Here is a 47,182-nt window from a genome sequence, read left to right as displayed (position 1 = left end):
GAACGTACACTTGTGGCCCCTCCGGAAGGGGCCACAAGTGTACGTTCGCGCTTCAGCAGGGCCGCAAGTGTACGTTCGCGCTTCAGCAGGGCCGGAGGCGGCCGCCGTCGAGCCTGAGCAGCCGGTGGGCATGGGCCTTGGCGAACGCGAAGTCGTGCGTCACCATTACGACGGCGGCGCCGCGGCCGGCTGCCGCTGACACGGCGGCGGTCAGCCGCGCCAGGCCGTGGGCGTCCAGGGCAACCGTGGGTTCATCGAGCGCGAGCACCGACGGTTCGCGCGCCAGGACGGTCGCCAACGCCAGCAGCCTCTGCCCGGAAGCCGGCAGCTCATGGGGGTGGGTGCTTTCGCTGTCTTCAAGGCCAACGGCGGCCAGGGCTGCCGCCGCGCGCTCCGGCGCACCCGCACCGAAGATGCGGTCCAGCCCGAACAGCACCTCCCGCAGCGCAGTCCGCTCGAACAACTGGTCATGGGGATGCTGGAACAGGAGCCCTAACCGCCGGGCCACCAACCCGGTGGGAACACCGGCGATGGACTCGCCCGCCACCCGGATGTCACCGCGAAGCGGCCGGTGGAGTCCGTTGAGGAGCCGGAGCAGCGTGGACTTCCCGGCCCCGTTGGGCCCGGTCACGGCCACGACTTCCCCGGGCAGCACCTGCAGGTCCACGCCTTGCAGGAACAGGCTGTCCTCCAGAAGCAGGCCGTCCTTTAACGGCGTCTTCCCGGCCCCGAAACCGAAGGCCACATTTGCCAGTTCCAACGCCGGAGTGCTTCCGGCGGCAGCCTCTCCAACGGCAAGCGGAAATGCTGCAGGACCGGCGGCCTCCGATTCCGGGGACGAGATGACGACGCCGGACTCAGCCAGCGCCCCTCCCTCCAGCACCCGGGCCGGCGGCCCCTCGGCCGTCACGTTCCCCTCCTTCAGGACCAGCCAGCGCTCCGCGGCGCGGGTCAGCACGTCGGCGTGCTGGCTCAGCACCACGACGGCGGCACCCCTCGCCAGCTCCGCATGGACCAGTTGCACAACGGTCCGGATGCCGGCCTGATCCAGGGACTCGAGCGGCTCGTCGAGCACAAGGATGCCTGGATCGTCCACCACAGCGCAGCCGACAGCCAGGCGGCGAAGCTCTCCCCCGGACAGGGTTGCGGGATCCCGCTGCAGGAGACCCTCGAGTCCGGTCCGCCGCGCAATATCGACGACGGTGCGCCGCATCTGTTCGCGCGGAACTCCGCGGTTTTCCAGGGTGAAGGCGAGCTCCTCCTCCACTGTTCCGCGAACGGCCGACAGCATGGACGCTGCATCCTGCGGCACGTAGCCGACGTGCCGTGCCCAGACCCCGGGATCGATCCGCGGATCATCCGGCGCTCCGGTAAAGGACAGCGGACGGTCGCTGACGGGCTGCCCGGCCACCTCCAACTGCAGGCTCCCTGCCAGGGTTCCGTCCCGCCCGCCAAGCAACCAGGCACCAAGGAGCCGCCCCAGCGTGGACTTTCCGCTGCCGGAACCGCCGAGCACTGCAGTCAGCGTGCCGGGCCCGGCAGTCACATCCACCCCATGCAGCGCCGGCACGGAAGCCCCGTGGTAGGAAAACAGGGCGATGGAGGCCACGAGCGTGGTTGCGGCAGTCCTGTCTGCAATCATCCGGGCCCACCGACTGGCAGTGACAGGCCGGACAGGGACAGGGCGGACAGGGACAGTGCAGCCAGGGATCCGGCGGACACTGATCCGGCCGAAAGTGACTCAGCGATGCGCCAAACTATGGCCGCGACCGCAAGCAGGAGAGCGACAATCCTAAAGGCCGCCTGGGCGGGTGAATCGCGGACCTCCGTGTAGCTGGTCCGGGGACCTGCGCTCCTGAATCCCCTGGCATCGAGAGCCTGTGCCCTGGTGCCGGCGTCGTGGACCAGGCCCAGCACCAGCGGGACCATCTGCAGCCGGATGGCCGCAGCCCTGCTGCCGGGTCCCCGTCCCACCACGAGCCCGCGCGACTCCTGGGCCTGGCGAACCTTCTCCAGCCGCGCCGCGACCAACGGGGCGAGCAGCAGCGTGGAGGCCAGCACATAGCAGACCTGCGGCGGGACCCGGCGGGCAGCCAGCGCGGCCACGAGTTCGGGGACCCTGACACTGAAGGAAAACACCATCAAAACCAGGACGAAGGCGGCGGTACGGAGCCCCATCTCCAGCGCGAAGCTCAGCCCTTCGGCCGTGACCCGCGCCGGACCCCAGCTCGCCAGCACCGTGCGACCCTCCGGAAAGAAGAGACCGTGGATCAGCAGCAGTGAAAGCCAGAAGGGCACGACTATGGCGGCCGCAGCCAGCAGCACACGCCGGACGGTGCCCGCAGCGGCAGCGAGCAGCACTGCACCGGCTGCCACGGCGAGTGATACCGCCCAACTGGCGGCCGCCGTCGTTATCACCAGGACGGCGGCAGCTGCCATCAGCGTGGTCAGCGGATTGAGGCGTGCGGCCACCTGGACGGGATTCCGGGATCAGGAATTCCGCGCGGCCGGCTCCTTGCCGGCCAAGACGCGGAAGCGGCGGACGAACGGGAACTGGAACGTGGTGCGCCGGGGCAGCGCGTAGACCAGCATGGCGGCGATGGCGAAGACGATGGCCTTGTCCATGGGGTCGGAAATCAGGGCCTGCTTGGTGATGGCGGCCAGCAGGGTGTCGCCCATGGCCCGGAAGGCGCTGACGATCGCACCGGTGCCGACGCCGGACGTGCCGCCGAAGACGAACGCGGCAATCGGTGCGGACACCACGCCGGCGATGATGCCGGTGACGAAGCCGGCAACCGGGGCCAGGTAGAACCGGCGGAACAGCCCGTAGCGCGCGGCCAGGCCGGCCAGGAAGCCGATCAGTGCAGCGCCGGCAGCGAACGGCAGTACGGTCGGGTTGAAGAACGACCACACGATGCTGCTCAGGGCACCGGTGGCGGCGCCGGCGGCAGGGCCGGCCAGGACCGCGATGAGCACGGTGCCGATGGAGTCGAGGTAGAACGGCAGGCCGCTGGTGCCCATGAGCTGTCCAAGCACAATGTTCAGGACCAGGGCCACGGGGATGAGCACCACGGTGGAGGTGGGCAGGGTGGGCAGCACGCCGACGATCAGCAGGAGCGCACCGAGCAGGAAGCCGCCCAGCGCGACGAGCGAGGAAACGCTGCCGAGCCCGCCCGCGATGTCTGCCGGCTGGGTCAGGACCAGGAACACGAAGGTGGCGGCGATTGAAGCGGCGCCCAGCAGTTCGAGGAGCCTGCGGCGGCGGACGGCTTTCCCGTCGGCCGGAGGAAGGGTCAGGGACGGCTGTGACATGGTGGATCCTTAAGCTGAAGACGGCGGGTCCCGCACCCGGGGCATGAAGTTCCGCATACGCGGAAGCAGGCGCCTATGTCACCTTGGCGCGCCTACCATCCTACCGACCCCGGGACACACCCTGCTACGGCCCGTTAGCCTGGGGTGCGCTTCCCCACCGCGGCGGCCAGCGCGCCCACCGAGGAAATCAGTTCGTCGAAGCACTGCGCGGGGTCGTTGGAGGTGACGATCCTGGCGTTCGCCGGCTCTTTCCAGATGCCCCGGAAATCGGCGACTGTGGTCCCCACGAGCCGCGGCGACTGCGTCTCCACGTGCACTGAGGCGGTCCGCGCGCCGTACGGGGTGCGGCCGATGGCCGCGGCGGCGGCGAAGGCGTCGTGCATGTGCGCGATGTAGCCCTGGTCGTAGAGCCTGTGGAACTCCATGTAGAAGCGGATGGCATCGGAGAGGCACGCCACGAGCGGGTTGTCCGAGCGGCTGCGCTGCCCTTCGGGCTGGTCGGGCAGCACGAGTTCCGGTCCGGCTCCGGCGGCCTCGGAGAGCTTCTGCAGGTGCTCGGGGCGCATTTCAATGCGTTCCGTGGTCTCGAGGGCGCACACCACCGGAAGCTTCTCCTCCGGAAGTCCGCTGTAGGCGGCAAACACTTCCGCGGCGGCGTGCGGGTCCACCGAAACGTTCCACTCCGCCGTCGGCGTCGTATTGCCCTGGTAGTTGAAGCAGCCGCCCATGATGACCAGCCCCTTGAGCAGCTTGGGAAGGTCCGGCTCCGCCCGAAGCGCCAGTGCGAAGTTGGTCAGCGGACCCGTGATCAGCCCGGTGACCTCCCCCGGACGTGCCCGGACCGTTTCCACCCACACATCCACGGCATGCCGCGGTGAGATCTCCTGCTTCGGCGGCGGGAGTTCGGCGTAGCCGATCCCCTGCGGGCCGTGGGTCTCCTCGGTGGTGACCAGCGGGATCTCCAGCGGGACTGCCGCGCCCACGGCAACTTCGATGCCTGAGCGGCCGCAGAGCTCCAGCAGCGCGAGGTTGTTCAGCGCCACCTGGCGGGCGCCCACATTGCCGGCCGTGCACGTGATCGCCTCAATCCGGGCCTCCGGCCGGGACACGAGATAGACCAGCGCGAGGGCGTCGTCGATCCCGGTGTCCACATCCATCAGGATGGACGGCATCAGAACAGGGCCACCTTGGGGGTCTGCGGGAAGATGGCGTCCAGTTCATCGAGTTCGGCCCGGTCCGGGACCCAGGCCACTGCCTCGGCATTTTGCCGGACCTGCTCCGGACGGGTGGCGCCGGCGATCACGCTGCTGACGGATGGCTGCGCCGCAAGCCAGGAGAAGGCCACCTGCACTTCGGTCAGGTCGCGGGCGGCTGCGAACGCGCTGAACGCCTTCAGCTGCTGCCAGTCGGCGTCGTGCACCAGGTTGGTCCGGGTGTGGCTGAGGCGGGATCCGGCGGGCGCCTGGTCCGGTGCGTACTTGCCGGTCAGGAGGCCGTTGGCCAGCGGGAAGTAGGGCAGCACGCCCAGCCCGTAGGCCTCGGCGGCCGGGGTGACCTCCTGCTCGGCCCGGCGGTCCAGGAGGTTGTAGTGGTTCTGCGCGGAGACGAACCGGGCACCACCCCGGGCGCGGGCCACGAATTCGGCCTCAGCAATCTGCCAGCCGGCGCGGTTTGAGTGGCCGATGTAGCGCACCTTGCCGCTGCTGACGAGGTCGTTCAGCGCGTCCAGGGTCTCCTCGATCGGCGTCAGGGGGTCGGGCGTATGGAACTGGTACAGGTCGATGTAGTCGGTGCCGAGCCGCCTCAGCGAGGCCTCCGCCGCCCGGACGATGTAGCGGCGCGACCCGCGCGCGCCGAAGTCCTGGCCGTTGGCTCCGCGCATGTCCATGCCGAACTTGGTGGCCACCACCACGTCGTCGCGCCGGGACCCCAGGGCCTTGCCCAGCATCGTTTCACTGAGGCCCGGTTCGCGGCCGTAGGTGTCCGCCACGTCGAACAAGGTCACCCCGGCGTCGAGGGCGGCATGTACGACGGCGTCCGTCCCCTCTTGCGATTCGGTCACCGTGTTTGCCCGGCCCAGGTTGTTGCAGCCGAGGCCCACGACGGAGACGGTCAGTCCGGATTTTCCAAGACGGCGGTATTCAGTCATGGACTCACCCTATAACGGCCCACCGGCCCGCTTGGGCCGAGGTCTTGCCCAGGCAGGGATGCCACTCAGGCAGAGATCCTGCTCAGGAAAAGATCCTGCTCAGGCAGAGGCGAACTCCAGGCCGTGCTCCTCCAATGCATCCTGGAGCTGGGCCAGGGTCCGCGGACAGATGCCGGGCAGTGCCGCCAGCTGGCGGCGGCCAAACTGTGCCACCTGCTCGAGGGACTCCATACCGGAATGGGCGAGGATCCTGCGGTCAGGCGAGGCGAGGCCGCGCGGAAGCGGCGTGCGGCCGGGCTGGGCTGACTTCTTTGTCATGACGTTCTGCCTTCCTTGTGCTTGGACTGCTTTGAGGATGAACCGGTTCTGAAGGATGAAGCGGTTTTAGAGGGTGAAGCCGGTCACGTGCTTGGGCGAATGCTTGAGCTTGAGGGCGGAAAGGTCGCTGAACGGGGCAGCACCGATGCTCAGCTTGGTGAAGTCCAGGTCCTCGCCGCGGATGCAGACCTTGATCGCATTCACGGCCTTGTTCACGTCCGGGCACAGGCAAAAGATGTTGAGCTTGGCGTCGCTGAATTCCGAGCGGTCCACGATGCCCAGGCCGCGCCAGGCCAGGTGGCCGGCAAGCGCATCCTTCGCCTTTTCCTCCAGGTAACGGTCCCGGCTGGTGCCCTCCCGGGTCTTCAGCGCGTACTGGGCCACCACCCAGTACTGCTCCTCGTCCGGAATCTCGGCGTAGCCGTCCTCCGTGCAGGCCATCTCGAACGCGTCCATTAGGCGCTCGGCAGCCTCGGCGTCCGGCACGTCGGTCTCCTGGGTCTTGCTCTGGTGCCCCACGGCGCCGTGGTTCATGACGAACTGGCCGTAGTCCTCGTCGTACCAGGCTTCCCGGAACAGGAGCGTTCCTTCGTCGTCGCGCTTGTAGACCCGGATAATTCCGCTCATGCCCGTCCTCTCGTGAACCAGGTGGTGTCGGTGCCGTCGAAGGGGGCTTCCTGGCCCTTGACGGCAAGGAACAGTGCATCGCATTCCGCCTGCATGGAGCGGACCAGCGTCTCAGGGTACTCCATATGCAGCCGGTGCTCGGCGAACTCGTCCTCGTCGTCGATGAACACACCGCGCGTCACCGAGCGGATCACGTCGAGGTCCATGTCGATCACATGGAATTCCGTCACGCCGGGCTTGATCCTGCGCCACTCGTGCCCGGTGGCCAGGTCGACGTAGACGCGGAAGTCGCCCGGATAGGTGTCGTCATAGAAGGTGACCACGTATTCGCCGGTCCGCGGAACGAGAAGCACGGCATCGGATGCCGTGTAGAAGGCGGCACCGGGCCGGGAGCAGAACTCATTGGCCGGCTGGAAGATCCACCAGCCGTGCCGGTCCTCCCCCAGGTACCTGCCGGGCACCACCCAGTGTGCCGAGCCGTCCCATTTGCGGTTCCGGGAAACCACCAGTTCGCCGGGTTGCAGAGACACAGGGTGCCGGGAATCGGGCTCCCTCACAGTTTGGGCAGGCTTCCGGTGGTGGGGTGTTCCTGGCCGGGCAGCGGACGCGCGAACGGGACCTTGGTTCCGAGGACCTGGGCGACGACGTCGTGGGTGATCTGCTGGGCGGTGAGGCCCACCCGCTCCAGCACCTGGCTCCGGCTGCCGTGGTCCAGGAATTCCACCGGCAGGCCAACCTCGTTCAGGGCGGTGTCCACACCGGCGGCGCGCATCTCCTGGCGGATCCTGGAACCGACTCCCCCGGCCCGGACGCCGTCCTCGATGCAGATGACGAGGCGGTGCCTGGCGGCCAGGGCGATGATCGACTTCCGGACCGGGAGCACCCAGCGGGGGTCGACGACGGTGGAGCTGATGCCCTGCGCGCCCAGCCGGTTGGCGACGTTCAGGGCGAGTTCGGACATGGCGCCCACGCTGACGATCAGGACATCGTTCTCGGTGGATCCGGCGGGGCGGCGGGACAGCACGTCAACGCCGTCGTCGAGCCGTTCGATGGCCTCGACCTCGGCGCCGACCGTTCCCTTGGAATAGCGGATGACCGTGGGGGCGTCCTCGATGGCTACGGCCTCGCGGAGTTCCTCGCGCAGCCTGGTGGCGTCGCGCGGCGCGGCCAGGTGCAGGCCGGGAACGATCTGGACCATGGCCATGTCCCACATTCCGTGGTGGCTGGCGCCGTCGGGACCGGTGACGCCGGCGCGGTCCAGGACAACGGTGACGCCTGCCTTGTGCAGGGCGACGTCCATCAGCAGCTGGTCGAAGGCCCGGTTGAGGAATGTGGCGTAGACCGCCACCACCGGGTGGAGCCCGCCGAAAGCCATGCCCGCCGCGGAGGTGAGGGCGTGCTGTTCGGCGATGCCGACGTCGAACACGCGCTCCGGGTACCGTGCCGCGAACTTGTGCAGCCCGACCGGGATGAGCATGGCGCCGGTGATGCCGACAATGTCCTTGCGCTCGTCGGCGATGTCCGCGATTTCATCAGCGAAGACCGACGTCCACGACTTCGCGCCGCTGGCGTCGGCGGGCTCGCCCGTTTCGGGGTCGATGATTCCGACGGCGTGGAACTGGTCCGCTTCATGCGCCCGGGCCGGGGCGTACCCGTGGCCCTTCTCGGTCATGGCGTGCACAATGACCGGCCCGGCAAAATTCCTGGCGGTGGACAGGGCGTGTTCCAAAGCCTGCAGGTTGTGGCCGTCGACGGGGCCGATGTACTTCATGCCGAGGTCCTCGAACATGCCCTGCGGGGCCCACCAGTCCTTGATGCCCTTTTTCATGGCGTGCAGGCTCTTGTAGGTGAACTGGCCGACCGGTCCGCCGTTCTGGAGCCTTTTCTTCCACCAGTCCAGCGCGACCTCGTAGGCGGGGGCGGCACGCAGGGAGTCGATGGTGGGGCGCAGGGACGCCAGGTAGTCGGCAAAGCCGCCGACGGTGGGGGCATAGGAGCGGCCGTTGTCATTCACGACGATTACGACACGGCGTTTCTTGTCGGCCGCGATGTTGTTGATGGCTTCCCAGGCCATGCCGCCGGTGAGGGCGCCGTCACCGACGACGGCGACAACGTACCGGTCACCGTCTCCGGTGAGCTGGCGTGCGCGGGAAATGCCGTCGGCCCAGGACAGCGAGGATGAGGCGTGGGAGCTTTCGACGATGTCGTGCTCCGACTCTGCGCGGTCAGGGTAGCCGGACAGGCCGCCCTGCTGGCGGAGGGTGCTGAAGTCGTGCCGTCCGGTCAGGAGCTTGTGCACGTACGACTGGTGGCCGGTGTCGAAGACGATGCTGTCGCGGGGCGAATCGAAGATCCGGTGCACGGCCATGGTCAGTTCGACGACGCCGAGGTTGGGACCCAGGTGCCCTCCCGTCTGGGAGACGTTGCCGATCAGGAATTCCCTGATCTCGGCGGCGAGCTGCGCCAGCTGCGCCGCGGACAACTTGCTCAGGTCCTGCGGATTCCGGATGGTCTCCAAGATTCCCAACGGCCCCTCCTTCGGCTGGTAGACATGCCCATTAACTCTAACGCCTCCGGGCGGGTAGTCAGGCAGCGCCGGCCGTTAGGGAGTAGAGGCGAGAACGGAGGAAGCCCCGGCCGGTCAGCTGACCGGCCGGGGCTTCTCCCGCGCTGTCTGCAGGGGTTGCCCCCGGCAGGAACCCGCTAGCTAGCGGAGATCTGGCGCAGAACGTACTGCAGGATGCCGCCGTTGCGGTAGTAGTCCGCTTCACCCGGGGTGTCGATGCGCAGCACTGCATCGAACGACTTGGTGGAGCCGTCCTCGGCGGTGGCGGTGACCTTGAGGGTCTTGGGCGTGGTGCCTTCGTTGAGGGCGGTGACGCCCTCAACGGCGAAGGTTTCCGTGCCCGTCAGGCCGAGCGTCGCGGCGGACTCGCCGGCCGGGAACTGCAGCGGCAGGACGCCCATGCCGATCAGGTTCGAGCGGTGGATGCGCTCGTAGCTTTCGGCGATGACGGCCTTGACGCCCAACAGCGCCGTGCCCTTGGCTGCCCAGTCACGGGACGAACCGGAGCCGTACTCCTTGCCTGCCAGGACCACCAGCGGGGTGCCGGCTGCCTGGTAGTTCTGGGCGGCGTCGTAGACGTAGGCCTGCGGGCCGTCGGCCTGGGTGAAGTCGCGGGTGAAGCCGCCCTCCACGCCGTCCAGGAGCTGGTTCTTGATGCGGATGTTCGCGAACGTGCCGCGGATCATGACCTCGTGGTTACCACGGCGCGAGCCGTAGGAGTTGAAGTCCTTGCGCTCCACGCCGTTGGCCAGCAGGTACTGGCCCGCGGGGGTGTCCGACTTGAACGAACCGGCCGGGGAGATGTGGTCGGTGGTGACGGAGTCGCCGAGCTTGAGCAGCACGCGGGCACCGGTGATGTCCTGGACCGGCTCCGGCTGGGCCTTCATGCCCTCGAAGTACGGGGGCTTCCGGACATACGTGGACTTCTCGTCCCAGGCGAACGTGTCTCCGGCGGGGGTGTCGAGCGCCTTCCAGCGGTCGTCGCCCTCGAAGACGCCCTCGTAACCCTTGGCAAACATCTCCTTGTCGATGGAGGAGTCGATGACTTCCTGGACCTCGACCGGGTTGGGCCAGATGTCCTTGAGGAAGACGTCGTTGCCGGCTTCGTCCTTGCCCAGGGCATCGGTGTCGAAGTCGAAGTCCATGGAACCGGCCAGGGCGTAGGCGATGACCAGCGGCGGGGAGGCCAGGTAGTTCATCTTGACGTCCGGGTTGATGCGGCCTTCGAAGTTGCGGTTGCCCGAGAGCACGGCGCTGACGGCGAGGTCGTTGGCCTGGATGGCCTCGGAGATCTCGGCTTCCAGCGGGCCGGAGTTGCCGATGCAGGTGGCGCAGCCGTAACCGACGATGTAGAAGCCGAGCTTCTCCAGGTACGGGGTGAGGCCCGACTTCTCGTAGTAGTCGGTGACCACCTTGGAGCCGGGGGCAACGGAGGTCTTGACCCACGGCTTGGCGGTGAGGCCCTTGTTCACGGCGTTGCGGGCCAGCACGGCGGCGGCAAGCATGACCGAGGGGTTGGACGTGTTGGTGCACGAGGTGATCGACGCGATGGTCACGGCGCCGTGGTCGATGTCGAACTCGCGGCCGTCTTCCATCTTCACGGAGACGGGGCTGGAGATGCGGCCCTCGGCGCCGTGCGCGGCCGAGTACTTCGGCGGAACGCGGTCGGTGTCGGTCACGTGCGTGCCGCCGGTGGTGAAGGAGGGCGGGTCGGAAGCCGGGAAGGACTCCTCCAGCGACTCGTCCAGCGTGCCGGCGTCGGCGTCGTGCGTGACGTAGTTCTTGAGGTCGTGGCGGAACTCGTCCTTGGCGTCGGTCAGCTCGATGCGGTCCTGCGGACGCTTCGGGCCGGCGATCGACGGAACCACGGTGGAGAGGTCCAGCTCGAGGTACTCGGAGAAGCGCAGTTCGCGGGACGGGTCGTGCCAGAGGCCCTGTTCCTTGGCGTAGGCCTCAACCAGGGCGACGTTCTCCTCCGGGCGGCCGGTGAGGCGCAGGTAGTCGAGGGTGACGTCGTCGATCGGGAACATGGCGGCGGTGGAGCCGAATTCCGGGCTCATGTTGCCGATGGTGGCGCGGTTGGCCAGCGGCACCGCGGCAACGCCTTCGCCGTAGAACTCCACGAACTTGCCCACCACGCCGTGCTTGCGGAGCATCTCGGTGATGGTGAGAACCACGTCGGTGGCGGTGGCACCGGCAGGGATGCTGCCGCTGAGCTTGAAGCCGACAACGCGCGGGATCAGCATGGAGACCGGCTGGCCCAGCATGGCAGCCTCGGCTTCGATGCCGCCGACACCCCAGCCGAGCACGCCCAGGCCGTTGACCATGGTGGTGTGGGAGTCGGTGCCGACGCAGGTGTCGGGGTAGGCGCGCAGGGCGCCATTGACTTCACGGGTCATGATGGTGCGCGCCAGGTATTCGATGTTGACCTGGTGCACAATGCCGGTTCCCGGCGGGACAACCTTGAAGTCGTCGAACGCGGTCTGGCCCCAGCGCAGGAACTGGTAGCGCTCACCATTGCGCTGGTATTCGATCTCCATGTTGCGCTCCAGTGCGCCGGAGTTGCCGAAAACGTCGATCTGGACGGAGTGGTCGATGACCATCTCGGCCGGAGCAAGCGGGTTCACCCTCTTTGGATCGCCGCCGAGCTCCTTGACGGCCTCGCGCATGGTGGCAAGGTCGACCACGCAGGGGACACCAGTGAAGTCCTGCATGATCACGCGGGCGGGCGTGAACTGGATTTCGGTGTCGGGCTGGGCATTCGGGTCCCATCCTGCCAGGGCGCGAACGTGATCGGCGGTGATGTTCGCGCCGTCCTCGGTCCTCAGCAGGTTTTCAAGCAGTACCTTAAGGCTGAACGGAAGGGTTTCTGAACCTTCAACGGAGTTCAACCGGAAAATTTCGTATTCGGTTCCGGCAACATCAAGTTTGCCTTTTGAACCGAAGCTGTCCACAGTGCTCATCGCAGGACTCCTCTCGCAACAGTTTCATCTTTGTCGCGCGGTAGACCGCTTGCTAGTTAGGGCATCCTAATTAGTGCCGGTCGCAACGTATTGCATGGTCAGCCGGGAACACGGGCGCGACGGGGGACTACAGGGCCCATAGTAGTGGCATCAGCCACGGGGAGTCAGCAGTGCCACCGTCTCCAGGTGGTGGGTGTGCGGGTACAGGTCAAAGGCCCGCAGCCCGGACAGCTGCCAGCCGCCCTGCTGGAAGTAACCGATGTCACGGGCGAACGACGACGGGTCGCAGGAAACATAAGCAATGGCACGGGGGTTTGAGGCAATTAGCTGGCCGACCACCGCCTTGCCCGCGCCGGCGCGCGGCGGATCCAGCACCAGGGCGTCGAACAGGCGCGGCCGCTGCCGGAGCACCCGCTCCACCTTGCCCTGCACGATCTCCACCTGCGGCGCGCCGTGCAGGTTTTTCCGCGCGTCCCGGCTGGTTCCCGGGGCGCCCTCAACCGACAGAACGGACCCGGTCTCCCCCACCGCATCAGCCAGCGGCGCAGTGAACAGGCCTGCCCCCGCGTAGAGGTCGGCGACCGCAGCGCCGGGTTCCAGGAACCCGCCGTCGTGCAGGAACTCAGTGACGGCACTCACGAGGGTGTCCGGAGCATCGCGGTGGATCTGCCAGAAGCCCGCCCCAGTGACCCGGTAGTCGTGGCCGGCCGCGGACTCCTGCACCCAGGTCCGGCCGCGGAGCTGCAGGGTTTCGTTCTTGAGCGGATCGTAGCTGGCAACGGACACGTCCGCCGGGAGCTGGGACAGGATGGAGTTCAGGCGTTTGGCCCGGGTTCCGGGGGCGGGGGCGAGCAGCACCAGCGGCCGTGAGCCGTTGGCGGGAGCAGCCACCTCCACCCGCTCGATGCCCTGCAGGTCCACATCCCACAGCCGCAGGGCGTTGATTTCGTCGATGGCCAGCGGCATTTCCTGGATGGGAATCACCTGGTCGGAGCGGTGGGCATGCATGCCCAGCCGGCCGCTGCCGGTGACACCGAAGCTGGCGCGCGTGCGCCACCCAAGGCCCGTCCCGCCGTCGTCCTTTACTCCGGCACCTTCCATAGGTCCGGCTTTTGCCTCACCGACCGCTTCCACCTCCGGGGAAAGTTCGACGGCGGCCAGCCGCCGGAGCTGTTCGGCGAGCACCTCGGACTTGAGGCTCCGCTGGCGCTGCAGCGACACGTGGCCAAGTTCGGCGCCGCCGACCGGCGGGCGGCCGTGCGCCCAGGAGCTGGCGGAATCGGCGGTCCGCCAGAAGTGCGGCACGCGGTCAGGCGAAGCGTCCAGCACTTCCACCACGTCCCCGCGCCAGAACTTGGCCTTCTCTTCGGCGTCGGTGAGCCGTATGCGCACCCGCTCCCCCGGGATGCCGTGGCGGACGAAGACCACGCGGCCCTCGTGGCGTGCCACGCAGTGTCCGCCGTGGGCCACGGGGCCGATGTCGACCACGAGTTCGAGTCCGGTGGAAGTGGTCTGGGTGTCCGGGCTCATTGGATGTCCTGCAGTCTCTTGGCTTCTTCGGATGATTTGAGCTGCCAGGGAACGCTGGCAACCATGACGCCCGGCTCAAAGTGGAGCCGGGTCTTGATGCGGAGGGCTGTCTGGTTGTGCACCAGCTGCTCCCACCATTTGCCCACCACATACTCGGGGATGTAGACCACGATCAGGTCCCGGGGCGAGTCCCGGCGCATGTTCTTGATGTAGTCCATGATGGGCGTGACCGTCTCGCGGTAGGGGCTGGCGAGGACTGTCAGCGGAACGGGGATCTCGAGTTTTTCCCAGTCGGCAAGGGTGTGCGCTGTGTCCTCAGCGTTGATGTCCACCGTGATGGCGTCCAGTCGCGAGGGCCGGGAAGCACGCGCATACGCCAGCGCCCGGAGCACGGGCTTGCGGACGTGGGACACCAGCAGCACTGCATGCACGCGGGTGGGCAGGGCACGCGGCGAGGAATCCTCGTCGACCGCCAGTTCCTTGGCCACATTGTCGTAGTGGGCGCGGATGCTCCACATGATGAGGAACAGCACGAACATGGCAAGCAGGGCAATCCAGGCACCCTGCTCAAACTTGGTGATCAGCACGATCAGTAGCACCAGCGCGGTCATGCCGAAGCCGATCATGTTGATGGTGCGCGACTTGATCATCTGGCGCCGGACGGCCTTGTCCTTTGCCAGCTTCAGCTGCCGGCCCCAGTGCCGGACCATGCCCAGCTGGCTGGCCGTGAAGGAGATGAAAACACCCACGATGTACAGCTGGATCAGCTTGGTGACGTCGGCATTGAAAGACAGAATGAGCACCAGCGCCCCGGCCGCCAGGGCAAGCACGCCGTTGCTGAAGGCCAGCCGGTCGCCGCGGGTGCGCAGCTGCCGGGGCAGGTAACCGTCCTGGGCAAGGATGGAACCGAGGACCGGAAAGCCGTTGAAGGCCGTATTGGAGGCGAACACCAGGATGGTGCCGGTGGCTGCGACCACGATGTAGAACGGAAGGGACCCCGCACCGAAGATGGTCTGCGCGATCTGGCTGATGGCGGGGTTCTGGATGTAGCCCTCCGGCAGCGGCTGTCCGTTAAGCAGGAATTCGGTGGCCGGGTCCAGCACAATGTGCACTTTGGTGGCATTGGCCAGGTAGATGATGCCGGCCAACATGGCCGAGGCGATGATCCCGAGCAGCAGCAGCGTGGTGGCTGCGTTCTTGCTCTTGGGCTTTTTGAAGTTTGGCACCCCGTTGCTGATGGCTTCTACGCCGGTCAGGGCAGCGGCGCCGGAGGAGAAGGCGCGCAGGAGCAGAAACGCGCCGGCCAGGCCTACGAGTCCCTCGTCGAAGCCTGGTGCAGGGACGATCGTGAACGCGGCCGAGGGTGCCTGCCCCAACTGGCCGGTCATGGCCTGGAAAATGCCGATGGCGGTCATCCCGAGGATGGAAGCCATAAAGATGTAGGTGGGGACCGCGAAAAGGGTGCCCGCTTCCTTGACACCACGCAGGTTGACGAGCGCCAGAATCACCACACCCACTGCTGCAATCATCGCCTGCTGCCCGTGCAGCGAGGGGACGGCAGTGGTGAGGTAGGTGGCGGCGGACGACATGGACACGGCAACGGTCAGGACGTAGTCCACCAGCAGGGCGGAGGCCACCGTCAGCCCCGCGTACTTGCCCAGGTTGTCGTTGGCGATTTCGTAGTCCCCGCCGCCGGAGGGATAGGCGTGGACGTTCTGACGGTAGGAGGCCACCACCGTGAGCAGGACCACCATGACCGCGAGGCCCACGAGCGGGGAAAAGGCCACCGCACTCACGCCTGCCAAGGCCAGCGTGAGGAGAATCTCATCCGGGGCGTAGGCAACGGAGGACAACGCATCCGAGGCGAAGACCGGCAGCGCGATCCTCTTCGGCAGGAGGGTGTGGACCATCCGGTCGTTCCGGAAAGGCCTTCCCACCAGCACGCGCTTCACGGCATTCAGAATTGTCAGCACCACACAAAGCTAGTCTGATTCGCACGCGATGTCATGGCAGGTTTCCGGCGGTAGAGTCTTACGGAGCAGTCCGCGAGAGTTGAGGAGAGAACCGCGTGGCGCACTTCGTGATCATGGGTTGTGGACGCGTCGGGGCAACCTTGGCACATACGCTCGAGGATGCGGGCCATTCGGTTGCCATCATCGACCAGGACGACCGCGCCTTCCGCCGCCTCCGCTCAGGATTCACCGGCCGGAAAGTCACCGGCATCGGCTTCGACCGCGACACGCTGAAGCAGGCGGGCGTCGCAGAGGCGTATGCCTTCGCGGCCGTGTCCAGCGGCGACAACTCCAATATCCTGGCCACGCGGGTGGCGCGCGAGACGTTCCACGTACCGCATGTGGTGGCCCGCATCTACGATCCGGGCCGCGCCGAGATTTACCAGCGCCTGGGCATCCCCACCGTCGCCGCGGTGCGCTGGAGCGCCGACCAGGTGCTGCGCCGCATCCTTCCCGAACAGCACCTCGCGGGGGACTTCCGGGACCCCTCCGGCCGGCTCGTCCTGGCCGAACTCGACCTCCACCCCGAGTGGGTCGGCCACCCCGTGTCCTCCATCGAAAAGGTGGCCGGCGTCCGGGTGGCCTACCTGACCCGGTTCGGCGAAGGGATGCTGCCTTCCGCGGGCACCTCGTACCAGGACGGCGATACGGTCCACGCCATGCTGCGGGTGGACCGCACTTCCGAGGTGGCCCACATCCTCGCCAAAGCACCCGCCAAGGAGTCCTAAGTGAAAGTCGTCATCGTCGGGGCCGGAAGCGTGGGCTCCTCGATTGCCCGTGAGCTGCTGGCCCACAAGCACGAGATTCTGCTCATCGACCTCAAGCCTGAAGTGATCGGACGCAGCGGCCTGCGCGGGGCACACTGGCTGGTGGGCGACGCCTGCGAGCTGAGCACCCTGCAGGACGCGAAGCTCGACGACGCGGACGTGGTGGTCTCCGCCACGGGCGACGACAAGGTGAACCTGGTGGTGTCACTGCTGGCCAAGACCGAGTTCGGCATCGGGCGCACCGTGGGACGTGTGAACAACCCGAAGAACGACTGGATGTTCAACGACGCCTGGGGCGTGGACGTTGCCGTCAATACTCCGCAGCTCATGACGGCCCTGGTGGAGGAAGCCGTGGAAATCGGCGACCTCGTCAGGCTGCTGACCCTGCAGACAGGCGTCTCATCCCTGGTCGAATTCACGGTGCCGCACGACTCGCACGCCATCGGGCTGACGGTGGGCGATATCGATTGGCCCGAGGACTCCACGCTCGTGGCCATCCTGCGCGACCAGGCACCCATTACACCCAGCCGGGACGATGTCATCGACGGCGGCGACGAACTGTTTTTCGTCACCACCATCGCGGCCGAAAACCAGCTGCGCGAACTGCTGTCACCCGGTGCTGGGGAGGGGCGGGAGTCCGCGACCGCGGCGGCGGCAACCGGGGACCAGCCCAGCCAGTCAGATCAGCTCGACGACGACGGCTTCGACGGCTGACCGTCAGGCGTCGCTGCGGGCCGGGTGATGAGCCAGGCGAGCCACACGCCGAGGATATAGAGCGGCGCACCCATAATGAGCCTGGTGGTGGCCAGCGCCGCCAGCCCGTCCGGCCCCATCAGGTACAGGGGAACCTGCACCAGGAGGCGCAGCACCAGCACACCAACGATGATCCAGGTGCCCAGCCGGTAGGCGCGGACCCGGGCCGGGTCCTTGCGCCAGTCCAGGCCCTCGTTCCGGATGAACCCGAACAACAGGCCAGCGACGGGCCAGCGGACCGCGATGGAAATGACCATCGCCACAATGTAGGCCGAGTTCGTCAGGAACCCCGGAAGGTAGAAGTCCTCTGCCTTGCCCGTGGTGTTGGCGAGCCACGCGGAGATGCCGACGCCGACGACGCCGGCCAGCGCCTGGGTCAGCGGCCGGCGCTGGACCAGCCGGACCGCGGTGAAGACGGCGGCGGCGGTGAGCGCGGCAATCAGCGACGGCGTGAGCGCAGTGGTGGCGGTGAAGGTGACCAGGAAGACCAGGCCCGGGAGGATACTCTCGGCGATGCCCTGGTAACCGCCGGCGCTTTTGAGGACGTCGATGCGGCCGTCATGAGTGCGGTGCAGCCCCGCCTTGGATGCGTAGTCCTCGGCCAGCCCGGCAAAGCCCGGCGTCTCGGGCGCGGGCTTTGGCTCCTGCCGGCCCGGTCCGGATTCGGGATTCTCGGGCAAAGTCATTGGTTCTCCTGGCGGGACAGTATCTCGTAGCGGGGGTTGAACATGGTGGGCATGCCTTCCTTGACCGTCAGCATGCCTTCGAGCCTGAGTTCCGTCCCGGCGTCGATCCCCGGAATCCGCCGGCGGCCCAGCCAGATGACCCGCAGCCGCCCGCGCGGCTCAGCGGGACGGGTGTCGTGGTCCGAGACGATGGCCGTGAAGGCTGCCACCTGCGAGGGGGGCGCGTATGTCACCGACTCGATAAAACCGTGGCACAGGACGCGCCCGCGCTCCGGCAGCCCGCGGATGGGGACCGCCTGGTCCTGCGGGCCGCCTGCGTCAACCAATCTGGGTAATCTCCGGCCCGCGTTCGGGCTGCTGGAAGTCCGGAGCCGCAGGGGGCACCGGGCCGCCTGCCTCCTTAGGCAGGCGCAACTGCAGCAGGTCGCGCGGCGGCATGGGGTTCTCGCCCCGGATGACCACGATCTTCCGGAACAGGTCCTCGAGGCCGGCGGCCGCTTCACGGTCAACCGCGGCCTCACCACCGAAAACGCCGCGAAGGAACCAGCGGGGGCCGTCGACGCCGACAAAGCGGGCCACCCGGTAACCCTGGCTGCCGTCCGGGGCCCCGGCCGGCAGCTTGGCCACGAGTTCGACGCCATAGTCTCCCGGGATCTCCTCAACCTGGCCGCCCTGGCCGCCGACAGACTGCCCGATCTGCTCCCGTATCTCGTCCCAGAGCCCCTCGGAGCGCGGCGCCGCAAACGCCTGCAACTGCAGGCTTGACCCTTCCAGGTCCATGGTCACGGCGACGACACGCTGGGTTGCTTCCTCGACTTCAAGCCGGAGCTGAAGACCGTCGCGCGGTGCAATGAGCAGGGCTCCGAGGTCCACATAACCGTCGCGGCTGCTGATCTCGGAAACATCGAAGGGGCCGTTGGCCCTGCGGTCGTCCGCAGCCTTCCCGGCGGAATCCGGGGTGGCGTCCTCTTGGACGTCCTCCGGCTCTGCCGATTCCTGCCTCTTGGCTTTCCTGCCCCGCCCAAAAACCATGCGTTGTCTCCTTAGTCGTGATCGTCCCGCGCGCCCCGAATCGCGGGTGTGCAGCTCAACCGGTGCCCCCGGTAGCGGGTTGGCTACGTGCCCGGAACGGCAAACCCGCCCGTGGAGCCGAACCCGCCGGCACCGCGGACAGAGTCGTTCAGCTCCCCCACTGCGACGAACTGCGCGTGCTCCACGCGCTGGATCACCATCTGTGCAATTCTATCGCCGCGGCGCAGTTCTATCGCCTGGTCCCGGTCGGTGTTGAGCAGCGTCACCGCGATCTCCCCGCGGTATCCGGCATCAACGGTGCCGGGTGCGTTCACGACCGTGAGCCCGTGCTTGGTGGCGAGGCCCGAGCGGGGGTGGATGAGGGCAACAAAGCCGTCCGGCAGGGCGATGGCCACACCGGTGGGGACGAGCCGCCGCTCACCCGGTTCGAGCACCACATCCTCGCGGGCCCGCAGGTCGGCGCCCGCGTCACCCGGGTGGGCGTACGACGGCGCTTCCAGGCCGTCGTCGAGCATTTTCAGCTGCACCTGCACCGTGGGTGCGCCGAACTCCGCCCGGGGCAGCTGCGCCGCGGCATCCGCGGGAGCCTGCTGAGCAAGGGATGTCATGGCCGTTGATTCGTCAGTCACAGTCCTCCACTCTATCGCCCGCGCTCTGGCTCCTCCTATTTGCAGTACGTCCTCCTGCTGGCCACTAAGCTTGTGGGCATGCCCGAATCAAGCGCTGCCGTTCCCGCCCGCAACCCGTCTTCACCGGATGAAACCGTCATTTTCTCCGAAAAGCTGTGGCCGGGCGTATGGATCTGGGTGGTTGCAGTGGGCATCGCATCAGCCGGCATCCTTGTCTTCGCCCCCATCAGCATGGCCGCCGGCTTCACCGCAGCGGCCGTACTGTTCGCCATCGAAGCGGTGCTGCTGGTCCTGTCCACGCCGACCGTGGCTGTGACCACGCGCATGCTGCAGGTGGGCCGGGCCAGCATCGAACGCGGCCTGATCGGCGAGGTGGCGGCGTACCGTGGGAAAGAAGCGACGGCGGAACGCGGAACGCGCCTGAACGGCCTGGCCTATCTCTGCATCCGCGGATGGATCGACCCGGTGGTCAAGATTGAGATCACCGACCCGTCGGACCCAAAGCCTTACTGGCTGACGTCCACCCGCCGCCCGGATGAACTGGTCGCTGCACTCAAGGGCCGGTAGCCGCGGCTGACCCTCACACCCGGACTTAGCCCTCACAGTCGCGGCAGTAGAACATCCCGTTCTTTTCGCGCGCGATCTGGGAGCGGTGGCGGACCAGGAAGCATGAGGCACAAGTGAACTCGTCGGCTTGGGCCGGCAGGACACGGACCAGCAGCTCCTCACCGGACAGGTCGGCTCCGGGCAGCTCGTAGCCTTCGGCGAGGTCTGACTCATCCTCCTCCACCACGGCCGTCGGTTTTTCGGCGCGGCGGGTCTTCAGCTCCTCAATCGAGTCCTCGTTCAGGTCCTCTTCGGACTTCCGCGGCGCATCATAGTCAGTCGCCATGGCCTGCTGCTCACACTCCGTCGAATCGCTCTAATGACTCATCCGTGACAACGCCGGACGAACCTGGTTTGTGCCCGTCACGCGCACATTTTTCCCCAAGCCGCCGGGAAAAGCCATAGCCGGAACGAACGCCTTAGCCGGGTTTCATTTGTCGGCCAAAACTCCCGGAATTTCGCGGCGCGCCCGATGCCCTAACAGGAAAAAGGAGTGCGGGGTGGCAGAGTTTCGAATGATAGTAATGCCAGGGTGGAGGATTGTATGCAGGATCTACGGCTTGTAGGCGTCCACGACGACGGGGAGCATCTCCTGTTAAGCGGCACCGCCGGCGCAATGTTCCGGCTGCCGATCAACGAGGCACTCAGGCTGGCGGCCAGCCGGCCGGCCGCACGTCCGGCCGCGACTGCCCCTGTGGCCATGTCCCCCCGCGATATCCAGGCCAAAATCCGCAGCGGTTCCACCGCTGCCGAGGTTGCCGCGGCCTGTGGCATGCCGCAGGAAAAAGTCGAGCGGTACGAGGGGCCGGTCCTGGCCGAGCGTGCATACATCGCCCAGCAGGCCCAGAAGGTGGAGGTTGCCTCCCCTGCGCCCGGGCACGACGTCTACCGTTCGGCCTTCGGCGACACCCCCGCGACCCTCGGCGACATGGTGGCGCACCGGCTCACCGCCCACGGCATCCAGTCCTCCACGCTGGAGTGGGATTCGTGGCGCCGGCCGGATGGCACCTGGACCGTGGTGGCCAAGTTTGAGGCAGCCCCCGGCGGGCACGCGAGCATCGGCGAGGAACCTCCCGCGATGTGGACCTTCAACCCCACACGGAAATCCCTGCAGAACGCAAACCGCTGGGCACAGCAGCTCAGCGAACTGGAGCCGCTGGACGGACCCGTGCCGGCCCGCCGGCTCTCCGCCGTGTCCGACCGGCCTTTCGATTTCGAAACAGACGCGGACTCCGCGGCCCTCACCGGCACTGGCGACGGCAACAGCAGGGACCAGCGGAAGGACCCGGACGGCCTGCTGGACATGCTGAGGTCGCGCCGCGGCCAGCGTCTTGGCGTGGATGAGGACAGCGACGACGCCCTGGCCCTGCTGCTCGCCAACGGCGTCCCGGCAGCCCATCCACGTGCGGAGGAAACGCCTGCAGACACCGGGGACGAATCGTCTGCTGAAGAGTCCTGGCAGCCCGAAACGTCGGCAGAGCCGGAGTTTTCCGCACAGGCAGAGGGTTCAGAGCACGAGAGCTCGGAACTCGCCGAGTCGGACCATGACAGGTCAGACCCTGACAGCTCAGAACATGACAGTTCCGGGCACCAGCCGGATGCAGGCCAGGATGATGCCTCCGAGGTTCCGGCGGCCGAGTTTACGCTCGCCCGGCGCCGGGACGGCCGGCCTTCGATGGTCTCCCGCCTCAACCTCGTGCCCCGGCATGAGGATGCCGACGACGAGTCGCTGAAGCTTCACGACGGCGTCAGCACCCAAACGCGCGAAATCACCATAGTCCCGGGCAACCCCGGCAAGCCCGGTCCGGCCAGGTCTGAGGAGCCCGCCTCCCCGGCGGCGCACGCATCGGGCCCGGTCCCCGGCCGTCCTGGGCCTGCAAAGCCCGGACTGGACGAGCTCCTGGGCCGCGGCAATTCCCGGGGCCGCCTGGAGGGGACACGGCCGCAACCCGGCCAGGGAGCGTCCCGCGCCGATCAGGACCGGGACGAACCGGAACGCCAGCCGTCCCGTCCGAAGCGCTCCAGTGTTCCGAGCTGGGACGAAATCGTCTTCGGTACCCGCGGCGACTGAGTACTAGCCGCCAGCACTGGTTGTTCCGCCAGCGCTGTTTATTCCACTAGCACCGTGCCACAGGCACGCGTCCACCTCGAACGGGAGCAGCTGCTCCTGCTGGGCGATGATGCTGGCGCCGTGGGCGGTGACCCGGCGCATAAAGTGCCGCCGGCACAGCGTTTCGTAGCCCACCACCGGCGCATGGACCGCGTCGCCACTGGCATCACCGGCCGCAGGATCGACGGCCATGTCCACATCCCCGACCACCACCTGGGCACCCTCGGTGACCATCACGCCGTCGACCGTCCTGGCATTATGGGTGGCCCGCCGGCCGCACCAGCACAGCGCTTCAACCTGCAGGACCTGCACCCGGTCCGCGAGTTCAATCAGGCGCTGGGACCCCGGGAAGAGGCGGGTCCGGAAGTCGGCCGTGATGCCAAAGGCAAAGACGTCCACCTCGATCTCGTCCACCAGGCGGGCCAGCTGCTCAACCTGGGCGGCTGAATAGAACTGCGCCTCGTCGCAGATGAGGTAGTCAACGCGGATCCCCTGGGTGCGGCGGAGCACCACTTCATCCCAAAAGTCCGTGGCATCGGTGACTTCCACCGCGTCCGCCTGCAGTCCCAGACGGCTGGAGATCCGGGAGTCTCCGGCCCGGTCATTGCGGCTGAACCGCACCCCGCCGCGCCCGCGTGCGCGGTGGTTGTAGTCCATCTGCAGCGCCAGGGTGGACTTGCCGGAGTCCATCGTTCCGGAGAAGAAGACGAGTTCAGCCACGGGAACCCCGGCGGCCGGCTGCCCTGCCGGAAGCTGTTTTGCCGGAAGCCTGGAAGGTGAGCAGCGGAACTTCGCGTTCGGCCTTGGTCAGCGAACCATGCTGGCCCACCACTTCCAGGGCCGTCGGACGCACCCGGCGCGTGTCGTAGAGCGCCAGTGCGTCCCGGGCAGCCACCATCACATCCCCCACCCGACCCGTGACCTCGGGGCGCACGGTTCCGAACAATCCGGCAGCAATGGCGTCTGCCCGGGTGAACGCCCAGATCCTGTCGCCGAAGCGGGCCCGCCACGCGGCGAGGATCCGATCGCGTGCAGCCTCGCCGGCGTCGTCCTCCAGGTACAGGTGCACCATTCGCGGTTCCCCGGCGGTGTGCCGGACACCGTCCACGAGGGCAGCGTCGGCGGCGTAGTCGATGCGCTGCGACTCCGGGACGTCCAGCATCCCGTGGTCGGCGGTGACCAGCACCGTAGTTCCGGCCGGGAGGCTTGCATCGAGGCGCTTGACCGTGGCGTCCAGTTCCTCGAGCTGGTGCTCCCACTGCGGCGACTGCGCACCGTACCGGTGGCCGGCCTTGTCCAGGTCGTTGACGTAGAAGTACATGAGGGCGGACCCGGAGTCAGCCATCACCTCGGCTGCCGCCGCAGTACGCGCGTGGGACGTGGTGCCGGAGACGAACGAGCCGCCGCGCAGTGCCGCCTGGGTCATGGGTGAACCGCCGAACTGCGGCAGGCTCACGGTGGTGACCGCCACATGCTCAGCGGCACGCTCAAAGACAGTGGGGAACGGCTGCCACAGCTGCGGATCCACGGCTGCATCCCAGTTGCCCAGCATGTTGACCACCTTGTCCTGGGCCGGATCCAGGACGTCGTAACCCACCAGTCCGTGCTGTCCGGGAGCGAGTCCCGTACCCAGGCTGGCGAGGGAAGCTGCCGTGGTCGAAGGGAAGGCAGCATCCAGCCACACCGGCACTGCCCCCTGGCCCTGCTGCAAAATACCGCGGAGGAAGGGGGTGTGCGCGGTCTTCTGCTTGAGCAGGCCGCGTCCCAGCCCGTCGGCCAGGACGACACAGACGCGCTTGGCCTGCGGCAGCCCGAGCGCATTCCCGAAGCCAGGCACCCCGAGGCTGGCCGCGGCGCTGCCCAGCACCTCGGCCACCGAGCGGCGGCCATAGGCCGGGGCGGCCGGCAGGCCGCTCATGGCAGGGCCGGGTTCTGCCGTTCGCGTTGCGGAGTCTGAGGACTGTTTATCCGAGTCCCGCATCTCAGCGCTTGTGCCCGCGGCTGAGCCGGCTGGCAAAAACGCCCATGCGGGGACGCGGGTGGGTGGCCGACGGCGTATGCCGCACCGGGGTGGGGGATCCGGTGTTCACCGCGCGCAGGGCCCGGGCGAAGAGCTTGGCGTCCTGGACAGCCTGCAGGCCGTCTGCCTCGGCGCTGATACGCAGGACGATGTCCTCCTGGGCGATGGTGCCGCTGTAGCCGTGGTCGGCCTCGCACTGCGGGTCACCGCAGCTCGCCGGGCCCATATCCAGGCGCTGGCCGCCGGACCAGGCGATGGACAGGGTGACCTCGCGCACCGGGTCGGAGGGCTTGTAGTTCTGCGGCTGGGCGTACATGTAGCTCAGGACCACCGAACGGATCTGCGCCACGGGGACAGATTCCGTGGAAATCTGCGCCACGATCTGTTCGCCCGCCTCGTCGAGCTGCTGATCGTCCACGTGGGTGATCACCAGCATGTCGTCGGTGAGGACCAGGACGGTGATGTGCCGGCGGACCTCTGCCCGGTCGAAGTGCGTCTCAAGGTGGACCAGGTGTGCCAGGCAGTCGCGGCCGTCCAGGGCGTCATCCACCACGTCGGCAACCAGCAGCGGGTAAAAGCCCGCCTGCTGCAGGGCGCCTTCGAGGCTCTGGCCCTGGACGCTGTGGTTGTGTGAGCTGTGCTGGAAGACCTGCGGGCTGTGGTCGGGCGCTTGAGGCTTCGAGGTGGGAGGCTGGGAGCTCATTTCCCCATTTTCACAGATCGCTGTGGCACATGCTAACCAAGAGGCTAGCTCCGCATCGCCCGGCGCGCGCTGTCGGTGCGCTGGGACGCGTTGCCGATCCGGACGTCCGCGGCCAGGATGAAGGCCCCCTGCGGCGTGGCCAGGACCGGATTGAACTCGACGAGCGCGATCTCCGGATGCGCGTCCTTGAGCCGTGCCAGCCGCGCGGCGACGTCCTCCAGGGCCGAAACGTCCACAGCGGGCAGGCCCTGGTACCCGAACAGCTTCCGGGACGCGCGCGGGCTGCGGATGAGGTCACGGAGGTCGGCTCCGGACAGCGGCGGGGCGCGGTGCGCCCAGTCGTCCAGGAGGTTGACGGCGTCGCCGGCCAGCCCGAAGGACACCACGGGGCCCAGCAAGGGGTCCTCGATGGCCCGCAACGTGCAGGCCTGCCCCACCTGGGCCATGGTCTGGACCTCCAGCGAGGCCGGGCCGTAGGGTTGCAGCGCCCGGCGCATCTGCTGGATGTTCAGCCGGAGGGAGTCCGCGTCCTGGATATCCAGCCGCACTCCGCCCAGGTCCAGCCGGTGGCGGAGGGTGGGGTCGGTCGTCTTCAGTGCCACCGGCCAGCCCAGCCTGCCGGCCGCCTCCACGGCTTCATCCTCGGTGTTGAAGCCTTCCGAACGCAGGACCCGGATCCCGTAATGCGCCAGCAGCCGGGCTGCGTCTTCGGGGTTGAGCTTCTTCAGCTGCTCGCCGCGGACATCAGCCAGCAGGTTGTCCAGATCGGCGTGCGCGGCGTCCGGATCGCACCCCTCGGGATCAACGAAGAGGCCCTGGTCACGTCCGGCCCATTCGGCGTACCGCACCACGGCAGACAGTGCCGCCACCGCCGCCCCGGGGTTCGAATAGCATGGCACCGGCGGCGCGTCCGGGCCCTCCCCCACCATGCCTTCCACATACACCGACGGATCGAGGATGCCGGTGAAGGCCGCCACCACGGGCTTTCCGGCCTCGGCGGACGATTCTGCGAGCGCACCGGCAATCTTCTCCACCGTCAGCCCGCGGGCCGGAAGGAAGGCGACCACGGCGGCGTGGACTGCATCCCGGGCCAGAACCTCCCGGAGCCGGTCCCGCAGGGCGGGCAGGGCACGGGACATGCCGGCGTCCAGGTCCAGGTCCACCGCCAGCGCCTCGACGCCGAGGCCGTGCGACACGGCGCTGTCCGCCACCACCTTCCCCAGTGCACCGGAGTTGCTGACAACCGCCACCCCCGCACCCTTGGGAAGCGGCTGGGCAGACACAATCTGCGCCACGTCCATGAGCTGTTCGATGGTCTCCACCCGGATCACACCGGCCTGGCGCATCATCGAATCCACGGCATCAGCCGGAGCCTGGGTGGTGCGCACGGCATGCCCCGGGGGCAACTGCAGACCCATGGAGGCGGACTTGGCCACGATCACCGGCTTGGTCCGGGCGAGCCTCCGGGCCAGGCGGGAGAACTTCCTCGGGTTGCCGATCGACTCCAGATACAGCCCCACGGCAGTGGTGTCGGCGTCGTCCTCCCAGAACTGCATCATGTCGTTGCCGGACACGTCGGCACGGTTACCCGCGGACAGGAAGGTGGAGATCCCGGCGCGGCGCCGGCTGGAGGCCGCGTACAGCGATACCCCGATTGCCGCGGACTGGCTGAACAGCCCCAGTCCGCCGCCGCGGGCCAGGCTGGGCGCCATGGAGGCGTTCAGCGACACCGCGGGGTTGGTGTTCACGATGCCGAGCGAGGCCGGGCCGATGACCCGCATCCCGTTGGCCCGCGCCTGCCGCACCAGCGCCCGCTGCCGGGCGAGGCCGCGTTCCCCGTCCTCGGTGAATCCCGCGGAGGCCACCAGGACCCCCTTCACACCGGCGGCCGCGCACTCGTCCACAACCTTGGGAACTTCCTCATAGGGAACTGCGACTATGGCCAGCTGGACGGGCCCTGGAACCTCGGAAAGCTTGCCGAAGGACAGCATCCCGGCCAGCTCAAAGGCCTCCGGGTTGATGGCGTAGACCGGGCCGGTGAAGCCGCCTTCGATGATGTGTTCCAGGAGCTGGTACCCCACAGTCCCCCACCGCCGGCTTGCGCCGATCACCGCCACCGACGACGGCGCCAACAGGTCCTGGACGCTCCTCGCCTCCGCGCGGTGTTCCCGGGCTTCCATCACCGCACGCGATTTGTCCGTGGGGTCGATGTTGAACTCCAGGCTCACCACGCCGTCGTCGAAATGGCGTTTGACGTCGTAGCCGGCGTCGGAGAAGACCATGAGCATCTTGCGGTTCTCGGGCAGCACCTCGGCGCTGAACCGGCGGATCCCGTTTTCGCGGGCGGCGGCCGCCAGGTGCTCCAGCAGGATCGAGCCGATCCCGCGGCCCTGGTGCGCGTCGGCGATGTTGAAGGCCACTTCAGCCTCGGCGGGGTCGTCCAGCCGGTCATACCGGCCGATGCCGATGATGTCCCCGCCGATGGTGATGACGAAGGCCACCCGGTCCCGGTAATCCACTTCGGTGAAGCGCTTGAGCTCGCGGCTGGAGAGCCGCTCCTTGAAGGCGAAGAACCGCATGTAGATGGAGTTCTGCGACTGCCGCGTGTGGAAGGTCTGCACGGCGTCCGCGTCGGTGGGGTGGATGGGCCGCAAATGCGCTGTTCCGCCGTCCCGCAGGACGACATCGGCCTCCCAATATTCCGGATATTCGCCGTCCCCGGGCTGATCCACCATAGGCTTAGCCTAGCTAAACCTCCCGAAGTGCACCCCAAAAAGGATCCACCAGCCCCATGGCACGCCGCCAAACCCGCACCCCCGCAGGGGAAACAGTCCAGGACTACACCGAAAACATCGTTGATATCGACGTGACTTCCGAGATGGAAGGCTCCTTCCTGGAGTACGCGTACTCGGTCATCTATTCCCGGGCCCTGCCCGACGCCCGGGACGGCCTGAAGCCTGTCCAGCGGCGCATCCTGTACATGATGAGCGACATGGGCCTCCGCCCGGACCGCGGCCACGTCAAGAGCGCGCGCGTGGTGGGCGAGGTCATGGGAAAGCTCCACCCGCACGGTGACACCGCCATCTACGACGCCATGGTGCGCATGGCGCAGGACTTCTCGCTCCGGCTTCCCCTGATCGACGGCCACGGAAACTTCGGCTCGCTCGACGACGGCCCGGCAGCACCGCGGTACACCGAGGCCCGGCTGGCGGCGGCGGCGCTCACCATGACGGACCACCTCGATGAGGACGTGGTGGACTTCGTCCCCAACTACGACAACCAGCTCACCCAGCCGGAGGTCCTGCCTGCGGCGTTCCCCAACCTGCTGGTCAACGGCACCACGGGCATCGCGGTGGGCATGGCCACGAACATGGCCCCGCACAACCTCGTGGAAGTCATTGCCGCCGCCCGGCACCTGATCGCCAACCCGGACGCGACGCTGGACGACATCATGCAGTTCGTCCCCGGCCCCGACCTGCCCACCGGCGGGCGCATCGTGGGCCTGGACGGCATCCGGGATGCCTACGCCACCGGCCGCGGCTCCTTCAAGACCCGCGCCAAGGTGGAGGTGGAGCAGCTCTCGGCCCGGCGGACCGGCCTGGTGGTCACCGAACTGCCGTACATGGTGGGTCCGGAAAAGGTGATCGAGAAGATCAAGGACGCCGTCAACGGCAAGAAGCTGGCCGGCATCAGCGACGTCGTGGACCTGACCGACCGCAAGCACGGCCTGCGGCTGGTCATCGAGCTGAAGAACGGCTTCAACCCCAACGCCGTTCTCCAGCAGCTCTACCGCTACTCGCCGATGGAGGATTCCTTCGGCATCAACAACGTCACCCTCGTGAACGGGCAACCGCAGACCCTGGGCCTGCTGCAGCTGCTCACCGTCTACGTGGACCACCGCATCTCGGTGGTCCGGCGCCGGACGGTGTTCCGCCTGGGCAAGAAGAAGGACCGCCTCCATCTGGTGGAGGGCCTGCTCATCGCCATCGTGGACATCGACGAGGTCATCCAGATCATCCGGTCCTCGGACGAGGCCTCCGCGGCGCGTGAACGGCTGATGTCCATCTACGACCTCACCGAGATCCAGGCGAACTACATCCTCGAGCTCCGGCTCCGCCAGCTGACCAAGTACAGCAGGATCGAGCTGGAGAAGGAACAGGACGAGCTCCGCAAGGAGATCGCCGAGCTGGAGGCCATCCTCGAATCCGATCAGCTGCTGCGGGAGCTGGTCTCGGACGAGCTCGGGGAGATCGCGGAGAAGTACGGCACGCCGCGGCGCACGGTGCTCCTGGAGCCCGAGGCCGTGTCCCCCACCGTGGCCAGCGCTGGCGGCGACCAGGGCAAGGCGGTCAAGGGCAAGCCTGCCCCCCTCGCCCTCGAGATCGCCGACGACCCGTGCTGGGCGATCCTCACCGCCTCCGGGCAGATCGCCCGGACCGCGAACCGGGACAGCCTGGCCGAGACCGGTCCTCGTTCAAAGCACGATGTGTTCCGCTCGGTGGTCAAGACGTCGGCCCGCGGCGAGATCGCCGCGGTCACCTCACAGGGACGCATGCTGCGGATCCAGGTGATGGACATGCCCGTCCTGCCGCCGGTCTCCGGCCTGCCCAACCTCGCCGGCGGCGTTCCCGCCAAGGACTTCATCACCCTCCTCAAGGGTGAATCGCTCGTGGCCTTTGCGCCGCTCGATGAGGTGCTGGCCCTTGGCACGGCGCAGGGAGTCGTGAAGCGGGTGCAGCCTGACTACCCGCTGAACCGCGAGGACTGGGAAGTGATCACGCTGAAGGATAAGGACAACGTGGTTGGCGTGGCACCTGCGGGCGCTGACGATACCGACCTCGTCTTCCTGACCCGGCAGGCACAGCTGCTGCGGTTCACCGCCGCCAATGTCCGCCCGCAGGGCAGGACGGCCGGTGGCATGGCCGGCATCAAGCTCGCCGCCGGCGACCAGGTGGTGTTCTTCGGTGCCGTCGCCCCCGGCGACGAGGCCGCCGTCGTCGTTACCATTTCCGGCACGGAAGGTGCCCTGCCGGGCACCGCCCCCGGGGCCGCCAAGGTGACGGCCTTCGCCGAATACCCGGCCAAGGGCCGCGCCACCGCCGGGGTCCGGGCGCACCGGTTCCTGAAGGGCGAGGACACGCTGCTGCTGGCGTGGGCCGGCCACGGGCCGGCGAAGGCGTCATCGTCGGCCGGGGTGGCCCGCTCGCTGCCCCAGGAGCACGGCCGGCGCGACGGTTCGGGCATTCCGCTCTCGCAGGCGGTGGACGTGATCGGGCCGAGCATGGCCTGGCCGGAATCCGCTTAGACTGCTGCCATGCCTATAGTCCCGGATGAAAAGGACTGGACCTGGGTCCTGTCCCGCCCCTGCACGCAGTGCGGCTTCGACGCGTCCACCGTCACGCCGTCGACAGTTCCAGGCAGCGTCGAAAGCATGCTGCCGCGCTGGCGGGCAGTACTCCGGCGCCCGGACGCCGGAGAGCGCCCGGACGGCAACACCTGGTCCGCGCTGGAGTACGCCTGCCATGTCCGGGACGTGTTCAGCCTCTTCGACCGCCGCCTGAACCTGATGCTCACTGTGGACGATGCCCGCTTTGAGAACTGGGACCAGGACCAGACAGCGCTGGACAGCGATTACGCGCACGCGGACCCGGCTGTGGTGAGCGCCGAGCTCACCGCGGAGGGCGAGCAGGTGGCGGCCTCCTTCGCCCGCGTCGAGGAGTCCCAGTGGGGCAGGACAGGGCTGCGCAGCAATGGTTCCGAGTTCACCGTCCTGACGCTCGCGCAGTATTTCCTGCACGACGTCGTCCATCACCTTGCGGATGTGGACGGCTGACCGCCGGTTCTGGCTAGAGCTGCGGCGCTAGAGGACCTTGTCCCAGGCAAGGCTCGTGTTGACGGGGGCGTAGCCCATCTTGCGGTACAGCGCCATAGCGCCGGTCGGGTTGTCGGAGTCGACGTCCAGCGACGCCAGGTCCATGCCCGCTGCCGCGAAGCGCCGCATGGCGTCTGCGAGCAGGGCCTGGGCGATGCCGCGCCCGCGGAACTCCCGTCGGACGCCGAGCAGGTCCGTGTACCCTTCGGTGAAGCCGCGCGTCACGGCAGTCTCCGGGTCGTGGCTGGCCAGCTGGTACCCGACCACCTCGCCCGTGCTGCTCTCCCGCACCACGGCGCTGAGGTCGGGCCGGGCCAATGGATCGTTGACCACGAAACCCCATGATTCCTCGTCCCGTGGCTCGCTGCCCCAGTGGTCGGCAAACACCTGGTTGTGCGCCAGACGCAATGATTCACTCAGCCCGGGTTCCATGGGCACGAACTCCAGGCCGTCGGCCAGGGGTGCTTCGGGCAGCGGAGACGACAGCGGACGGTGCATCTCGTTGTAGTAGCGGACCACCTCATACCCGGATTCCTCGAGGAGCGCGCACTGGTGCTGCTGCTTCTGCTCGATAAAAATCCGCAGCCGCGGTTGCACAGGTGTGTCGCTGCCCTGGACGCTGCCATCCTCCGCGAAGCGCTGCCTGGTCCGGGCCTCCAGCCACCGCAGCAGGGCTGATCCGACGCCGCGGCGCTGCCACTGCGGGTCCACGGCACAGAATCCGTTCGCTTTGTCCCCGTCCTGGTTCTTGGTGAGGCGGGCGTAGGCCCGGGAAACACCTTCAGAGTCGAAGCCCAGAACGGCGTTTTGCCCGATCGGGTTCTTCTTTGATTCCACAATCTGCTCAAGGTCCGCCCGCCGCTCGAACCAGACGGGCTGCTCGACCGCTGCGGTCCGGGCAATCAAGGCTGCCCAGGAGTCGAGGTCCCCTTCCGATACGGGCCGCCAGTGCAGATCGGGGAAGCCGACTGCCGGGGCGGCCGGGGCATGGTTGTGCGTCATGGGAACAGGCTAGCCGTCCGCGACAGTGGCAGGAAGCCGTAGGCTGGGGCAAAGACCGGGCACGTTTCCTACCGCGAAAGGCATTTGATGCTTATTCTCTTCGGTTTCAAGACGGTTCAGAAGCTGCTGCCGGGCCGCGCGGCCTCGTGCCGGTACTGTGGCGTGTTCGCCCATCAGCACCTGGAGGAGCGCGCCACTAAATTCACGCTGTTCTTCATTCCCGTCTTCACCACCTCCCGTTCCTACCGGATCACGTGCTCGAACTGCGGGGCCACGTCCATGGTCAATAGCCGCGAGAAGAGGGCGCTGGTGGGCTAGATCGGGGTGCGGGAACGAACCCGTCCACGCCGAGGGGCTCTTCCCTGGCTGTCCGTTCATGGTCAGAATGGGTGGGTTAGACCGGCTGTCCGGGTCCGACCGCGGCCTCGGCCATAGGGAAGGAAGCAGATGAGCGATCACCAGGAACATCCCCCGATCCCCACCCCGGGGAGCGCCCAGGGCCTTGACCGGAAGGTTGCCGACGGGTGCCCCGTCGCCCACGACAGCGTTACTTCACACGGCAGCGAGAGCGAGAATCCGGCCATCGACTCGCCCCAGCCCAAGGCGCACCGGCCGCGGAGCGTCATGGACTGGTGGCCGAACCAGCTCGACCTGTCCGTGCTCCACGCCAACCACCCGGCGGGCAACCCGCTCGGTCCCGGCTTCAGCTACCGCGAGGAGTTCCAGAAGCTCGACGTCGAGGCGCTCAAGCAGGACATCATCCAGGTCCTGACGACGTCCCAGGACTGGTGGCCCGCGGACTTCGGGCACTATGGCGGCCTGATGATCCGGCTGAGCTGGCACGCTGCAGGCACCTACCGGGTCCACGACGGCCGCGGCGGTGCGGGCGACGGCAGCCAGCGGTTCGCGCCGCTCAACAGCTGGCCGGACAACGCAAACCTCGACAAGGCCCGGCGGCTGCTGTGGCCGGTCAAGCAGAAGTACGGCCAAAAGCTTTCCTGGGCCGACCTCCTGGTGCTCGCCGGCAACGTCGCCCTCGAATCGATGGGCTTCAAGACGTTCGGCTTCGCCTTCGGCCGTGAGGACGTGTGGGAGCCCGACGAGATCTTCTGGGGTCCGGAAGACACCTGGCTCGGTGATGAGCGCTACATCGGCGAGGGCAAGATGGCCGAAGATGTCGGTTCCACCGAGATGGGCCTGATCTACGTCAACCCGGAGGGACCCATGGGAAACCCGGATCCCAAGCTCGCGGCAGCGTTCATCCGCGAAACCTTCAAACGCATGGCCATGAATGACGAGGAAACCGTTGCCCTGATCGCCGGCGGCCACACGTTCGGCAAGACCCATGGCGCCAGTGACGCCGACGCCCACGTCGGTCCGGAGCCGGAAGCCGCCGACCTCGAGGCTCAGGGCCTGGGCTGGCTGAGCAGCTATGGCAGCGGCAAGGGGAAGGACACGATCACCTCGGGCCTCGAGGTCACCTGGACGGACCGGCCCACGGAGTGGAGCAACCGCTTCTTCGAGATCCTGTTCGAGCACGAGTGGGAGCTCGTCAAGAGCCCGGCCGGCGCGCAGCAGTGGGTCGCCAAGGACGCCCCCAAGACCATCCCGGACGCCTACGACCCGGAAAAGAAGCACCGGCCGACGATGCTCACCACGGATCTGTCGCTGCGCTTCGACCCCGCCTATGAGCAGATCTCGCGGCGGTTCCTGGAGAACCCGGACGAGTTCGCACTCGCCTTCGCCAAGGCCTGGTACAAGCTGCTGCACCGCGACATGGGCCCCGTCGGCCCCCACCTCCTCGGCCCGTGGGTTCCCGAGCCGCAGCTCTGGCAGGACCCCGTCCCCGCGGCCGACCACGAACTGATCGGCGAGCAGGACATCGCGTCGCTGAAGGAAAAGCTCCTGGATTCAGGTCTGTCCGTCTCGCAGCTGGCCAGCACGGCCTGGGCCGCGGCATCCACGTTCCGCAAGACTGACAAGCGCGGCGGCGCCAACGGGGCACGCATCCGGCTGGAACCGCAGCGCGGCTGGGAGGTCAATGAGCCCGGGAAGCTCGCCGCTGCACTGGAGACCCTCGGGTCAGTGCAGGAGCAGTTCAACTCCGCCCAGTCCGGGGGCAGGAAGGTCTCGCTGGCGGACCTGATCGTCCTTGGCGGCTGCGCGGCCGTGGAGAAGGCCGCGCGGGACGCCGGTTTCGCCGTCACCGTGCCGTTCCGGCCCGGCCGGACCGATGCTTCCCAGGACCAGACCGACGTCGAGTCGGTCCAGTACCTGCAGCCGCGGGCAGACGGGTTCCGTAACTACGTGCGCCCGGGCGAGAAACTCCAGCCGGAAACCCTCCTGCTGGACAAGGCGTACCTGCTGGACCTCTCCGCGCCGGAGATGACGGCGCTCATCGGTGGCCTGCGCGCGCTCGGCGCCAACGTCGGCGGCTCCGCCCACGGTGTCCTCACCGACAAGCCGCAGGTCCTGACGAACGACTTCTTCGTCAACCTGCTCTCCCCGGGCGTCCGGTGGAAGGTGTCGGAGGAGGAGAACGTCTACGAGATCACCGACGTTGCCACCGGAGATCTGAAGTGGACAGCCACACCGGTCGACCTGGTGTTCGGCTCCAACTCGCAGCTCCGGGCGCTGGCCGAGGTCTACGCGAGCGACGACGCCAAAGAGAAGTTCGTCAACGACTTCGTGGCGGCCTGGGTGAAGGTGATGGAGCTCGACCGCTTCGACCTGCGCTAACCCAGACCAACGACCCGGACCGGCTGCATTGGGCAGCCGGCCCGGATCTTTCACCGGTTCCTACACTGGCTGGTTCTTACACCTGGCGCGCGGTTACACCGGCGGTTACACCGGCTGGCCGGACACCGCCATTTCTGATGCCGGCAGCCGGTGCTCCGGGCGAAGATCGAGGAGTGCGTCGTCCGGGCTGATGTCCGCCGGGTTGTGGGTCACCAGCACCACCGTGCGCGACGCAAGCCCGGCACGCAGGTCCGCGATCAGCGCCCGGCCTGATTCGGCGTCGAGGTGCGCCGTGGGCTCGTCCAGCAGGATGACGTCGGCCTGCGTCATCAGGGTCCGTGCGACGGCCAACCGCTGCCGCTCGCCGCCGCTGAGGAACGCCCCGCCCGGTCCGATGCGGGTGTCCAGGCCGTCTTCCAGCCGCGCCAGCAGGGGCGCGAGGCCCACCGCCGACAACGCGTCCAGCATCGCCTGCTCGGTCGCCGCCGCAGACGCCGCACCGGACTCCAGCCGCGGGCTGCCGAGCAGCAGGTTGCCGCGGACCGTGGAGTCGAAGAGGTGCGCCTCCTGCGGGCACCACGCCGCGGTGCCGGTCACGGCAATGCGGCCTTCGCGGGCCGGGAGAAAGCCGAGGACGACGGCCAGCAGCGTGGATTTGCCGGCGCCCGACGGGCCGGTCACCGCCAGCCAGCGGCCGGGTTCAGCGACGGCGGACAGACCGTTGAAGACATTTCCGCCCCCGGGCCAGGCCGCTGCCAGTCCATCCAGCTCCACGCCCGGCTGGCTGAGCCTCCGGGGCGGTGGCGCGGCAGGTCCGTCTGTTTCCGGGCCGGTGGCGCCGGCCCGGCCGGCTGTGTCTGCCCGCGCAGCTTCCGGGACGCCGAGGACGCCGGACTCACCGATGCGGCGCAGGACCGCACGCAGTGCCGGGAACTGCCGTACCGCCGTCGTCATGGCCCCAAAGGGTTCGGCGAGCGCCAGCTGCAGCAGGACAACGACGCCGACTGTGGTCGCCGGAAGGGGCCCGGCCAGAACCTCCGGCGCTGCCAGCGCCGCGCTGTAGAGGGCGCCCGCGCCGCAGGCGGCAACGGTGAGCGCCTGGCCGAGGCCCTCCGCCCAGGCCGAACGGCGTGCCGCACCGGTGGCTTTCCGGTCCAGCGCACGGATGCCGTCCAGGACGGGCTGCTTGGCACCGTTGGCATGCAGTTCCGCCCGGGCATCCAAAGCGGCGGCGACACGCCGGAGGACACTGGAGCGCAGCCGCTGCTCGGCCCTGGCTGACATCCGGTCCGCGAGCAGCGCCGCCGCGGGCGCGGCAACCAGGCTCACCAGTGCCGCGGCGAGCACCGCCGGCAGGGCCGCTGGAAGCAGCCAGCCCACGGTGCCCACGGCGGCTGCCGCCACCGCCACGGCCGTGACCGGAGGCAGCACTACCCGCGGGAGCAGGTCCCGGACCGTGTCGACATCCTCGATGACGGCGCCCAGCACGTTGCCGCCCTGCAGCAGCCGGCGCAGGGACAGCGCCCGCTGGCTGAGGGATGCCCAGAGGCTGCCGCGCAGCTTCGTCAGGGAGGCAAACACGGCTTCGTGCAGGAGGAGCCGCTCGCAGTAGCGCAGCACGGCCCGGCCGATGCCGAAGAAGCGGACCCCCACGATCGCGGTCAGGAGGTACATGATGGGCGGCTGCTCGCTGGCGCGCAGGATGAGCCAGCCGGACAGTCCGGAAAGCGCGACGGCGAAAAGGGCGGCCAGGGCACCGACGAGTCCGGAGGCAGCGAACCGTCCACGGACCGGCGCCAGCAGCCGGACGAGCATCCCAACGGTGTGGCCGGTACTGTACCCGGCTTCCGGGGCCGGGACGACGGCCTCTGAGGTGCCGGCCGTTGCGGTGGCGGCTGCCCGGGTAGCGCCCGCGCCGCCAACAGCCGGGGCGCCAACAATCTCGCCTCCCACAACCGGGGCGTCGGGAGCGGCGGCAGCAGTGGAAGGGTGACCGGTCGCGCGGATGCCACTGGCAGCAACTCCGCTTCCGGACAGCGGGACGATGTGGTCGGCGAGTTCCCTCGTCTGCCGGTCATGGGCCACCAGGATGACGGTGGCGCGGCCTCGCAGCGCACGAATCGCGTCATGGACACGGTTGGCTGACTCCCGGTCAAGGTGGGCGGTGGGCTCATCGAGCAGCAACACCGAGGCACCCGCCTCGATGCGGGCCAGGCCGCGGGCAAGGGCGACGCGGCGCAGCTCGCCCGGGCTCAGCTCGGCCGGGTGCTTGTCCGCCAGGTGGTCCGCACCTGCTGCCGCCAGGCAGCGCAGCACTCCCCCGCCGTCGCTGTCCGCGTTTGCTACTGCGGTGCCGGCGGCAAGGTACAGCAGCACCTCCCCGTGCACGGTGTCCGCCACCATCACCGGATGCTGCGGCACCCACGCCACGTCGTCCGCCGAAAATCCTTCAACAGTTCCGGACACGGCAGTACCGCCGCCGCTTCCGACCGTTCCCGCCAGGACGCCCAGCACCGTGCTCTTGCCGGCCCCGCTGGGACCGTCCAGCGCAGTGACGAGTCCGGCAGGTGCCGAAAAGCTGAGGGGCCCGACGGCGGGACCCTGTCTTCCCGGATAGCTGACCGTCAGCTCCCGGACCGTCACGCCAACGCCCTCCCCACCGTCTGCCCGCATCCCCGGCACGAGCCGCCTGGGCTCCGGTGCTTCCAGCACCGCTGTTGTTTCGGCAAGGGCGGCCCGGCCGTCGTCGCTCGCGTGGTGCGCAGTTCCCAGCTCACGGAGCGGAAGGTAGCAGTCGGGGGCGAGAATGAGCGCCAGCAGTCCTGCCTCCAGCGCCATGTCCCCGTGGACGAGCCGGACACCAATGAACACCGCCACCACCGCAACGGAGATTGTGGCAATGAGTTCCAGGGCGAGCGCCGAAAGGAACGCCGTCCGCAGGGTGCCCATGGTCCGCGACCGGTAGTCCTCGGAAATGTCCTCCAGCGCTCGGCGCTGGGCTGCGGCCCGGCCGAGCCCCACCAGCACCGGCAGCCCCTTGGCGAGTTCGAGCATGTGCCCGGACAGCCGGGAGAGGGCGGCCTGGGCATCCCGCACCTTGTCCTCGGTGTAGCGGCCGATCAGCACCATGAATAACGGGACGAGCGGCACCGTCAGCACGATCACCACGGCACTGACCCAGTCCGCAAAGAGGATCCGGGCACCGAGGAGCAGCGGGATGGCTGCACAGTTCACCAGCGCCGGAAGGTACTGCGTGTAGTAGCTGTCCAGGGCATCCAGGCCCCGCGTCGCAAGCACCGCCAGGCCGCCGTCGGACGGTCCTGCGGTCCGGACGCCGTTGCGCAGTGCCGTCTCCAGCAGCTGCGTGCGCAGCTCTTCCTTGACGCCCAGCGCCGCCCGCCGGGCTGCCACGCCCTGCGCCCAGACCGTGACGGAGCGCAGCACCACGCCGGCCGCGCCCCAGCCCAGCTGGTCCGCCCACGCGGTGTCCTGCGTCATGAGGCCGGCGAGGACGGACGCGACGGCCTGGCCCATGAGCACCAGGGCCAGAGCTTTCAGCGCGGCCAACAGGCCCAGGCCGTAGAGGGCGCGGCGGGTGGAGGGGCCGGAGGGGAACTGCGGTTTCACGGCGGGTCAGTCTTTCCTGATGAGTGCTTTCGCAGCGATCGCGGGCAGGAAGCTGTGCGCCTCCGGGATGTGGGCGGCGCTGACGCGGCGCCGGAACACCCAGTACGTCCACGCCTGGTAGGCGATCACCAGCGGCAGTCCGACGCACGCCACGATGCTCATCAGGCCGAGGGTGTAGTCAGAGGACGAGGCGTTGGCGATGGTGAGGTTGAAGGCGGGGTCGATCGTTGACGGCAGGACCACCGGGAACACGGCACCGAAGATGGACGCCGATCCGCCCAGCAGGAACACACCGGTAGCCAGGAACGCCCGGCCTTCGTTTCCCTTCCGGGCCTGGGCCCAGGCCACGCCCGCCGCCACCACAGCCACAGCCAGGACAACCAGGGTCCAGACTTCACCGGTGAGGACCTGCACCCCGATGGCCCAGCCCGCCATCGGGAGGAGCAGCACGGGAAGCAGCCGCACAAACCACTGCCGCGCGCGGTGCCGGACATCGCCGTCGGTCTTCAGTGCCAGGAACGCCAGCGCGTGCAACAGCGCGAAGGCAGCCACCGCCAGGCCTCCCAGCACGGCGTACCAGCTGAACCACGCGAACGGTCCGCCGTCGCGGTCGCCGTTGGCGTCCAGCGGCAGTCCGGTGGTGGTCAGGCCGAGGGCGGCCCCCACGCCGAAGGCTGCAACAAAGGATCCGACGGCGATCGCCCAGTCCCAGGTGTTCCGCCAGCGGTCCGTGTCCACCTTCCCGCGGTACTCGAAGGCAACCGCACGGAAGATCAGCGCGACGAGGACCAGCAGCAGCGGCAGGTACAGGGCCGAGAACAGCGAGGCGTACCAGAACGGGAAGGCCGCGAACGTGGCACCGCCTGCGGTCAGGAGCCAGACTTCGTTTCCGTCCCAGACCGGGCCGATGGTGTTCAGGAGCACGCGGCGTTCGGTGTTGTTGCGGGCAAAAATCTTCATCAGCATCCCGACGCCCAGGTCGAAGCCCTCCAGGAAGAGGTAGCCCGTCCACAGGACGGCGATGGCAATGAACCAGATGGTTGGCAGCAGTTCCATGCTTTGTATCCTCGGTCTCAGTAGGCTCGGGTCTTAGTAGGCGAAGGCCAGGACGTCGTCGGAGGTTCCGGGTTTTCCCGGTCCGCCGTCGCGGGGCGTGGCGTCCTCGTTCTCGTCGACCGGCGCGTGCACCAGTTCGGGCATGGCCGAGACGACGCCGCCCCGGACATACTTCACGAGGAGCTTCACTTCCACCACCAGGAGCACTGCGTAAATCAGGGTGAGGACGACGAGGGAGGCCAGGATCTCACCAGCGGATACCCCGGGCGAAACGGCTGCGGCGGTGAACATGAAGACCGGGTCGATGCCGTTGAGGTCGGGATTGGGGGCCACGACGAAGGGCTGCCGGCCCATTTCCGTGAAGATCCAGCCTGCGGCGTTGGCACCGAAGGGGGCCAGGATTCCGAACACGGCCAGCCGCATCAGCCAGCGGGACTCGGGCACGGTCCCCTTGCGGACCAGCCAGAGTGCCACGAGGGCGGCGAGGGCAGCGAGGCCGCCGAATCCGATCATGGCGCGGAAGCCCCAGTAGGTGACCTCCATGACGGGGACATACTGAATCTCCTGGCCGGCGCGGTCACCGTAGATGGGGTTGTCCGGCAGATGGGTGCCGTAGTTTGCCTTGTACTCGTCGATCAGGCTGTTGACGCCCTTGACCTCGGTGGTGAAGTCGCCCTTGGCGAGGTAGGACAGGATCCCGGGGATCTCGATCACGGCCTTGATGTCATCGCAGTTGCGTGCGCCGAGGTTGCCCACGCTCAGGACCGAGAAGCCCGTTCCGTCGTGGCAAGCTGCTTCAGCGGCGGCCATCTTCATGGGCTGCTGCTCGAACATCAGCTTGCCCTGAAGGTCGCCGGTGAGGGCGGTTCCGGCGAAGGAGATCATGGCGACGACGGCGCCGATCCGGAGGGATTTGAGCCAGACAGTGTGGTCGGCACGGTCCCGGCCGGGGATCTCTGCGGAGCCGACAATGACCTTTCCGTCAGCGCCGACGGTGTCGATGCCGTCGCGGCGCCGGCGCCAGAGGTGGTACCAGGCGATGCCCAGCAGGAATCCGCCGGCGACGGCAAGGGCGCCGAAGAGGGTGTGCGGGACGGCCACCAGGGCGGTGTTGTTGGTGAAGACGGCCCAGGCGTCGGTCATGACCGGCCGGCCGTCGATCATCGTGACGCCGACAGGGTGCTGCATCCAGCTGTTGGCCACGATGATGAAGTACGCGGAGAAGAAGGAGCCGACCACGGCGATCCAGAGGCATGCCAGGTGCACGCCCTTCTTCAGCTGCTTCCAGCCGAAGATCCACAGGCCCAGGAAGGTGGACTCCACGAAGAACGCCAGCAGGGCCTCGAGGGCCAGCGGGGCGCCGAAGACGTCGCCCACGAAGCGGCTGTATTCACTCCACGCCATGCCGAACTGGAACTCCTGCACGATGCCGGTGGCCACACCCATGATGAAGTTGATGAGGAAGAGCTTTCCCCAGAACTTGGTCATCCGGAGGTAGGCCGGGTTTCCCGTGCGGTACCAGACCGTCTGCATGACGGCGACGACCAGCCCCAGGCCGATGGTCAGCGGCACCATCATGAAGTGGTAGACGGTGGTGATTCCGAATTGCCAGCGTGCGATTTCCAAGGCGTCCAAGGCGGTCCCTACTTACTGTTGGGTCGAGCTCTCCAGCACTGTTTTCTACAAAACGTAGAACTTCAACTTCTACAAAGTGTAGAACACGGGTCGAACACTGCAAAACACGGTGGCACGTCTGCCGGAGGAAGGCAATGGCCGGCGACGCGCCGAGCGTTCTACCTCATGTAGAAACGAAGCGCCAAACGCGATAGATTTGAAGTTGCAGTATTGGAATCACAGCACGGGCCGGTCGGCCGGCCGGTGCCAGTGCGTTGTCAAAAGGATGGACAGATGGCAAGTCTTGGCGAACTGGAACGGGCAGTCATGGACCTGCTCTGGGCTGGCCACGAAGCGGCCACGGCCAACACGCTGCGGGACATGCTCGCGCAGAGCACGGCGGCGCAGGGTGGAGCGGCAGGGCACGAGGGCAAGGACCTTGCGGTGACCACCGTCCTGACGGTCCTTTCGCGCCTCGAAAAGAAGGGCCTTGTGGAACGCGAACGCGGTACCCGGCCACACCGCTACCAGGCTGTATCCAGCCGTGAAGACCATACCGCCGAACTCATGCACGAAGTGCTGGGATCCGCCCCTGACCGCGAGGCCGTGCTGGCCCGGTTCATCGGTTCGGTGACGGAAAGTGAAGCCGAGACGCTGCGCAAACTGCTTGGTCACAGCTAGCAACTGATGTTCTGGACCTCATATTTCCTGGCGGTCCTGGCGATAGTACTGGCCTGGCCGGTGCCTATCCTCCTTTCGCGCGCCCACTGGCCGGCGCGCGACCCTTTCACGGCCATGGTGCTGTGGCAGGCCATCGGCCTGGCCGGTGGCCTTTCCATGATCGGCGCCATGCTGGTCTACGGCCTCGAGCCTGTAGGCGACAACCTGCTTGCGGGCCTTCGCGCGCTGACAGACATGGTGCTGTTCGCGGCGCCCACCACCGCATTGGGTTTCTGGCATCTCTTCGCGCTCTCCGCAGCGGCGCTGCTCACGGCACATCTCGTCTTCACGCTGCTGCTGACCTACTACAAGATCGAGCGCCAGCGAAAGCGCCATCGCGAACTGCTGGCCCTGCTGGCATCACCGTCCGACGACGGTCCCGGCACGGTGGTCATCAACCATGATTCACCGGTGGCGTATTGCCTTCCCGGCGGCGCCCGCTCCGTCACCGTCCTCTCCGACGGACTCATGGCCGCCCTCGAGCCGGCGGAGTTGCGGGCCGTCCTGATTCACGAAAACGCGCACCTGACCCAGCGCCACCACCTGCTGCTGTGGGCCTTCGCCGCCTGGCGCCAGGCGCTGCCGTGGCTGCCCACGACGCGCCTGGCCCAGGAAGCCGTGAACTCCCTGATTGAAATGCTGGCCGACGACGTTGCCCTCAAGACCGAAAGCAAGGGAACGCTGATCAAGGCGATAGCCATAGTCGCCAGCGGGTCTGCGGCGCCCCGGGGGGCCGCCGTCATGGAAACTGCAAACCTGGCGGGGTCAGGCCTTCAGCTGCCCGATGGTGCCGGCGGTTCCGGCCCGGCGAGCACGACGGCGTCACGCGTCAGCCGCCTGCTCTCCCCCAAGCCTCCGCTCGCCGCCGGCCTCCGTGCAGCCGTCCTCGCGGTGTGCACGCTGCTGCTGGCCATGCCCACCGCGCTGCTGATCGTTCCGGGCCTGCTGGGCTGAGACTTCGGCGGGTTGCCGCCCCGCCGCGGCAGCCTTAGGCGTCGATGCGTTCGCGGTCCAGGCTGGACGCTCCGGCGATGATGAAGTCCTTGCGCGGGGCGACATCCGATCCCATCAGCAGGTCGAAGATGGCCTCCGCCTGCTGGGCGTTCTCGATGTTGACCTTGCGGAGCATCCGGTGCCGGGGGTCCATGGTGGTTTCCGCCAGCTGTTCGGCATCCATCTCGCCCAGGCCCTTGTAGCGCTGGATGGGTTCCTTGTACTTCCTGCCTTCGGCGGCGAGCTTCGCCAGCAGGGTGTGCAGCTCGGCTTCGGAGTAGGTGTAGATCATCTCGTTGGCCTTCTGGCCGGGGTTGATGACTTCCACCCGGTGCAGCGGCGGGACGGCGGCGAACACCCTGCCCTCCTCCACCATCGGCCGCATGTATCGGAAGAACAGCGTGAGCAGCAGCGTACGGATGTGGGCGCCGTCGACGTCGGCGTCGGTCATCAGGATGACCTTCCCGTAACGGGCCGCTTCGATCGCGAAGCTGCGCCCCGAGCCGGCCCCCACCACCTGGATCAGTGCCGCGCACTCGGCGTTGGAGAGCATGTCGCCCACGGAGGCCTTCTGGACGTTGAGGATCTTGCCGCGGATGGGCAGCAGAGCCTGGAAGTCCGAGGAGCGCGCCAGCTTCGCGGTGCCGAGCGCCGAGTCGCCTTCCACGATGAACAGTTCGGAACGGGCGACGTCGTCGGTGCGGCAGTCAGCCAGCTTGGTGGGCATCGACGACGACTCGAGCGCGGTCTTCCGGCGCTGCGTCTCCTTGTGGACGCGGGCGGAGATGCGCGACTTCATCTCGCTGACGATTTTTTCCAGCAGCAGCGCCGACTGCGCCTTGTCGTTGCGGTTGGAGGAGTTGAGCTTGGCTGTGATCTCCTTCTCCACCACGCGGGCCACGATGGCCTTGACGGCCGAGGTGCCGAGGATTTCCTTGGTCTGGCCCTCGAACTGCGGCTCGGCGAGCCGGACGGTCAGCACGGCGGTGAGCCCAGCGAAGATGTCGTCCTTCTCGATCTTGTCGTTGCCGGCCTTGAGTTTCCGGGCGTTGGCTTCCACCGTCTTCCGGAACGTCTTCACGAGGGCCTGCTCGAAGCCGGCCTGGTGGGTGCCGCCCTTCGGTGTGGAGATGATGTTCACGAAGCTGCGGACGGTGGTGTCGTACCCGATGCCCCAGCGCAGCGCCACGTCCACTTCGCAGTCGCGTTCCACTTCGGCGATCTTGCTGTGGCCGCGCTCATCCAGCACGGGGACGGTTTCCTTGAACTTACCGGCGCCGTGCAGTCGCCAGACGTCGGTGACCGCGGAATCGGCAGCGAGGAAGTCAACGAACTCGGAGATGCCGCCGTCGTGGTGGAACACCTCCTCGTGCACCCCCAGTTCACCGGGTGTGCCGGGGAGCTTGCGCTCATCCCGGACCGTGATTTTCAGGCCCGGCACGAGGAAGGAGGTCTGGCGCGCACGTGCCGCGAGTTCTTCGTAGGAGAACCGGGCGTCCGGCGTGAAGATCTGGGTGTCTGCCCAGTAGCGGATGCGCGTGCCGGTGACGCCGCGTTTGGCTTTGCCGATCACGTCGAGGACAGAGTCCTCGACGAACGGGGAGAAAGCCGCTGCCGGGTTGGGCCTGCCGTTGTCGTCGAAACGGCCGGGCTCACCCCGCCGGAAGGACATCCTGTAGGTCTTGCCGCCCCGGTCCACTTCAGCGTCGAGACGGGCCGAAAGGGCGTTCACCACGGAGGCGCCGACGCCGTGCAGACCGCCGGAGGCGGTGTAGGAACCGCCGCCGAACTTGCCGCCGGCATGCAGCTTGGTGAAGACCACTTCGACGCCGGTAAGCCCCGTCTTGGGTTCAACGTCGACGGGAATGCCGCGGCCGTCGTCGTGAATCTCTACAGAATTGTCCGCGTGCAGGATGATCTTGATGTCATGGCCAAAGCCGGCCAGCGCCTCGTCGACGGAGTTGTCGATGATTTCCCAGAGGCAGTGCATGAGGCCGCGGGAGTCCGTGGATCCGATGTACATGCCGGGGCGTTTGCGCACGGCCTCCAGCCCCTCCAGCACCGAAAGGTGGCGGGCGGTGTAATCAGAACTCGGTGCCACAGGTAGTGAACTCCTTTGGAAAACAGGCCGGACCGGCATTAAAAGGCTCCCTCTAGCCTAGTCCCGACGCCGCCAAACTCCTGACTGCCACTCCCGACACGGGCACCAACTCCCGACGTTCGTTACGGACACGTGATACGCGGACAGCGAAAGTGACCCATCCTTGCCACGGTTTGGCAGCGAATGCTGGTTATATAGATGTACAGATCTACTAAGGAGGCCGACATGACAACAGCAGTTGCCGACCGCACGCTAACCGCAGCTGACCGGTGTGACCGTTGCGGAGCGCAGGCATACGTCCGGGTTGTACTCGAGTCCTCCGGAGGTGAGCTGCTCTTCTGCGCCCACCATTCACGCGCCGTTGAAGCGACCCTCAGGCCGCTCAGCTCTGAATGGCACGATGAGACGGACCGGCTGCACGAGAAGGCTCCGGTTCCGGTCGACTAGACAACAAGGCTTGAAGCCAGGACCCCCAGGCGGGGGTCCTGGCTTTTTCTTTTTCGGCTTTTATTTATTTCGACGGCGGATCCCCCGCGGGCTAAATTGTCAGTGCCCCTTGGCAGACTGTGTTCATGGAAGTTCTGGGAAATTCAGCAGTGAAAACGGGGGCACCGCACGGCGACGCCCCGCTTGCTGCCGCCGTTCCCGTCGGCGGGTTCTCCGGCGAGGTTTTTTCCTTCGATGGCTTCCTTGATGACGACTTTCCCTACGGCGCTGATCCGGACTCCGCGTATCCGGAGGACCCTTTCCCCGGCGGGGAGTATGACGACGGTGACCTCCCGGAAGATCCGTTTCCCGAGGCGCTGTTTTACGAGACATCGTTCACCGGTTGTGAGCGCTCGGATGGTGGTGCAGCGGGGTTGAGTCTCGACGGCCGGATCGGCGCGGTAAAGAGACTTTTACGGACCGATCTCACTGCCGACGGTCCCGGGTTGATCGACCAGACCGCGGTTCTGGAGAAATTCAAACGCTGGGCCACCGGGCAGCAGGCCAGGCTGGCCGTCGAGTTCGAAGCGAGACAGCGCCAGGAACAGACTGAATTCGAAGCGGCGAGCAGCCCTGCGCAGACCAAAGCCAGTAGTCTGTCGGCTGAGGATCCGGGCAGGAAGCGACACACGGAACATAGCCTGGGTGTGGCCGAGCAGATCGCCCTTGCCCGGGGTGAGTCCCCGCACCGCGGCGGCCGGCTGCTCGGCATGGCCAAAGCCCTCGTCATCGAAATGCCCCACACCCTCACCGCTCTGGATACCGGCCGGCTGAGCGAAGAAAAGGCCATGCATGTGGTGAAGGAAACGGCCTGCCTGACCGTCGAAGACCGGGCCGCGGTCGACGAGGAACTCGCCGCCGATACCGGGACCTTCGACGGGGTAGGGACCCGCGGCGTCATCGCCGCGGTCAAAGCCGCTGCGATCCGACGGGATCCGCGCTCGGTCACCCAGCGGGCCAGCCACGCCGCCACCGAGCGGGGCGTGAGCCTGCGCCCGGCCCCGGACTGCATGACCTACCTCACAGCGCTGCTGCCCGCCCACGAAGGCGTCGCCGCCTACACAGCACTCACCCGGCAAGCCGACGCCCTCCGCTCCGCCGGAGACCCGCGCTCCAAAAACCAGGCCATGGCCGACACCCTCGTCGAATCCGTCACCGGCACCCCCGGCGGGATCAGCGGCATCGACATCAACCTCGTCATGACCGACCGCACCCTCCTCCAAGCCGACAGCGAAGCCGCCCGCCTCACCGGCTACGGCACCGTCCCCGCAGCCTGGGCACGCGAACTCCTCAACCCCGAACAGGCATCGGAACGAGGCGGAGAAGGATCACAGGGACAGGGGCGCCGCCCAGAGGGTTCGAGCCAGCAGGCTTCCGGCCAGGCAACCGTAGGCAGACAAGACGCTTCGGGCTCAAACGCTTCCGGCTCGAAGGCAGGCCACAAGGGCCCGGTAAAGGAACTGAAGATCTGGCTCCGCCGGCTCTACACCGCCCCGGACACCGGCGACCTGGTCGCCATGGACTCCAAACGGCGGCTCTTCCCGCCACCCCTGCGCCGATTCATCCAAGTCCGCGACGACACCTGCCGCACCCCCTACTGCGACGCACCCATCCGACACCACGACCACATCATCCCCTGGCACAACGACGGCCCAACCAGCCTCGCCAACGGCGCCGGACTCTGCGAAGCCTGCAACCACACCAAAGAACTCCCCGGCTGGAAAGCCCAACCCAGACCAGGACCCCGCCACACCATCGAAATCACCACCCCAACCGGCCGCACCTACCACTCCACCGCACCCCCACTACCGGGAACCAGCCTGGCCAGATCCAACCTGCCCTTAGCTGGCTCTACGGCTACCGGCACGTGCCCTGATGCAGCCGGGCCAGCGATCTGTGGGACCGGGTCCCCGAACCAGCCGGTTGGGATCGGCCCGGATGAAGCGGGACAGCTGAAACCAGCCCCCTGCATCCAGGACTGAGTCCATCACCGGGAAAGCGGCGGCGGGCATACCGCCGCCGCCGAGCCGGACGTAACCGGACCAGTCATACAGGCTGACCTCCGCGCGACCTGAGCTGCCTCACGGCAACGACGACCTCCGTGTGTTTGGCGGCCACAGAGCCCGTGCACATGACGGACCTCGTAGCCGTACGACAAAGGCCAGGCCCGCTGCCGGATTTTCCGGCAG

The 47,182-nt window shown here is 67.5% G+C and carries 38 protein-coding genes; 12 read left to right on the top strand and 26 right to left on the bottom strand.

Annotated features, from left to right (window positions below; genetic code table 11):
* Positions 1–82 precede the first annotated feature (82 nt).
* The 12 genes from ACFTR6_RS20355 to ACFTR6_RS20300 all read right to left on the bottom strand — a co-directional run bounded on the left by ACFTR6_RS20355 (position 83) and on the right by ACFTR6_RS20300 (position 15,438).
* Positions 83–1,642, bottom strand: coding sequence for an ABC transporter ATP-binding protein (locus ACFTR6_RS20355; protein WP_377959252.1), 1,560 nt, complete (start codon positions 1,640–1,642; stop codon positions 83–85).
* On the bottom strand, positions 1,639–2,472 hold the full coding sequence (locus ACFTR6_RS20350) for an energy-coupling factor transporter transmembrane component T family protein (RefSeq protein WP_377959251.1): 834 nt from the start codon (positions 2,470–2,472) through the stop codon (positions 1,639–1,641). Before ACFTR6_RS20350 ends, ACFTR6_RS20355 begins: the two co-directional genes overlap by 4 nt.
* A gap of 18 nt (positions 2,473–2,490) precedes the next feature.
* Positions 2,491–3,312 carry a glycosyl transferase family 9 gene (locus tag ACFTR6_RS20345; RefSeq protein WP_076797948.1) on the bottom strand — a complete coding sequence of 274 codons (822 nt, stop codon included), beginning with the start codon at positions 3,310–3,312 and terminating at the stop codon, positions 2,491–2,493.
* 134 nt (positions 3,313–3,446) lie between these two features.
* Positions 3,447–4,484: a nucleoside hydrolase gene (locus tag ACFTR6_RS20340; RefSeq protein ID WP_377959250.1), complete on the bottom strand. Its 1,038-nt coding sequence runs from the start codon at positions 4,482–4,484 to the stop codon at positions 3,447–3,449.
* Positions 4,484–5,461, bottom strand: coding sequence for an aldo/keto reductase (locus ACFTR6_RS20335; RefSeq protein ID WP_087874258.1), 978 nt, complete (start codon positions 5,459–5,461; stop codon positions 4,484–4,486). The genes ACFTR6_RS20340 and ACFTR6_RS20335 overlap by 1 nt, the downstream gene beginning before the upstream one ends.
* Before the next feature lie 99 nt (positions 5,462–5,560).
* The gene (locus ACFTR6_RS20330; protein WP_076797951.1) at positions 5,561–5,779 is read right to left on the bottom strand and encodes a hypothetical protein; all 219 of its coding nucleotides are present in this window, start codon (positions 5,777–5,779) and stop codon (positions 5,561–5,563) included.
* 66 nt (positions 5,780–5,845) lie between these two features.
* Entirely contained in the window at positions 5,846–6,406 is a 561-nt protein-coding gene (locus ACFTR6_RS20325; RefSeq protein WP_377959249.1) for a hypothetical protein, read from the bottom strand.
* A complete protein-coding gene (locus ACFTR6_RS20320; protein ID WP_377959248.1) occupies positions 6,403–6,963 on the bottom strand; it encodes a DUF402 domain-containing protein in 561 nt (186 codons plus the stop codon). The genes ACFTR6_RS20325 and ACFTR6_RS20320 overlap by 4 nt, the downstream gene beginning before the upstream one ends.
* Positions 6,960–8,933, bottom strand: coding sequence for a 1-deoxy-D-xylulose-5-phosphate synthase (gene dxs, locus ACFTR6_RS20315; protein ID WP_087874260.1), 1,974 nt, complete (start codon positions 8,931–8,933; stop codon positions 6,960–6,962). The genes ACFTR6_RS20320 and dxs overlap by 4 nt, the downstream gene beginning before the upstream one ends.
* A gap of 176 nt (positions 8,934–9,109) precedes the next feature.
* Entirely contained in the window at positions 9,110–11,935 is a 2,826-nt protein-coding gene (locus tag ACFTR6_RS20310; RefSeq protein WP_377959247.1) for an aconitate hydratase, read from the bottom strand.
* A gap of 150 nt (positions 11,936–12,085) precedes the next feature.
* On the bottom strand, positions 12,086–13,465 hold the full coding sequence (locus ACFTR6_RS20305; protein ID WP_377959246.1) for a class I SAM-dependent RNA methyltransferase: 1,380 nt from the start codon (positions 13,463–13,465) through the stop codon (positions 12,086–12,088).
* On the bottom strand, positions 13,462–15,438 hold the full coding sequence (locus ACFTR6_RS20300) for an APC family permease (RefSeq protein ID WP_236783079.1): 1,977 nt from the start codon (positions 15,436–15,438) through the stop codon (positions 13,462–13,464). Before ACFTR6_RS20300 ends, ACFTR6_RS20305 begins: the two co-directional genes overlap by 4 nt.
* Before the next feature lie 95 nt (positions 15,439–15,533).
* On the opposite strand from ACFTR6_RS20300, the gene ACFTR6_RS20295 reads away from it, so the two are divergent.
* Positions 15,534–16,205: a TrkA family potassium uptake protein gene (locus ACFTR6_RS20295; RefSeq protein WP_076797957.1), complete on the top strand. Its 672-nt coding sequence runs from the start codon at positions 15,534–15,536 to the stop codon at positions 16,203–16,205.
* Complete coding sequence (locus ACFTR6_RS20290; RefSeq protein ID WP_076797958.1) at positions 16,206–16,958, top strand: TrkA family potassium uptake protein; 753 nt, start codon at positions 16,206–16,208, stop codon at positions 16,956–16,958. It begins immediately after the preceding gene.
* Here ACFTR6_RS20290 and ACFTR6_RS20285 read toward each other — a convergent pair.
* The 4 genes from ACFTR6_RS20285 to dut form a co-directional block, all read right to left on the bottom strand.
* On the bottom strand, positions 16,928–17,683 hold the full coding sequence (locus tag ACFTR6_RS20285; protein ID WP_076797959.1) for a DUF3159 domain-containing protein: 756 nt from the start codon (positions 17,681–17,683) through the stop codon (positions 16,928–16,930). The two genes, ACFTR6_RS20290 and ACFTR6_RS20285, sit on opposite strands and share 31 nt — an antisense overlap.
* Positions 17,680–18,009, bottom strand: coding sequence for a hypothetical protein (locus ACFTR6_RS20280; protein ID WP_377959245.1), 330 nt, complete (start codon positions 18,007–18,009; stop codon positions 17,680–17,682). Before ACFTR6_RS20280 ends, ACFTR6_RS20285 begins: the two co-directional genes overlap by 4 nt.
* Positions 18,002–18,715 (bottom strand): DUF3710 domain-containing protein, encoded by a 714-nt coding sequence (locus tag ACFTR6_RS20275; RefSeq protein WP_076797961.1) that lies wholly within the window; start codon positions 18,713–18,715, stop codon positions 18,002–18,004. The genes ACFTR6_RS20280 and ACFTR6_RS20275 overlap by 8 nt, the downstream gene beginning before the upstream one ends.
* An 83-nt stretch (positions 18,716–18,798) precedes the next feature.
* Complete coding sequence (gene dut / locus ACFTR6_RS20270; RefSeq protein ID WP_377959244.1) at positions 18,799–19,344, bottom strand: dUTP diphosphatase; 546 nt, start codon at positions 19,342–19,344, stop codon at positions 18,799–18,801.
* Positions 19,345–19,422: 78 nt separating this feature from the next.
* Between dut and ACFTR6_RS20265 the strand changes: the two genes are divergently transcribed.
* On the top strand, positions 19,423–19,911 hold the full coding sequence (locus tag ACFTR6_RS20265) for a DUF3093 domain-containing protein (RefSeq protein WP_076803453.1): 489 nt from the start codon (positions 19,423–19,425) through the stop codon (positions 19,909–19,911).
* 25 nt (positions 19,912–19,936) lie between these two features.
* On the opposite strand, the gene ACFTR6_RS20260 is transcribed toward ACFTR6_RS20265, so the two are convergent.
* On the bottom strand, positions 19,937–20,236 hold the full coding sequence (locus tag ACFTR6_RS20260) for a DUF4193 domain-containing protein (protein WP_076797963.1): 300 nt from the start codon (positions 20,234–20,236) through the stop codon (positions 19,937–19,939).
* Between the two features lie 258 nt (positions 20,237–20,494).
* Between ACFTR6_RS20260 and sepH the strand changes: the two genes are divergently transcribed.
* Complete coding sequence (sepH, locus tag ACFTR6_RS20255) at positions 20,495–22,021, top strand: septation protein SepH (RefSeq protein ID WP_377959243.1); 1,527 nt, start codon at positions 20,495–20,497, stop codon at positions 22,019–22,021.
* Between the two features lie 3 nt (positions 22,022–22,024).
* On the opposite strand, the gene ACFTR6_RS20250 is transcribed toward sepH, so the two are convergent.
* Genes ACFTR6_RS20250 through ACFTR6_RS20235 form a run of 4 tightly spaced genes read right to left on the bottom strand, consistent with a single transcriptional unit; the run spans position 22,025 to position 27,518 of the window.
* Positions 22,025–22,780: a thymidine kinase gene (locus ACFTR6_RS20250; RefSeq protein WP_377959242.1), complete on the bottom strand. Its 756-nt coding sequence runs from the start codon at positions 22,778–22,780 to the stop codon at positions 22,025–22,027.
* On the bottom strand, positions 22,773–24,041 hold the full coding sequence (locus ACFTR6_RS20245; RefSeq protein ID WP_377959241.1) for an alkaline phosphatase family protein: 1,269 nt from the start codon (positions 24,039–24,041) through the stop codon (positions 22,773–22,775). Before ACFTR6_RS20245 ends, ACFTR6_RS20250 begins: the two co-directional genes overlap by 8 nt.
* Position 24,042: 1 nt before the next feature.
* Entirely contained in the window at positions 24,043–24,783 is a 741-nt protein-coding gene (locus tag ACFTR6_RS20240) for a DUF5998 family protein (protein ID WP_076797967.1), read from the bottom strand.
* Positions 24,784–24,827: 44 nt separating this feature from the next.
* Positions 24,828–27,518, bottom strand: coding sequence for a GNAT family N-acetyltransferase (locus tag ACFTR6_RS20235; RefSeq protein ID WP_377959240.1), 2,691 nt, complete (start codon positions 27,516–27,518; stop codon positions 24,828–24,830).
* A gap of 56 nt (positions 27,519–27,574) precedes the next feature.
* Here ACFTR6_RS20235 and ACFTR6_RS20230 point away from each other — a divergent pair, with 56 nt between their 5' ends.
* Together ACFTR6_RS20230 and ACFTR6_RS20225 are read left to right on the top strand one after the other, a co-directional pair.
* Positions 27,575–30,088, top strand: a complete 2,514-nt coding sequence (locus ACFTR6_RS20230; RefSeq protein ID WP_377959239.1) for a DNA topoisomerase (ATP-hydrolyzing) subunit A — start codon at positions 27,575–27,577, stop codon at positions 30,086–30,088.
* Positions 30,089–30,097: 9 nt separating this feature from the next.
* Positions 30,098–30,616 carry a DinB family protein gene (locus tag ACFTR6_RS20225; RefSeq protein ID WP_377959238.1) on the top strand — a complete coding sequence of 173 codons (519 nt, stop codon included), beginning with the start codon at positions 30,098–30,100 and terminating at the stop codon, positions 30,614–30,616.
* Positions 30,617–30,643: 27 nt separating this feature from the next.
* On the opposite strand, the gene ACFTR6_RS20220 is transcribed toward ACFTR6_RS20225, so the two are convergent.
* Complete coding sequence (locus ACFTR6_RS20220) at positions 30,644–31,657, bottom strand: GNAT family N-acetyltransferase (RefSeq protein ID WP_377959237.1); 1,014 nt, start codon at positions 31,655–31,657, stop codon at positions 30,644–30,646.
* Positions 31,658–31,744: 87 nt separating this feature from the next.
* On the opposite strand from ACFTR6_RS20220, the gene ACFTR6_RS20215 reads away from it, so the two are divergent.
* Positions 31,745–31,975, top strand: a complete 231-nt coding sequence (locus ACFTR6_RS20215; RefSeq protein ID WP_076797972.1) for a zinc-ribbon domain-containing protein — start codon at positions 31,745–31,747, stop codon at positions 31,973–31,975.
* 129 nt (positions 31,976–32,104) lie between these two features.
* On the top strand, positions 32,105–34,396 hold the full coding sequence (gene katG / locus ACFTR6_RS20210; protein ID WP_377959236.1) for a catalase/peroxidase HPI: 2,292 nt from the start codon (positions 32,105–32,107) through the stop codon (positions 34,394–34,396).
* Between the two features lie 105 nt (positions 34,397–34,501).
* Here the strand turns inward: katG and cydD are convergent, their stop codons facing one another.
* The 3 genes from cydD to ACFTR6_RS20195 are packed head-to-tail and all read right to left on the bottom strand — an operon-like array spanning position 34,502 to position 40,714.
* Positions 34,502–38,023: a thiol reductant ABC exporter subunit CydD gene (gene cydD / locus ACFTR6_RS20205; RefSeq protein WP_377959235.1), complete on the bottom strand. Its 3,522-nt coding sequence runs from the start codon at positions 38,021–38,023 to the stop codon at positions 34,502–34,504.
* A gap of 6 nt (positions 38,024–38,029) precedes the next feature.
* A complete protein-coding gene (gene cydB / locus ACFTR6_RS20200; protein WP_377959234.1) occupies positions 38,030–39,079 on the bottom strand; it encodes a cytochrome d ubiquinol oxidase subunit II in 1,050 nt (349 codons plus the stop codon).
* 33 nt (positions 39,080–39,112) lie between these two features.
* Complete coding sequence (locus ACFTR6_RS20195) at positions 39,113–40,714, bottom strand: cytochrome ubiquinol oxidase subunit I (RefSeq protein ID WP_377959233.1); 1,602 nt, start codon at positions 40,712–40,714, stop codon at positions 39,113–39,115.
* 273 nt (positions 40,715–40,987) lie between these two features.
* Here ACFTR6_RS20195 and ACFTR6_RS20190 point away from each other — a divergent pair, with 273 nt between their 5' ends.
* Positions 40,988–41,374 carry a BlaI/MecI/CopY family transcriptional regulator gene (locus ACFTR6_RS20190; protein ID WP_076797977.1) on the top strand — a complete coding sequence of 129 codons (387 nt, stop codon included), beginning with the start codon at positions 40,988–40,990 and terminating at the stop codon, positions 41,372–41,374.
* Positions 41,375–41,380: 6 nt separating this feature from the next.
* On the top strand, positions 41,381–42,367 hold the full coding sequence (locus tag ACFTR6_RS20185; protein WP_076797978.1) for a M56 family metallopeptidase: 987 nt from the start codon (positions 41,381–41,383) through the stop codon (positions 42,365–42,367).
* Between the two features lie 34 nt (positions 42,368–42,401).
* Here ACFTR6_RS20185 and ACFTR6_RS20180 read toward each other — a convergent pair whose 3' ends face one another.
* Positions 42,402–44,507, bottom strand: a complete 2,106-nt coding sequence (locus ACFTR6_RS20180) for a type IIA DNA topoisomerase subunit B (protein ID WP_076797979.1) — start codon at positions 44,505–44,507, stop codon at positions 42,402–42,404.
* Between the two features lie 225 nt (positions 44,508–44,732).
* On the opposite strand from ACFTR6_RS20180, the gene ACFTR6_RS20175 reads away from it, so the two are divergent.
* Positions 44,733–44,954 carry a hypothetical protein gene (locus ACFTR6_RS20175; protein WP_076797980.1) on the top strand — a complete coding sequence of 74 codons (222 nt, stop codon included), beginning with the start codon at positions 44,733–44,735 and terminating at the stop codon, positions 44,952–44,954.
* A gap of 125 nt (positions 44,955–45,079) precedes the next feature.
* Positions 45,080–46,975 (top strand): HNH endonuclease, encoded by a 1,896-nt coding sequence (locus tag ACFTR6_RS20170; RefSeq protein ID WP_377959232.1) that lies wholly within the window; start codon positions 45,080–45,082, stop codon positions 46,973–46,975.
* Positions 46,976–47,182: the final 207 nt, after the last annotated feature.

Origin of the sequence: Arthrobacter sp. NPDC057009 (assembly GCF_042673905.1) — a bacterium.
Taxonomy (GTDB): domain Bacteria; phylum Actinomycetota; class Actinomycetes; order Actinomycetales; family Micrococcaceae; genus Arthrobacter.
This window is presented reverse-complemented; position numbering and strand designations above follow the sequence as displayed.

What these genes read in the sequence shown, in the direction of transcription:
- ACFTR6_RS20230 (WP_377959239.1), top strand. Translation starts at nt 27,575, where the DNA reads ATGGCACGCCGCCAAACCCGCACCCCCGCAGGGGAAACAGTCCAGGAC.
- ACFTR6_RS20275 (WP_076797961.1), bottom strand. Translation starts at nt 18,715, where the DNA reads ATGGTTTTTGGGCGGGGCAGGAAAGCCAAGAGGCAGGAATCGGCAGAG.
- ACFTR6_RS20220 (WP_377959237.1), bottom strand. Translation starts at nt 31,657, where the DNA reads ATGACGCACAACCATGCCCCGGCCGCCCCGGCAGTCGGCTTCCCCGAT.
- cydB (WP_377959234.1), bottom strand. Translation starts at nt 39,079, where the DNA reads ATGGAACTGCTGCCAACCATCTGGTTCATTGCCATCGCCGTCCTGTGG.
- ACFTR6_RS20235 (WP_377959240.1), bottom strand. Translation starts at nt 27,518, where the DNA reads ATGGTGGATCAGCCCGGGGACGGCGAATATCCGGAATATTGGGAGGCC.
- sepH (WP_377959243.1), top strand. Translation starts at nt 20,495, where the DNA reads ATGCAGGATCTACGGCTTGTAGGCGTCCACGACGACGGGGAGCATCTC.
- ACFTR6_RS20185 (WP_076797978.1), top strand. Translation starts at nt 41,381, where the DNA reads ATGTTCTGGACCTCATATTTCCTGGCGGTCCTGGCGATAGTACTGGCC.
- ACFTR6_RS20175 (WP_076797980.1), top strand. Translation starts at nt 44,733, where the DNA reads ATGACAACAGCAGTTGCCGACCGCACGCTAACCGCAGCTGACCGGTGT.
- ACFTR6_RS20225 (WP_377959238.1), top strand. Translation starts at nt 30,098, where the DNA reads ATGCCTATAGTCCCGGATGAAAAGGACTGGACCTGGGTCCTGTCCCGC.
- ACFTR6_RS20305 (WP_377959246.1), bottom strand. Translation starts at nt 13,465, where the DNA reads ATGAGCCCGGACACCCAGACCACTTCCACCGGACTCGAACTCGTGGTC.
- ACFTR6_RS20265 (WP_076803453.1), top strand. Translation starts at nt 19,423, where the DNA reads ATGCCCGAATCAAGCGCTGCCGTTCCCGCCCGCAACCCGTCTTCACCG.
- ACFTR6_RS20245 (WP_377959241.1), bottom strand. Translation starts at nt 24,041, where the DNA reads ATGCGGGACTCGGATAAACAGTCCTCAGACTCCGCAACGCGAACGGCA.
- ACFTR6_RS20215 (WP_076797972.1), top strand. Translation starts at nt 31,745, where the DNA reads ATGCTTATTCTCTTCGGTTTCAAGACGGTTCAGAAGCTGCTGCCGGGC.
- ACFTR6_RS20335 (WP_087874258.1), bottom strand. Translation starts at nt 5,461, where the DNA reads ATGACTGAATACCGCCGTCTTGGAAAATCCGGACTGACCGTCTCCGTC.
- ACFTR6_RS20325 (WP_377959249.1), bottom strand. Translation starts at nt 6,406, where the DNA reads ATGAGCGGAATTATCCGGGTCTACAAGCGCGACGACGAAGGAACGCTC.
- ACFTR6_RS20285 (WP_076797959.1), bottom strand. Translation starts at nt 17,683, where the DNA reads ATGACTTTGCCCGAGAATCCCGAATCCGGACCGGGCCGGCAGGAGCCA.
- ACFTR6_RS20340 (WP_377959250.1), bottom strand. Translation starts at nt 4,484, where the DNA reads ATGCCGTCCATCCTGATGGATGTGGACACCGGGATCGACGACGCCCTC.
- ACFTR6_RS20260 (WP_076797963.1), bottom strand. Translation starts at nt 20,236, where the DNA reads ATGGCGACTGACTATGATGCGCCGCGGAAGTCCGAAGAGGACCTGAAC.
- ACFTR6_RS20240 (WP_076797967.1), bottom strand. Translation starts at nt 24,783, where the DNA reads ATGAGCTCCCAGCCTCCCACCTCGAAGCCTCAAGCGCCCGACCACAGC.
- ACFTR6_RS20170 (WP_377959232.1), top strand. Translation starts at nt 45,080, where the DNA reads ATGGAAGTTCTGGGAAATTCAGCAGTGAAAACGGGGGCACCGCACGGC.
- ACFTR6_RS20190 (WP_076797977.1), top strand. Translation starts at nt 40,988, where the DNA reads ATGGCAAGTCTTGGCGAACTGGAACGGGCAGTCATGGACCTGCTCTGG.
- ACFTR6_RS20345 (WP_076797948.1), bottom strand. Translation starts at nt 3,312, where the DNA reads ATGTCACAGCCGTCCCTGACCCTTCCTCCGGCCGACGGGAAAGCCGTC.
- katG (WP_377959236.1), top strand. Translation starts at nt 32,105, where the DNA reads ATGAGCGATCACCAGGAACATCCCCCGATCCCCACCCCGGGGAGCGCC.
- ACFTR6_RS20355 (WP_377959252.1), bottom strand. Translation starts at nt 1,642, where the DNA reads ATGATTGCAGACAGGACTGCCGCAACCACGCTCGTGGCCTCCATCGCC.
- ACFTR6_RS20310 (WP_377959247.1), bottom strand. Translation starts at nt 11,935, where the DNA reads ATGAGCACTGTGGACAGCTTCGGTTCAAAAGGCAAACTTGATGTTGCC.
- ACFTR6_RS20330 (WP_076797951.1), bottom strand. Translation starts at nt 5,779, where the DNA reads ATGACAAAGAAGTCAGCCCAGCCCGGCCGCACGCCGCTTCCGCGCGGC.